Consider the following 56,260-nt stretch of genomic DNA (forward strand, 5'->3'; position numbering starts at 1 on the left):
CCCCACCTTTTGGGTTGGTGGGGGGGGGGGGGGGGGGGGGGGGGGGGGGGGGGCGGCCCCCCCCCCCCCCCCCCCCCGCGCCTGTTGCTGCGGCTCCCGTACGGACTTTGGGGACGGGTGGTACGAGTGCTGCGCCGGGTGGTGCGAGAGGTCGTACGGCCGGCTACGGCGTCAGCGGGCGCCTACCCGGGCCATCCGGCCGTGGCCGTGCCGCGACTGGACCGGCGCGCCGGCCGGGTCCGCCGTGGCCCGTGCCGCCGGCTGCCGGACCGGTCCCGCGGCGGCCGCCTGCTGCCGCCGGGGCTGTGCCGCGACACCGTTCTGCACATCCATGACGGCGTGTGCGACCAGCCCGCCCATCGGGTCGTGCCGGATCAGATCCCGGAGACGGGAGCGCGATGACCGCCCTTCGTTCCCTGGATACAGATGCTTGCCGAGGCCGACCGCATGGGCCAGCGCGGCGAGCGCCGCGGTCCGCGGGTCCGGGGGTACGCCGGTGCGGATCGCGTTGTCCAGCCGGGCCCTGATTTCCCGGCTGATGGCCGTCTCCGTCGCTTGGTAGCGCGTCGTCGGCAGCACCCCGCACATCTGGCCCGCCACGGCATGCACCATGCCGCACCGTTCGAGATGCGTGAGGTAGGTCTGGCGCAGCCCGAGTCGGGGCCCGCCGATCCAGTGGACCGCGCGCACCGGACTGCCGCGTCGGCGCAGCAGTTCGAGCGCGGAGTCCAGAGTCGGATCTCCTGTCGGCCGTGCCATCACCACGGCGATACGATCCCCGTCTGGGGCTATCCGTCCTGCCAGAGCCAGCTCTACTAGCTGTGCCCCGGCCAGGCCGAGGTCGAGCGACTGCGGCTGCGCTGTGGTGCCCGTGGTCGGGTCCAAAGCGAGCAGCAGAAGCTCCTCCGGAATTGTTCTGCGGCTCCTGCCCATCCATGCCTCCCCGCGTGGATGAATGACAGGGTGACCCCTCTCACATTCATCTGTCGAGAGTGCGTGGGGGGTTCGGTATGGAACCGGTAGGTATGTCGTTCTCGTCTTGCACCTCGGCGACATCTTTCTGAGGGGTGCGGTACCTACCGGTACGCGTGGCGGCGAGATGGGGCCGCGTGGACACAGGACACTTGGGAACACTGGGCCAGGCAGCAGTGGGACATATGAAGGAGACATCGGTGGCGGGCGAGTCCCCCGACAAGTCGGACAAGAAGCAGTCGTCGGGGAAGACGGCGCGGAGTGAGCGTGATCCGCGGCTGTCGGCCTTCCGCGGGGAGCCGGACGAATCGGCGCGGGAATCGGATGCCGGGAAGCGTCCGAAGCCTGCGGACGACGGGGCGGAGGCCGCGGCGGAGTCCGGGGCCGAGCCGACGCCCGAGGGCGCGCCCGAGGGCGCGTCTGAGGGCGCTTCTGAGGAGCCTCAGGGCGCCGAGGAGGGCGGTGCGGGCGCCGAGGGCGGCGACGACCGTCTGCGCGCCGCTGTGGCCGCCTGGGTCGCGGGCAGCGGCGATGAGGACGGCGAGGGCGCCGAGGGCGCCGAGACGGGTGAGGGCGGCGACGGCGAGGCCGGCGCTGCTGCGGCGTCGGAGTCCGAGGGGAAGGCTGAGAAGGCGGCTGAGTCGGAGGTCGAGTCGGCCGCTGGGTCGGGTGAGGCTGAGGCTGACGGGGACGGTGCTGGTGCCGTCGCGGAGCCGGAAGCGAAGTCCGGGGCGAAGGCCGATGCGACGGCCGGTGCGAAGGCCGATGGGAAGGTCGATGCGACGGCCGGTGCGAAGGCTGGTGCAAAGCAGCCGGTGAAGGCGGCGGCGAAGGCGGAGGAGGGCGCGGACGAGGGCGCTGAGGCCGGGGCCGCGGCGAAGTCCGGGGCCGGGGCCGGGTCTGAGGCGAAGCCTGCCGCGTCCGGGGGGAAGGCTGACGTCGACGGCGATTCCCGGGCTGACGCCGACGTTGACGCCGACGCCGACGCCGAGAAGAGCGCCGGTAGCGAGGCAGGCGCCGATGCCGACGCCGATGCCGGTCGCGGTGGCTCCAAGGCCGGCGCGAAGCCGCAGGCCGAGGCGAAGTCGCAGGCCAAGGGCAAGGGTGAGTCCCGGAGCGAGGACGGCCCTGAGGGTGAGTCCGAGGCCGGGGGCAAGTCCGAGTCTGGGAGCACGTCCGACTCCGGGGGCAAGTCCGAGGCCGAGGGGAAGTCCGACTCCGGGGGCGAGCCCGCGTCGTCGCCCAAGGCCAAGGTTGTCGATCAGCCGACCGCCGTGTTCAAGACCGTCGGGCCGCAGAAGGGCAAGCCCGGTGGGGCGGCCGGTTCGGCGAGTGAGGGCAACGGGGACGGTACGGGCGGCGACGCGGCCGAGGAGCCGGCGGCCGATGAGGCGACGCGCGTCTTTGCGTTTGCGAAGTCGAAGAAGGGTGCCGAGGCGGAGGCCGTCGATCAGGCGACCACCGCGTTCAAGATCTCTCCGCCCGCCAAGGACGGCGACGCCGCCAAGAGCAAGGCCAAGGACAAGCCCGAGAACAAGGGCAAGGCCGACGCCAAGGCTGACGTCGAGGCCAAGAGCGAGGCCAAGAGCGAGGCCAAGAACGAGGGCAAGAACGACGCCAAGGCGGCGAAGGTCGCCGAGCGGGACTCGGAGCGGACCAGCCAGTTCGTGGCGCTGAAGTCGGCGGACGACGGCACGGCGGGCAAGTCGCTGGGCAAGACGGCGCCGAAGACCCCCGCCCGTACGCCCGACAAGGCCGCGGACAAGCCCGCGGAGAAGGCAGTCGACAAGCCCGCGGACAAGGCGGCCGACAAGGCAGGTGCCAAGCCGGCCGGCAAGGCCACCGGTGCGCTGCCGGCCGCCGAGCCCGCGAAGTCCGCCAAGCCGGCCGCGGCGCCCAAGCCCGCGGACCGGCCGGGCGCCATGCCGCCCGCCACCACGGGCGCCACGGCCGCCCCGTCCGAGCTGCCCGAGGCCGAGCGCACCAAGCAGCAGCCGCTGCCGCCGCTCGACCTCCTGGCGCAGCTCACCAACACCCCGCCGCCGCCCGAGACCCCGCTGCGTTCGGTCGTCCGCCGGTTCAAGATCTGGACACCGCTCGCGGTGCTGCTGGCGATCATCTTCGTGGTCGCCCAGGCGGTCCGCCCGCTGCCCGCCCCGACGCTCACCGTCGGCGACGCCGCATCTTCGTACACCTTCGAGGGCGGCAAGCTCGCCGTCCCGTGGCCCGCGCAGGGGCAGGCGGCGGTCAAGGTGGTGGGCTCCGGGGATCTGGGGACGTTCGGCAAGCAGAAGCCGGTGCCCACCGCGAGCGTGGCCAAGATCATGACGGCCTATGTCGTCCTCCGGGACCACCCGCTCAAGAAGGACGAGAAGGGCCCGCAGATCGAGGTCGACCCCAAGGCGGTGACCGAGGGCGGCTCCAGGCACGAGTCCCGGATCGAGGGGCTCAAGGCGGGGCAGAAGTTCAGCCAGCAGGACATGATCAAGATGCTGATGATCCCGTCCGGCAACAACATCGCCCGGCTGCTGGCCCGTTGGGACACCAAGTCCGACAACGAGGCAGCGTTCGTCAAGAAGATGAACGCCGCCGCCAAGGACCTGGGCATGAAGAACACCACCTACACCGACCCCAGCGGCCTGGACCCCAAGACCGTCAGCACCGCCGTCGACCAGCTCAAGCTGGCCGAGGCCGTCATGAAGTACGACGCCTTCCGGCCGATCGTCGCCATGACCAACGCCGACATCCCGGGCCTGCCGGAGCGGATCAACAGCAACATCGACAACTTGCTGCTGGCCGGCCTGAGCATCAAGGGCATTAAGACCGGCTCCAGCACGGCGGCCGGCGGCACGCTCTCCTGGGCGGCCTACAAGACCGTCGACGGCAAGGACCAGCTGATACTGGGCACGATGATGGACCAGCATTTCAAGGGCCTGGACCCCGACGGCGCCAACAGCCTCACGATGGTCAAGGAGAACAGCCAGAAGGTCATCGAGGCCGTACGCAACGCGCTGACCTCGGCCACGGCGGTGAAGAAGGGCCAGGTCGTCGGCTATGTCGACGACGGCCTGAACGGACGCACGCCGGTCGTCGCCACCAAGGACCTCAAGGCGGTCGGCGTCCCGGGCCAGAAGCTGAAGTTGAGTGTCGGCGACGGGGGCAAGACCGTCCCGCACACCGCGAAGGCCGGTACCGAGGTCGGTGTGCTGACCGTCGGCAACGGCGAGAGCATGCAGAAGGTGCCGGTCGCCCTGCAGAAGGACCTCGTCGAGCCGTCCTTCGGCGCGAAGCTGATCCGCATCACCTGAGCGGGCCGGGGGCCGCGGGCGTCCGGCCCGCGGCCCCCGGGTCACCGCTCGCGGCCCTGGTTCGCCGGCCCCACCCGGTTCCGGGAGCCTGATCCCCTCATGCCCCGCGGCCACCGCGTTCGTTCCTTCCCCGGTCGTCGCCGCCCTGCTCGCCCGTCTGGTCGTCCACCGGCGGCCCGCTTCATCGTGAGCCTGCCTTTCTGACTGTCTGTCCGTCCGTCCCGCGCGTGACCGGAGTCCGTCATCGACGTAGCGCCAGCGCCGAAGGGCTACGTGTCCGCCGCAGCCGCCCGCGGTGCCCGGGTGCCGCGGGCGTGGTGGTGCTGATGCCCGCGGGGCTGATGCTGCTCCTGGGGGTGTGGGGTATCCGCCGGCAGGACGCCATATGGCGGGACGAGGCGGTCACTTACGACATGGCGTACCGCAGCCCGGCCGATCTGTGGCAACGCCGCAGCACGTGGATGTCGTCCATGGCCTCTGCTACGTGCTGATGCGCTTCTGGTTCCGCGTCTACGACGTCACCCGCACGTCGAACCGGCCCACGTCGGCCGCTTGCTCGTCGGGATCGACGGCCCGACCGGCAGGCGGTGGCGTAATGGCCGCAGCGCCTGTTGCAGACAGACAGAAGGCGGCACCACCGATTGACGCGGTGGTGCCGCCTTCTGGGTCGTCCCGGTTTCTGCGTGAGGCCGACCGGATCCACATCGCCGACCGGCTGCGGGAGCGGCAACGGTCCGGGCGATCACCGCCGAGCCGGGTCGCAGCCCGCCCACCGTCAGCCGGGAGATCCACCGCAACCAGCACCCCGACTACGGCCAATACCGTTCTCAGGCTGCCCGGGTTCGCGCCGACGCCCGCCGGCCGCGGTCCGAGCCGGACAGGTTCGGCGCCTGGAATCCGCCATTTCCGGTGGCACTTCACGAACGGTCGACGCTGGGTAAGCGGTCGAGGCGAGCCGATTCAGCAGTAGGGGAGCTTGCCGGTGCCCGACAGGTTGCCGATGTACGACCAGCCGCTGACCCCGGTGGTGTTGTCCTTGAGCTTCGCCATCCAGGCATCGCCGTCCACGGCCATGCAGTACCCGGTGACCGAGTGGCTCTTGAATCCGGTCCCCACGACTGCCGACTTCATATCGGCCTTCGCCCGTATGCGAGTTCCGTCGGTGGAGAATCCGATTTTCGTGGCCTTGGATGCGGCGCTCGCTGCGGTCGCGGAACAAACGAGCGCAGTGGCGGCCATGGCGCCAGTAGTGGCGAGAATCCACTTGGACTTCATATGGAACCTTCCCTATTTTCTTGATGATCTTGATGGCTATATGCCGCGTCGGCAGGATCTTTCCATCGCAAATGGGTGAGTAGGGACATCGTTGAGTATGGGCGATTTGTTGCTTTATATGTGATGCGTGCCTGGTGTTCGCGGCTCCTGCTGTTTCGCGATTCGCCGGGGGCCGGCGGCACGTCCATCTGGTCCGGCTACCGCACACCGCCGAGGCCGGTACCAAGGTCGGTATGCTGCCGGTCGGCAACGGCGAGAGCACGCGGAAGGTGCCGGTGGCCCTGCAAGCAGGACCTCGTTGAGCCGGCCCTTCGGCGCGAAGCTGGTCCGCATCACCTGGGCGGACCGAGGGGCTCCGGCGGTCGGCCCGGAGCCCGGGGCTTTCCGCCGGCCGCGCAGTAGGTATGTTCCTCCGTCCCGTACGTGACCGGAGCCCGTCATCGACGTAGCGCAAGCGCAGAAGACGTATGTGTCCGCCGTCGCCGCCCGCGGTATCCGGGTGGCACAGGGCGCGGTGATGCTGATGCCCGCGGGGCTGATGCTGTTCCTGGGGGCGTGGGGGATCCGCCGGCAGGACGCCATATGGCGGGACGAGGCGGTCACCTACGACATGGCGCACCGCGGCCTGGCCGACCTGTGGCACACGCTCCAGCATGTCGACGTCGTGCACGGCCTGTACTACGCGCTGATGCACCTCTGGTTCGCCGGCTACGACGCCACCCTCCGCGGCACTTTCGGCGATGCGGTCGGTCTGCGGCTGCCGTCCGTAGTGGCGATGACGGCCGCCGCCGCCGGGGTCGCGCTGCTGGGGCAGCGATTGGTCGGCCGGCGGGCGGGGCTGCTGGCGGGCCTCACCTTCGCGCTGATCCCGGTCGTCCAGCAGTACGCGCAGGAGGGCCGCTCGTACGCGATGGTCTGCGCGCTGGTCGTCTGGGCCACGTATGCGCTGGTGACGGCCGCGAACCGTCCGCGCAAAGGACTGTGGGCCGGCTACACGGCGCTGATGCTGGCGGCCTGTCTGCTGCACGAGTTCGCGGTGCTGGCGCTGCCCGCGCACGGCGCCGCGGTGGTCCTGGCCCGGCTGCCCCGCCGCGTACTGCGCGCCTGGCTGCTCGCCTCGGCCACCGTCCTCGCCGGTCTGGCGCCGCTCGCGGTGTTCAGCACCCGGCAGTCGGCGCAGATCAGCTGGCTCATGTGGCCGGACCCCCTCCAGCTGCTGACGTTCGCCGTGCTCGCCGTCCTCGGCATTGCCTGCGCCCGCGTCCGGATCCGCTCCCGCGGCCCCATCGGGCTGCGCGCCCTCGGCGTCCCGCTGCTGCTTCTGCCCACCCTCCTCCTGCTGCTGCTCTCCCATGTCGAGCCGGCATACGTGGACCGCTATGTCCTCTACTACGTCGTCGGGTTCGCGCTGCTCGCGGGCGCCGCGCTGGCCCGGCTGCTGCGGCCGGCCGGCGAGCGGGGCCAGACCCGTGGCCGGCGGCTGCGGCGGGCGACCGCGGTGGCGCTGCTGCTGGCGGCGCTGCTGCCGGTCAACGTCCATCTGCGCAGCCCGGACAGCCGGGTCGACGATGTCACCGCGGTCGCGCACGCCGTACGCGCGGTGGCCGAGCCCGGCGACGGCCTGCTGTTCATGCCGTCCCGGCGGCGGATCTGGCGGGCGACCCTGCCGCACGAGTTCCGCGGGCTGCACGATCTCGCGCTGGCCAAGGGCCCCTTGGCCTCGCACACCCTCTACGGGACCGAGCGCTCCGGCGAGGTGATCCGTGACCGGATGCTGGCCGCCCGCCGGATCGTCGTCGCCGGGGACCCGGACGACCAGCCGGCCGACGACAGCGACCAGGAAATCGCCAAGCGGTCCACACTGCGCGCCGCCTTCGAAATCTGCGGCAGCAGGGAGGTCCGGGGCGCCCGGATCACGGTGTATGGGCGGCCGGGGGTGTGTGGTGGGGGAGGTAGTCGGTAGGCGGGCGGGCGGGTTGAGCTGGGCTGGGCCGGGCCGGGCTGGGCTCGGTGACGGAGAGGTGGTCGGGGCTTGGGGATGCGTCCCGGCGGGTGGCGGAGATGTGGTCGGCGTAGGGAGGGGGCCGGGGTCCGGGGGCGGGGGGCTTGGCGAGGCACCCCGGCGGGGGCGTAGGTGTGGGCGGCGTACGGAGGGTCCGGAGGGCCTGGGGCCCGGGGCAGGGCTGCTGGTCCCGGCCGCGCATCCTCTGCGTGATCGCTCGTCAGCTGGTCATTCCTGCCTGATCGTGCGCTGCCTGATCGTGCGCTGCCCGGCCGTGCGCCGCCCGGCCGTTCGTCGCTCGGTCACTCCCTGCCGGCCGCTCCCCGTTCCTCCCCGCCCTCCGGTGACTCCCCCTGCGCCGGCCGGAAGCTGCGGACCAGCTCGATGCGCCCGACGATGTGCCGGTTGAACTCCGCCAGCTCCTCAGCGGGGACCCACAGTTCGAGGATCGTCTCGCCGCCCGCCTGCCGCACCGGATAACGCGCGGCGAAGTCCGCCTCGATCTCGAAGCGCGTGACATGGCCGACGCCGGAGGCCGGCACATTCCAGTCGCGGGCGATCCGTATCGCGTAGTCCTCGTTGAGCACGGGATAGAAGATCGGCTGGTCGGGCAGGCGCGGCGGCCAGGCGCGCCAGCCGGCGGCCTCGACCAGGGCGAGCTCTTCGGGGCCGGTGGGGCGCCAGAGGGTGAGGGTGGCGGGCGAGGTCTCGCTCCGGGGCGGCGTCTGGATCATGCTCGTACGGTACGAGGCCGGGGAGGACGGGCGCTCGGTGATTTCGGGCGTGGGGCCGCCACGGAGGTGGTGCGGGAGCCGCGGGGTGGGCACGGGCCGGGGACGGGCCGGACGGCGGTGCGGGAGACGACGGGCCGGGCCGGGCGGCGCTGGTGGAGCCGAGGGTCCGGGCACGGGGCGCGCCGGGCGGCGGTGGGAGAGCCGACGGGCCGGGCGAGCTGGGCCGCGCGGCGGTGGGAGAGGCGCCGGGAGAGACGCCGGGACCGCCCGCGCCGTGCGCCCCGGTTTCGAGGGGCGGAGGCGGGGGCGGCCGGGCGTTGGCGCATGGTGGCTGTACGCCGGAGTGGTCATGACTCCGTCGTCCGCCGCGAGTCTTCGACCCCTACCGAAGGGACTCCGGCCTACGGTGCCCGTATGAGCACCTCCCCGGAGTACGCCACCTTCCACTTCCACGCGCTGCACCACGCCGATCAGCCGCTGCTGCTGCCCAACGCCTGGGACGTCATCTCGGCCGTCGCACTCGCCGGGGCCGGATACGCGGCAGTCGGCACCACGAGCCTGGGCGTCGCGGCGGCCCACGGCTACCCGGACGGGCGCGGGCTCGCCGAGGTCCGGGACGCCACGGTCGCGCTCGCGCTGCGGCTCAATGGTCGGCTGACCTGCCCCTACACGGTCGACGTGGAGGGCGGCTTCGGCGGCGACGCAGGCCAAGTGGGGGACCTGGCGGCCGAGTTGGCTGAGGCGGGGGCGGCCGGGCTGAACCTGGAGGACGGGCTGCCCGGTGGCGAGGGGCTGAAGGATCCGGTGCAGCAGGCCGAATTGATCAGCGCGGTGAAGGAACGGGCACCGGGCCTGTTCCTCAACGCCCGGGTCGACACCCACTGGCTGGCGGACAGCCCGCCGCCCCTCTCGGTCACGCTCTCGCGCGCCGAGACGTATCTGGCCGCGGGCGCGGACGGCGTCTTCGTGCCGGGCGTCGTGGCCGACGAGGACATCTCGACCCTGGTCGCCGAGATCCCCGCCCCGCTGAACATCCTCTTCGCGCCCGGCCGGCACACCGTCGGCCGTCTGGCGGAGCTCGGCGTACACCGCATCAGCACCGGCTCCCTGCTCTTCCGGACCGCCCTCCAGGCCACGCTCACGGCAGCGGACGCCATCCGCACGGGCCGGCAGCCGACGGAAGCGGCCGGGCTGGGCGGCGAGGTCCTGGGCTACGCGGAGGTTCAGGGGCTGGTGGGGGAGGAGGGGTAGAGGCGCGAGGGCTCCGCCACCGGGCTCGCGGTGGGGCCGGGCCCGTTGCCGGCCGGGCTCGTTCGTGGGAGCCGTCGGGCCGCGGGGTCTTTCGGCCGACGGCCGGGCGCCGGGGCCGAACGTAGGGGGTCGGTCCGAAGCCGGGCCCGGGGACGTGCGGCGGAGGTGTGCGGCGTCGAGCCCGGCGTACGGGTCCAGGCCCGGCGTGGGGCTCAGACCTGCTGGCCGCGGCTTCCGTGGCGCCGACGGTGGACGGTGAGGGCCGTAGCGGCCAGGCCCAGCGCACCGGCGCCACCGATCAGGCCCGCCTTGGGCAGCTGGCCGGCCTTCTCCGCCAGTCCGGCCAGCCCGTTGTCGGGCAGCATGATCGAGGTCCGGCTCTCCGAGGGAACGCTGGGCTCGGCGGCGGAGGCGGCGCCCGTGGGGAGCAGCAGCACGGCCAGCGCACCGGCGGCGACGGTGGCGGTACGGATCACGGAGCGGCGCTGGGCCCGCATGGGTACTCCTCGTCGTGGGCGGCTCGGACCGCCGTAGGGATGCGATAAAGAACGCGATGAGAGCAAGCACGCTACGGAGCGTCCTTAACGGCGATCCATCCGTTGTGTAACAGTCACCAGGAACTCTGGGATCGGTCGTGTGAAGGAACGCCCGCACAGGCCGGGCCAAATCCATCGAATTCCCCCTCCGGTCGCACCTCATGACCCGGCCGTCATCGAGCTCGGCCGTCGCCGAGTCCAGCCGTCGCCGTTCCTCGGCCAGGGCCCGTTCGACGGGCCCACCCGGCACCCCATCCCGCTCTCATCCCCCCACCGCTACGGCACCTTCCGGCTCACCAATCGATGTCATCCGGCGGCTCCGGCAGATCCTCGTCCTCGGGCTCCGGTACGGCGTGCTGCGCCTCCGCCGCCCCAGCCACCTCCGCGGCACCAGGACCAGAACCGGCACCAGCACCGGCGCCCGCGCCCTCCGGGGTCTCCCGCCCGGCCAGCTCATCCAGGATCTGCTGGCCGTACTTCGCGAGCTTGTTCTCGCCGACCCCGCTGACCGTGCCCAGCTCCGCCATCGTCGTCGGCCCGAGCGTGGCGATCTCCCGCAGAGTCGCATCGTGGAAGATCACATACGCGGGCACGCCCTGCTCCTTGGCCGTACGGCCCCGCCAGCCGCGCAGCGCCTCGAAGACCGGCAGCGCTGCCTCCGGCAGGTCCGCCGGCACCGCACGCTTGCCCTTCGCCTTCGCCCGGGCCGGCCGCGCCGCCTTCTCCGGCTCCCGCCGCATCGGCACCTCGCGCCGGCCGCCCAGCACCTCGCCGCTCGCTTCGGTGAGCACCAGCGTGCCGTAATCACCCTCGACGGCGAGCAGCCCCTGCGCCAGCAACTGCCGTACGACGCCCCGCCATTCGGCCTCCCGGAGGTCGGCGCCCACACCGAACACGCTCAGCCCGTCATGATCGAACTGAATGACCTTGGCGGTCTTCTTCCCCATCAGAATGTCGATGATCTGGCCCGCGCCGAACTTCTGCCCGCGCTCACGCTGGAGCCGTACGACCGTGGACAGCAGCTTCTGCGCGGGCACCGTGCCGTCCCAGGTCTGCGGCGGTGCCAGGCACGTATCGCAGTTGCCGCACGCGCTGCTCTCCTGCCCGAAGTAGGCCAGCAGCCGCACCCGCCGGCACTGCACCGTCTCGCACAGCGCCAGCATCGCGTCGAGATGGGCCGACAGCCGCCGCCGGTGCGCCTCGTCGCCCTCCGACCCGTCGATCATCTTCCGCTGCTGCACCACATCCTGGAGCCCGTACGCCAGCCAGGCCGTCGACGGCTGCCCGTCCCGCCCGGCGCGCCCCGTCTCCTGGTAGTAGCCCTCCACGGACTTCGGCAGATCCAGGTGGGCCACGAACCGGACATCCGGCTTGTCGATGCCCATCCCGAACGCGATCGTGGCGACCACGACCAGCCCGTCCTCCCGCAGGAACCGGCCCTGGTGCTCGGCACGCGTCCGTGGATCGAGCCCCGCGTGATACGGCACCGCCGCGATGCCGTTGTCCACCAGGAACTGTGCGGTCTTCTCCACCGAGGCCCGCGACAGGCAGTAGATGATCCCGGCGTCTCCGGCATGCTCGTTGCGCAGCAGCTCCAGCAGCTGCTTCTTCGGTTCGCTCTTCGACACGATCCGGTACTGGATGTTCGGCCGGTCGAAGCTCGCCACGAAATGCCGGGCGTCCGCCATCCGCAGCCGTGAGGTGATCTCGGTGTGTGTGGCCTCGGTCGCGGTGGCGGTCAGTGCGATCCGCGGTACATCGGGCCACCGCTCGTGCAGCATCGACAGCGCCAGATAGTCCGGCCGGAAGTCATGGCCCCACTGGGCGACACAGTGTGCCTCGTCGATCGCGAAGAGGGAGATCTTCCCGCGGTCGAGCAGATTCAGCGTCTGCTCGACCCGCAGCCGCTCGGGCGCCAGATACAGCAGATCCAGCTCTCCGGCCAGGAACTCGGCCTCGACGAGCCGACGCTCCTCCAGATCCTGCGTCGAATTCAGGAACCCGGCCCGCACACCGAGCGCCCGCAAGGCGTCGACCTGGTCCTGCATCAACGCGATCAGCGGTGAGATCACCACCCCCACACCGCTTCTGACCAGCGAGGGAATCTGATAGCACAGCGACTTGCCGCCACCGGTCGGCATCAGGACGACCGCGTCCCCGCCCCCTATGACGTGCTCGATGATCTCCTGCTGGCTGCCGCGGAACGCGTCATACCCGAACACCCGGCGCAGCACCTGCACCGCCTCGCTTGCGTCCGAAGCGCCTTCCACATCCATGTCCACGACCACTTCCACGTCCGCCAGAGCCATTCCGAAAGCCTACGAGCTCCGCGGGGGTCCCCGTCGACCCTGTGGATAACTCACGCCGTCCGGCATCGTCAGCCGGTCCTGCGCGCCGAAGCCAGTACGCCACGGTCAGCCGGTCCTGCGGCGCCGACGCCAGTACGCCATCGTCACGCACCCCAGAAGCGGGCCCCAGGCCAGCAGCGGCAGATAGGCGGCGGTCATCACCCAGGCCGCCACGCCCTTCGGGGCGGCTGAGGCGGCCATCTCCTCGCCCCAGCCGAACGACGACACCACCGTGATCACGGTGACCGCGGCCGCCCCCAGCGACGCGGGGACGACCGCGGCCGGGACGGGAATCCTCCGCCCGCCCAGGACGGGCACCCAGCGCGGCACCCGCTCGCCCCATGGCTGGACCAGTCCGAGGGTGAGCAGCCCCAGCCCCTCGGCGACCAGGCTCAGCCCGATCAAATACAGCGACATCCACCCGGGGAAGTTGCTCCGGTGCAGCGGATCACTCACGTCGAACCCGGACGGCACCCCGAAGGCTATGGCGCACCGCCACAGCCCCGACGGCAGCAGCGTCAGCGGCGCGGCATGCGCCGCCCACCGCACCGGACGGGGTACGAGCGGGCGCACCGCGGGCGTCGTCATCGGGAGCCGGCCCCGTCGGCCTGCTTCCCCCACCCCGCCGGCAACGGCGGCAGCTCCGCATGCGCGACCTTGAAGCCGCCCTTCGTCACCGCGGCGAACGGAGCCGGTGCCATACAGGTGCCGACATGGGGAAAGACGGCCTTGCCATCGACGACGTCGACGTTCGACACCGCCCAAGAGAAACCGAACCGCCCCTTGCCGGGCCCACCGCTCTTGACGCTGAAGCCCAGCCGCTCCCCGATCTCCTCGGGGTCCTCGGACTTGGTCACCACGGCGCTGAGCGTCGCGGTGCCGCCCCCGGTGACCAGGCAGTCCACCGCGGCCTCCGCACGTCGGCCCTGCTTCTTCCCGGGCGACCAGTGAGAGATCGTGACCGTGCCCCGTGCGTCGGTGGGCATCCCCTGGGGCAGCCCCTCGACGGGTCGGCTGAACGGGGCAGCCTTCGCATCGACGGAGAAGCGGATGTCGTCGTGCGGCGAGTAGGCGTAGAAGACGCGCGCCTGACCACTCACCCGGGCGAGCCCGACCGGCGCCTTCGAGACGGCGGCGGCACCCGAGGGAGCAGCGGACGCGGCGGGCGTGATCCCCGTCAGCCCGAAGAGCACGGCCGCGGCGGCACCGGCTCCCACTACGGCCCTACGACGCCGGGAAGCGGCGAATCCAGCACTGGCGAGGCGCGACGAACGAATGGAAGAACGACCGCGAGCGGAAGAAGGAGTGCGAGCGGAAGAAGGAGCGCGAACGGAAGAAGGAACGCCGGGCACGATGAACTCCCTGAGATCGCAGCAGCCTTGACGGCCGCCGCCCTGTCGATGACACCTCAAATCTGATGCCGGGCCACCACCACCGACCATCTGCCGATCAGCGGATCCCGGGCGCCGAAGCGGCCGTCATCTCCGCCGTTCGGCAGAGGGAGCGCCCAGATGACCGCTCGTAGGATCGACGGCGTAGGGGCGATGCACGTCTTGGTGGTCGACGGTCGACGGGTGACGGTGACGGTAGGCAGGTCATGACGGTGCGAGTCCGTACCGCGATACGGGGGCGATGAACCCCGCGGCAGGCGACATGGGGGGTGGGCCTGTATGAGGCGTCACGTCGGGATGGGCCTAACGGGCTGCGCAGCCCTGACCGCCCTCCCCCTCGCGTACGGCATCTGGCCGGCCATCCCCTACGGAGCCGTCCCGGCCCTCGCCTCCGCCGTCCTGCTCCTCTGGGCCCTTGCCCGCTGGCCGCGCTCGCGTGACCGCCTCGCCCGCCCGTTGGCGCTCGCCGGAGGGCTGTCGCTGATGACCACAGCGGCCTCTGACCCTCCGTCGGCGCCCTGGGGGTCGGTATGGCGGCTGGCCGAAATGGCGATGCTGCTGATGCTCCTTGCCGTAGTGGCGCGTTGGGCTCCGCTCCGGCAGGCGGTGATCGCGTCGGTGGTGGCAGGTGTGGCAGTCGCGACGTGGACGTTGCCCCTGATCCCGGCGCCGTCCGTATTGCCGCTGGCCGGTGCCGCTGCCTTCTGGGCGCTGCCGGTGCTGGGCGCTGCCGTCGTCGGCAGCTATCCACGCCTGGTGGAAATTCGGCGGCGCCGGCTGGTCATCGAGACCCGGCGCTCACAGCAGCTCGAACTCGCCCAAGATCTCCATGACTTCGTCGCCCACGACATCAGCGGAATCGTCGCCCAGGCACAGGCCGCCCGCTTCGTGGCCGCATCCGACCCGGGCCAGGCGCTGCCGGCACTGGAACGCATCGAACGAGCCGGCCTCAACGCCCTGGCGTCCATGGACCGCACCGTGCGCATGCTCCACGAGGCACACGGCGACACCCTCACCCGCCGGGACACCCCCACACACGCCGCCCCACCACCCCAGCAGGCACCCACACTCCCTGCCCCACCCCCGGATTCCACGCCGCCCCCCGAACCGCTGCCAGGTGTCGGCCAACTCCCCACCCTCATCGAACGCTTCACCGCCGCCGGAGCCACCGAGGCCCGGCTCACCATGCCGCCCGGCACCCCCGAAGCCCTCTCCCGCACAACCAGCTCCACGGCCTACCGGATGGTCGTAGAAGCCCTCACCAACGTCCGCCGGCACGCTTCCGGAGCAGCCCGCGTCGAGGTGACCCTCACCCCAGCCATCGGCAACCCCACCGCCCACCCCGTAGTACCCACCCTCGAAATCCGGGTCATCAACGACGCCGGAGCCGCTCCCGCCACCGCCCCCCGCGCCCGGCGGCAACGCTCAGGCCACGGCGGCCGCGGCCTGACCTCCCTGCGCGCACGCGTCCAGGCGGCCGGCGGCACCCTCACCTACGGCCCGTACGACGGTGGTTGGCAGGTACGGGCCGTACTCCCGCAGATCCACCCGCTCCCCCCGGAGGCGACATGAGCGGCACCCCCACCCGCATCCTCCTGGCCGACGACCAGGACGACGTCCGCAGCGGCTTCCGGCTCGTCCTCGACTCGCAGCCGGACATGACCGTCATCGGCGAGGCCGCGGACGGCGCCACCGCCCTCGAACTGGCCCGCCACCTCAGGCCGGACGTCGTCCTGGCGGACATCCGCATGCCCCGCCTCGACGGCCTGGAACTCACCCGCCTGCTCGCCGGGCCCGAGGCCACCCGGCCGGCCAAGGTGGTCGTCGTCACCACCTTCGACCTCGACGACTACGTCCACACCGCCCTGCACAACGGCGCCTGCGGCTTCCTGCTCAAGCGCTCCGGCCCGGCGCTGCTGATCGAGGGCGTCCGCGCGGCCATGGCGGGCGACGCCCTGATCAGCCCCCAGATCACCGTGCGGCTCCTCCGCCGGCTCTCCCCACCGACGCCCGCGCACCCCCACCCCGGCCCGACCCCTGACGCCCTCACCGACCGCGAACGTGACATCGCCCGCCTGGTGGCCCGAGGCTTCACCAACCAGGAAATCGCCACCGAACTCGTCATCTCACCGGGCACCGCGAAGACCCACCTGGCCAACATCCAGTCCAAGCTGAGACTCCGCAACCGCGTCGAAATCGCCGCCTGGTCCTGGCGAACCGGCCTCACCTCCCCGGCCTCATAGCCCCCGCACCCTCCGGCAGGCGCCTGCTCAGAGGATGCCCCAGGTAGCCTGATCGTACACACGTTCGAAGCAAGGTGAGGGAGTTCCGATGCGCATGGATTCGTGTGGTGATCGCCGATGACGTCGACCGATATCTGCTTCCTGGATGCCACCGATCTGGCCGCTCGGATCCGGACGCGGGAGCTGTCCCCGCTGGAGGTCGTCCAGGCGCACCTCGACCGGATCGAGGAGATCAACCCGAAGCTCAACGCCGTCGTGACGGTGACCGCCGAACAGGCCCTCGATGCGGCGAAGGCCGCACAGGAGGCGGTCTTGCACGACCGGCCGCTGGGGCCGCTGCACGGCGTCCCGTTCACCATCAAGGACTCACTCGACTCGGCCGGCGTCCGGACCATGCGTGGCTCGCGCCTGTTTGCCGACCACGTCCCGGACCGGGACGCAACCACGGTGGCCCGCTTCCGGGCGGCCGGCGCGATCCCGATCGGGAAGACCAACCTGCCGGAGTTCTCCTACTGGACGGAGAGCGACAACCTCGTCTCCGGCCGCTCCCTCAACCCCTGGGACCCGGAACGCACCCCCGGTGGGTCGAGCGGTGGCGAGTCGGCGGCCATCGCGGCGGGACTGTCGCCGATCGGCCTCGGCAGCGACGTCGCGATCTCGATGCGCGGACCGGCCCACTACACCGGCATCGTCGCGCTCAAGGCCACCCACGGCCGGATCCCCTTCACCGGCCACTGGCCGGACATCCTGCGCCGCTACTGGCACGTGGGCCCGATGGCCCGCAGCGTCCGGGACATCGCCGCGGCCTACGCGGTACTCGCCGGCCCCGATGGCCAGGACGGCTACACCGTGGACGTCCCGGTCGCCGCCGACCCCATGGAGGCGTCGGCCTCCCGGGAGGGCCTGCGGGTCGGCTGGCTCATACGGCCCGGCTTCGGCCCGGTGGACCCCACGGTGGCGGCCACGGTGACCGCCGCCGCGGAAGCGCTCGCCGATGCCGGCTGCGACGTGGAGGAAGTGCGCGTGCCGGAGTTGGAGGTCCACGACAGCATGCAACTGAGTGCCACTCTCTTCCTGCCGGAGATCCTGCCGTACTTCAAGGAGCACGCGGCGGGCCGGGAGGACGAGCTGCACGCGGTGCTCACGCACACGCTGTCGCTGCCGGACGTCCCGCTCGGCGAGTACGTGACCGCGCAACGCACCGTCGAAGAACTCAAGTCGGCGTTCGCGGCCTACTTCGCCCGCTACGACGCCCTGCTGTGCCCCGTCGTCACCATGCCCGCGCCCCCGCACGGCCAGGCCGAGTACGTCGTCGACGGGGTGACGGTGCCCGCCTGGAACGTCATGCGTGCCACCGTCCCGTTCAACCTGACCGGCCTGCCGGCGCTCTCCGTACCCTTCGGCGCAAGCCCCGAGGGACTCCCGATCGGCGTACAACTGGTAACGAAGTGGTACGCCGAGGACGCCCTGCTCCGCCTCGGCGCCCTTCTGGAGTCCGCAAGCCCGGTCCGCGAACGGCACCCGGCGCTGTGAACGCCGCGCCGGCTGGTCAGCTGGGCAAGGGCGGTTGACGCAACTTCAGTCCGGTTGCCCGGCGCCGCCGTACGACCGGCACCGGGACCGGCTGTTTAAGCGCCGTCCGCCGGCCGACTGGGAGGCGACCGCCGTCAACTGCTGCCGCCAAAAAGGCCCGGACCATGATCGGTCCGGGCCTTTGCGCTGGTGCCCCCGGCATGATTCGAACCTGCGACACCCGCTTTAGGAGTGGGATTGGATCCTTGCCGGGTGGTGCTCGGCGCTGCTGTCTGGCGCTGTTTCTCCTGGTCAGCGTCACGGCCGCTGAGTGCTCGATCCTGCTTGTGACGGCTCGTGCCGGATGGTCCGCTCACGCATCGCGCACGCACAAAGCCAGCAGCCTGAGGCAAGGTGCAGCACGAGGCCAGGCTGGCCCACTCAGGCGGGCGAGACGCCGGACCCTCGGTACCAAGTTCTCTCAGCGACGGGTGAAAACTAACCGAGGATCGGCGGACGAATGGTGACTAACCTCGCGATCTTCTGATGATCCTGACCTGCATCGAGGGTCAGGAGGGGAGGGTGATTCAGGTGGAGAACTGGGCTGAGATCCGTCGGCTGCCTGGGCCGAGGAGATGCCGCTCGCTGTAGCGGACGGCCGCGGGGTTAGCGAGCGTCGATGTAGCGGCCGGGCCAGGTAGGCGAGACTCTCGGGGCATCCGCAGAGGAGGCTCCCACGCCGCCGTGATGGCGGCGCGGGAGACCACTCTTATGGCGTGACCAAGGTTTCAGGGCGGTGGATCACTGCCGAGATGCCGCGGATGCCCACTGCAGACCCGTTCTCATGCCGACATGCGCCACCAATTCGCAGGGCGCTGTCTTCGGGGCCCTGCAGGACCTGGGCGTGTTCGTCATCCACGATCAGCTCGGCGAGGACCTGATCCTTCAAATGGTCTCCCCGAGCCGCAGAGACGGCAGTGTTGTCTTGGCAGCGGTCCGCCACTCGCCGCCAGCGGTCGGCGGAATCTGGATCACCGCTCCACATCCACAGACCTGCGGCGGCCCGTGCCACAAGGGCCATGAACTCGGTTCCGCCCACGTGGACCGAGCGTGCCTGCTTCGAGCCCGGCGACCCGGCCCACGCGTAGTCACCGATGACCGCTTCGAGGGCACCGTCCTTCCCATCGAAGATCAGGAGGCCAGCACCGCTACCGGTTGGCTCTTTGGCTGGTCTCACGAGATCCCGGCCCAGACGTTGCGCAGCGTGGTAGCCGATCCGGTTCAGTAGGTTGACGATGTCCTGCGGGGTGGTTCCCTCGTCTGTGTCGCCGTAGAGGACATCCACGCGCACCCCGCGCGACACCGCAGCCTGGATCGCGCCGCTGAGCTTCGACAGGCTCTCCACATTCACCGTGGGCGAGGCGATCAGGACGTGATTCGCCGCTGTGGCCAGTGCTTCGGTGATCAGGAGTTGGTGGGACTCCTCACCGGACACCTCCGAGAACAAGGCTGCTTCGATCGATTGTTCCGTGAAATCGTCACCGCCGTTCCCGAGCGGATCGACTTCGTCCAACCAGGGGAAAGAGACGTCTGTCTGGGGGAGTGCTGGGGCCCCGACCGCGGAGGCCGGGGACCTCCGCCCCGCGAGGCTTAGCGGTGTCGGGCGGCGCGTTTGGCCAGTGTCGGGCGGCGCAGCCGATACCAGGGGCGATTCCTTCCCGGCGGTCTGCGGCGTCGGCTGGAGGTTCGGGGCCGCCTCCAGTTCCTCCTGCCTGGTCTGTGCCACGGCCAGGATCTGGGCCGACAGAGCTTGGTGCCAGCCCCGGGGGAGCCCCGTGATGGCCCGGTCGGCGAGGTCGACGCGCACGGGGAGGTAGCGATCGACCGTCACGAGCCTGGGCCGTCCGATGCTACGCACCCACTCGCCGCTGGCTCGGGGCAGTAGCTTCTGGATCTGGGACTCGTCCAGCGCGTTGCGCACGATACGCAAGGGAGTAGACGGGTTGAGATCCGGTCGCGCCTCCTGCTTCGAGACAGTTAGCACTTCACCACGCCTGGCTAGCTGTCCTGCTGTGCGATCGAAGACCAGCGTGCAGGGCGCGGCCGGAGCTACGACGACCGATGCCGGATCCTTCCCGGACGAGCACGCCTGCTGCCCTTCGTCGGTGGGGACGAAAGTAGCCTCCCGGCCGCTGGTGACGGCGACCCATCCTGCGCCGACGAGGGTCACCACGGCTTCCACCATCAGCCGTTCGTGGACCCGGAAAGTCTCGCACAGCGAGGTCAGGGTCGCGCCCTGGTGGGGGGCGACACCGGCCCGTGCGGCAATCTCCTCCAGAACTCGCCGCTCCAGACGGCTGTATGGGCGGCCCCTGGCCACGCTGAAGTTGACGCTGAACATGTTCACAGGTACGAGGACGATCACGAATGCTCCCTGAGATCAGCCGGGATACGTACAGCCCTGCCATCCAGGAACCATTCGTCGAGCAGGGTGATGATCTTCTTGAAGGACCACAGGGGCTGGGACTCGTCCTCGAGACGTACTGCCTGCACTTGGTGGAGGAAGAAGTCCCAGGACCCCACGAGGATCAGCAGGCGCTCCGCCCGCGAGAGGAGTACGTTCATCCGGCCTGGGTCGTCGAGGAACCCCAGGCCGTGGCCAATCTCCTTCTCGTTGTTGCGGACCAGGCTGATGGCGACAACGTCCGCCTGGTTGCCCTGGAAGGAGTCGACGGTGTGGGCGGGGAACCGATTGCCGTCGATCGGTTCGGCTTTGAGGCCGAGCTGGACCTGTAGCCCGGCAGGCAGGGGAGTATCCCGCAACTTTTGGCTGAGCAGGCTCACCTGCCGGGAGTACGGGGCCAGCACCGCGAGCTTGCCCTGACACCCGCCGTCCGGTCCCATGGCCCGGAGGAAGTTGGCAAGCGCGCGAGCCTCCGCCGGATTGGTGTACTTCGACTGGCCGCTGTTCGGACCAACCTCATGGGTGGCGGCATCGTTGCGGCACCACGGCACGTCGAGCCAGACCAGGGCACGGTCACGGATGCCGCTCGGAGTGTGGAAACCGTGACGCACTCGCTCGACCGGTTCGCCTTCCTTGTTTAGGGTGCGATTCATCAGTCGCCCCTGGTAGTACGCCTCGGAGATCAGCCGGCCGATGTCCGGGTGCATGCGATGCTGGCCGATCAACTGTCCCGCGGACGCTCCCTTCGCCTCTGTGTCAGTGACAAGGCGGTCCGCACCCGTGGCCACGGCGCAGTACTCGTACAGACGGTGGAAGGTCTTCAGCCATTCCTTGGCGTACTCGCGAAACTCGTCCCGGTCCCCCTGGCTGCGGCGCTCCCACGAGTCGAGCCATTCCTGATCGAGCATGCCGGACGCCCGAACTTTGAGGCGGCCAAGGGTGTGAGCCACCGGGTCCAGCTTGTCGATTCCCTTGTGGTAGTCCTCGTACCGGTAGGGATCCAGCTGCTTGTGGTCACCGATCAGCAGCCAGCGATGACCTGCCTGCAATGGCAGCGCGAGGTCGAACGCGTGCGCCTTGCCCGCCTCCTCGACGATCGACCAGTCGAACGCCTGACCAGCGGCGAGGGCAACCAGGTCGCCGGCGCTGGTGGTGCAGTACGTGAGGTTCGCGCCGCGTTTGACCAGCTCGACGAAGTCCGACGAGCGGGGGCCAAGATCCCCCTGCTCCTGCACCATATTGATCTCACTGACCATGGCCTTCGCGTCCTCCAGCCAGGCGAGTTGCACCTCGCTGGGCGAACTCATGGCTTCGAGCTGGGAGATGCTGCGCTGGAGCACCTGCCTGGCCACGCCCTCAACGCCGTCCTCCGGCAGGGTGGTTCCGGCCTTGTGTGGACCCCGCAGCCGGATCTGCAGTGGCCTTTCAGCTTCGGGTACGTCCTGGAACGCCTCACCCACCTTCGACCTGAGCACGTCGACGGCTCCGTGGGCCTGGGCCGTGACCAGCACCTGGACGACGGGATCCTCCGTGAGGATCTCGCGCAGCAGCCAGGCGACGAGGGTGGTCTTGCCCGTGCCGGGCGGCCCCTGCAGCGTGTAGATGGGCCGTACCCGGAGGATGTCCTCGATGCTGGCCCGTTTGGGCTCGTCGACCCGTTTGTGGTCGAGTTCGACGGGAAGCTCGGAGGCGCCTGTGTCCATGCGGACATGGCTCGGGGTGGCCAGCGAGCGCAAGAGGTACCCGTGCTGGTCAAGGGCGTCGATGGCCTTCTTACGACGCCGGAACAGACTGATCTGCCCGGGCATGCCAGCGCTGCGGAGGAACCCCTCCTTCTCCAGCTTAACCCGACCTTTGCTCAGGCCCGGGCGGCTGAGTGTGATGCACTTGGTCGCCTGGTCCATGGCGTCGACCTGCCACACGTTGCCGTCGTCGTCGGACTGGGGGTCCCGGGGCGGGAGCTTCAGACGGGCGCCGTCGCGGGCTCCCGACAGGATGACCTTGCGGTCGCTGCCCCGTACCTCCTTCTGCAGGAAATCGATCAAGTCCACACGGAACGGCTCGAAGACTTCGTGTCCTTCGGGGCGCGCGCGCTCCCTGACCACGGCCCACTCCACGCCGTCCTTCAGCCACGGGTCGCGGACGACTTCGTACGGGAAGATCTGTGAGTCGAGGAGGAGCAGTTCGATCTGGTTGCTCACGCGGACAAACTCGTGGAAGCGGCTGAGCTCGCGTGAGACCTGCGCACTGCGGTCGATCTTCGGTAGTGCGAGCTCCCACGTTGTGGCGTTCTGTGCGATCGTACGGTCGCGGGCCACCTCGTCCCTGGCATAGGCGAACACGCGGCCAGGCGGGAGTTCGCGGAAGCTGTCGTCGCCCTCGCTGTAGAGCAGTGGCTGGGCGGACCTGCAGTCCGCGACCTGCCAGCTGGACGTGCCGTCCTTCCCCCGGTGCGCCGTGATCTTCAGGCTAAGCCTGCCGCCGACGAGGATGAAGTATGGCCTGTTAGGGACGGCGTACAGAAGGGGCTTCTGCAGGTCCTGGCGGACGAACTCGCATGCCTCCTTGCGGTGGATCGGATCCCCGGGGATGAAGGTCCCCATGGGGTCGAGGCGCAGGTGGTCACGCAGCCCGCTGTCCATCAGGTGATCGATGAACTCCGTCCGCCGCAGATCGAGGGCTAGGACGTACTGAGCGTCCTCCTGCTGGGTGCGCAGGGGGTTCGCCAGGGCCCGCGTGATGTCCTGGATCCGGCCGATGATGTCGTACGGCGCGGTCAGGCGCTCTAGCGGGTCTTCGGCGACGAGGTCAAGCAGCAGCTTGCGTTCGGCCTCGGTCAGCTCGTGCTTGGCGGTGTCGATGGTCTTGAGCACCCGTGCGTGACGCTCGGGCTGGGGATTGTTGGTGAAGCGTTCAAGGTCGAGGAGCAACCGCGCGCAGAGAATGCCGAAGGCGAACCAGTCGTCGTCCTGACGCCAGGCAGTCACGCCTCCCGCGGTGCGCTCTGGTGGGACCGGCCAGCCGTCAGGAGGCTGGGTTCCCACCGGACGGCCTAGTTTGACGGACCATTCAAATCCGCCGAGCCGAAGGGATTCAGCACCGAGGTCCTCGTCGAAGAAGAGGGAGTCGAGGTCCACGCCCCGGTGCAGGACCTGTCGCTCGTGCAGGAGGTTCAGCCCAGTAGCGACGCGCCGTAAACCGCTCCACAGCTGTTCGCGTGCGGCAGTCCCGCGGTTCGAGAGCCACGGGTAGCGGGCGCGGTGTTGCAACGCGTCGGCGACGCGCTTGTAGCCCGGTGCCTCCAGGACCATGACGAAGCACTGGTGGTCCCGGTCGAGGCCGGCGTCCTTGAGTACGACCAGTGCGTTGTCCGATCTCGGGCTGCTCGCGACCTTGTACAGGGTGCGCAATTCCTGGTCCCACAGGGCGCGTTGCACCCGGTCAGGTTGCTCGCCCTCGTACGTCCATGTCTTGAGCAGGTACGTGTAGCCGTCGCTGAACGCCTCCCAGACCTGGGATTCGCCATCACCTGGATGTGGACCTCCGGTGATTTCGTACCTGTTCCGCAGAAGCAACGTCCCGACGGTGGGAGTTGTCATGCATCCACCTTCACGAGCTGGAGAGCGGGTGAGTAGACACCGCGGCGGCCCGACTCGGCCGCACGGGTGAAATGTGATCGTACTCACGCTCGCTGACCGCTGTGGTCGGTTCCGAATATGCGCTCTTGTCGGTGTTGGTATCGACCTGGGGCTTGCGCTGCTCTCTCGCTGGCTGCCGCTTGGTGCGCTGACTGTCTGAAGCCTCAGCGAGCGGTGGTTCAGGTGCGGATGCCCCTCATGCGCTTGAAGCTCCGGTCTTGGTGCGCCCATTCTCTTGATTTTCACGCATAGCCAGGGGCTTCTTGGTGTTGTCCTCGCGTGGAAATCACTCTGCAGCAGGCGGTGAGTGATGGGCCTGATGCAGGTTTGGGTGACGGGAATCGAACCCGCGCTCTGAGCCTGGGAAGCAAATGGGTCTACTGGGGCAGATGGGGTTTCTGAGCTGCGCAGTTGCCGTGTGACTGGTGTTGCATTGGGGGATCGGCTGCACCGCTGTTGACCCCTGTTGGCCGGCCTGAAGGGCACGGGTGGGGCACGGCGCGACAGATGTGCCCGCTCGGTGCTTGCGGTGTGGCGGTATCAGCGCTGGCACCGGTAGGGGGCAGAAAGCTGCGCTTGCAGGTCCAACGAAGTGAGGTGCTCGGTTCATCCTCCGTCCGGCACCCGGAGATGCCGGACGGCCTGCGGTCGCGCAGGTGAGGGGCATGGAGACACGGAGAGCGTGGCGGGGGAGGAGCTGGTCTGCGCCGCGGTCGCGCGGCGACCTGTTTCTCGGCGAGGAGTGAGGCGCTGTACGCGAATTGAGGCCACTACTGCGTGAGCGGCGCTACGGTCTAATGCACCGGATGCCGACTGGCGAAGTGCGGGTTTCGGCGAATGCATAGAGTGCCGCAAGGGCGGGAGGTCTTGATGGTGGCGAGCTCGGGATCAGGCCGCGGCGCGCTGTGGCTGGCTGTGGCGCTGGCGGGCACGGCGTCGGTCGGGTTAGTTGCAGTGGCAGTGATGGCCGATTTGAACACAGCAGCGCTCGTATCAAGCCTCATAGGCGCAGTGGTCACCCTGGTGGGCGCGGTGGGCTCCTTCGTCGCCCTGATCCGCGCCCCCAGAGATAGTGGTCGTGTGGGACGCCAGGTTCGGGCAAGGCGAGGTGGGTTCGCTGCCGGCGGAAATTTCTCCGGCAACGCCGTCGGTGACCGGTCACAGGTGTCGGGACCGCGCACTCCTGATCGTCGGCCCACAACCCAGCGAGGCCACGATCATGTCCAGGCCGGCCCAGGTGCCGTGGTAGCTGGCGGCGACATCGCCGACAACGCCTTTGGCAACGAGAGCCGCCGGTGACTGCGCTGCCGTGGCGTCGCGGAAGATCGTCTGCCTCCCCCAGCCCGGAAGACGGCACTCCTGCGGGGAGTGACCGGGACGTGGACTCTCATGCGCCAGAGCCGGGCACCACTGTTCCCCCGGACAGTGCACGACACGTGAGGGTAAGCCGCGGCGGCGTAGGAGCCGGCGGTGACATCGTGGGCAACGCGCTCGGCCCCTACAGTTTGGTTAACAACATCGGGGAACAGCACGTACATCTGCCGCCCGACCGAGGGCTGGAGGTGACATGGCCGCTAGAGATCGGGGCGGTTCCAGCGTTGGCCACGGCGTTCCAGCCTCGGAGCGATCTGCGCAAGAAGGTTGAAGCGGCCCGTTCGGGCGGTGCATCCGTCGTGCTGACTCAGGTGCTTTCCGGTGGTGGCGGCGTCGGCAAGTCCCAGCTGGCTGCCGCCTACGCCACCGAAGCTGTGGCGGATGGCACGGAGCTGGTGGTCTGGGCATCGGCTGCCCACACGCACCAGGTGATCACGCAATATGCGCAGGCAGCCGTTCGCATCGGAGTTCCGGGCGCCGATGCGGGGGACCCGGAAGTAGTTGCCCGCGCTTTTCTCTCGTGGTTGGCCACCACTCCTCGCCGATGGCTTGTGGTTCTGGACAACATCACCGACCCCACCGGCCTCGCCCCTTGGTGGCCGGCCAGCCGCACCGGCACCGGTTGGGTGCTGGCCACTAGCCGTCTGCATGACGCTCGGCTGTCCGGTGGTGGCCGTACCCGCATCGCAATCGATGTCTACACCCCTGAGGAGGCGCATGCCTATCTGCGCGCCCGGCTGGACGGCGACGGCATGGGTCATCTCCTGGACGACCACGGCGGAGCTCTAGCCGAAGCCTTGGGCTACCTCCCGCTCGCTTTGGGGCACGCCGCCGCCTACATGATCAACGAGGATCTCTCCAGCGCTGAGTATCTCGACCGCTTCCACCGCACCCGGCTGGAGCAGGCGCTGCCGGAATCTGCAGACGCCGATGGCTATGGACGACAGATCACCGCCACCCTGCTGTTGTCCCTGGAAGCCGCACAGCGTGCCGACCCCACCGGACTGGTCACCCCGACCCTGACCCTGGCCGCCCTTTTGGATCCCGCTGGCCATCCCCGTGGTGTGTGGGGCACCCCCGCAGCCCTCCGCTACCTCACCCTCTGCCGCATGCCGCCGCATGCCCCACAGCACGAGAAGGGGCCAACGGCCACCGCCGAGGAGGCCCATGCCGCCTTGCGCATCTTGCACCGCTACGCACTACTCACGTGTGACACGCGTGCGGAACCCCGTGCAGTGAGAATCCATGCCCTCACCGCCCGTGCTGTGCGGGAATCCACTCCGCCTGAAGTCCTTCCGGGTCTTGCAACCGTAGCTGCCGATTCCCTCCTTGAAGCATGGCCCGATCCCGACCAGTCCTATCCCGACCTCGCAGCCGCTATGCGCGCCAACACTGAGGCTCTCGCTGGCCATAGCGGCGACTACCTCTGGCACCCCGATGGCCACGCAGTCCTCTACACCGCTGGCTACAGCCTCGCAAACGCAGGTCTGACAGCCTCCGCCACCGACTACTGGCAACAACTCGCCACTGACAGCGACCGTATACACGGACCCCATGACCGAGGCACCCTCGTTGCCCGCATGCAGCTCGGCGCCTCACACCGTCAAGCGGGGCAGACGGGAAACGCCGTTACCCTCCTGGAGCAGGTACTCGCCGACTGTGAACAGACGTTGGGGCCTGACAACCCCGACACCCTCGTTGCCCGCAACAATCTCGCCGGCGCCTACCAACAAGGCGGGCGCGCGGACGACGCCGTGACCCTCATGGAGCAGGTAGTCGCTGACTGCAAGAGGAGGTTGGAGCCTGACGACCCCAACAGCCTCGCGGCCCGGCATAACCTAGCTGCCGTCTATGGCTATGCCGGACGTACCGATGAGGCCCTTTCGATCGCCGAGCAACTACTCGATGACTGCGAACGCACGATGGGCTCCGATCACCCCAATACCCTTGCCGCACGCGGCAACCTAGCTGGCTTCCTCGGCCAGGCGGGGCACATCGACCAGGCCATGAGCATTGAGGTGGAAGTACTCGCCGCCCGGGTGCGGACTGCGGGACCCGACCATCCCGACACCATCGTTGCCCGTAGCAGTCTCGCCGCCTCCTATGAGAAAGCCGGGCGCATCACCGACGCCGTTGACTGCCTGGAACAGGCGCTCCGTGACAGCGAAAGGATCCTCGGTGCTGACCACCCCGATACGCTCAACATTCGTCGCCGTCTTGCAGGTTGCTACTACCATGCGGGGCGCATCGAAGAAGCCCTCGCTATCGAGGAGGAGGCGTTGGCCGCCCTGGAACGGAGGCTGGGGCCCGGCGATCGCAAGGTCCTTGTTGGCCGTGCCAGCCTCGGCACTGCCTACTGGCAGGCGGGACACGTCGATAGGGGCATTGCCATCCTTGAGCGGGTACTCGCCGACAGCGAACGAGTTCGCCCCGATCACCCCGACACGCTCGCGATCCGCGGCAATCTCGCTGCAGCCCACTCGCAGGCAGGCCACATTTACCAAGTCATTACTCATATGGAGCGGCTACTTGCCGACAGTAGGCGAATCCATGGCGCCGACCACTCCACCACCGTCGCTGCCCTTGCTGGCCTCGCCGCTGCCTATGTACAGGCGGGGCGCGCCGACGAGCTCAGCACTCTCTTGGAGTAGGGGTGCGGTTCTCCTGAAGGGACGCGTGAGCCGGGACGATACTGACCTGCGCCCCCCGCCAGCAAGACCACGATCTGCAGCTGAGTATTAGAGGCCCCCGACTTCAGCTGCCACGGAGGGCCTTACCGGTGTCACGGATCTGCGGCGGGTGGTCGCGGACCAGGCTGCAGGGCTGAGGATATGCGCGTAACAGTCGACGAATGACGCTCGTGACCAGCACGGCTTCCTGCGCGTACGATCGTCAGAGGCTGGCGGGCTGCGCCCAAACGGCGGGCGATAGCTCGGGCGGCCCGTCGGGGGCGGAGAATGATCCGTTGACGGGTGACTCGCTTTCGGGGCATGGGGATCTCCGCCCACACGCATTTGCCGCAGGTGGTGTGCTCGGCTCCGTGGCAGAGGGACAGGCGGTCGGTGAGCCGCGCCCGGACTCGTCCTCGGAATCCACCCAGTGCGGAGCAGGGAGGACGAGCGAACCGTCGTAGACCTCGACGAGGATTCGCCGTCGGCTGAGGTTGGCGGACACCGTGATGGTGAGCACCGTGCCGGTGCCGTGCCGTACCGCGTTGGTGACCAGTTCCGAGGTAATGACGGTCAGTGCGATATCGGAGGACTCGTCGAGGCGGAGCCCCCACTTTTTCACCAGATCCTGGAGACGGTGACGGCTGATCGGCACCGAGGTCGGGTCGCGGACCAGAAGAAAGCTTTGGCTGTGGCGGCGCATGCCGGAGACCCTTCGACGGACTTCAGACCGGGGCTTGAGGCGAGGGGAGATCGCTGAGCGGCAGGCCGACGTGAGGCACGGAGGATGCCTCCCCGGCGGGGACGGCTGTGCGTGGGTGGGGTGCCGCATGCCGACCGTTGTCGGTATGACAGCCCTCAAGGGGGTGCGGCGGGGGGGCTATCCGGGTGGTCGGAGGTCTACGTCGTCGCTACTTCGTGGCGACGACGTAGACGCTTCCCCAGCGACGCTTCGGGTTGGCGATCTTGGTGTCGAAGGTCCACGGCTCCACGGTAGCGAAGCCCTCTTCGGCAAAGAGCTGGACGAGCTTCTCGTGGTCGTAGGCCCAGAGGTGGGGGGTGTACTTGGGGTCGTCGTCCTGGTCACGGAAGACGAGGTTGACGAGGTCGAGTCGGGTGCTGATGTCGTTGCGGCAGTCGCGCTTGGCGTACCAGCGTTCGATCATCTCGTCGGCGGGGTTCAGCGGCCCGGGGTGCTGGCTGAGGGCGAAGGCGGCGTCGGGGACGCCGGTGATGATCTTGCCGCCCGGTGTGAGTGCGCGGTGGGCCTCGCGGACGTAGTTCTTGACGGAGCGGGGGTAGTCGATGTGCTCCAGGAAGTGCTCGGAGAAGATCAGCTCAACGGTGTCGTCGTGCAGGGGGATGCCTTCGCGGACATCCCAGAGGAGGTCGGCCGGCGGGACGGCGTCGATGTTGAAGAAGTCCTCGATGCGGTGGGTTCCGCCGCCGATCTGGACCTTGGCGGGCTTTTGGTCGATGCGGCCGTCGGGCCAGGCCCGCTGGCTGGCGTGGTGGTAGCGGTGGAGTTCGATCTCCCACGCCGCAGTGCGGAGTGCTCGGGCCAGGCCGTGGGTGGTGGAGGGGGCGCCCAGTAGGGCGTCGATCTGCTCGCCGAGGAGATCGACCGAGGGCATGCCGAAGTAACTCATGGCGGGGCTCCTGGGGAAGAAGAGGCAGCAGAGCAGCTGTTGGTGAGGGCCGTGGGGGTTACGCGGCGCTGGGCGCCGGGGCGGTCCACTGGTTGTTGCGCATGAGCGTGTACTTGATGTCCACCAGCCGCGGGGCGATGGTCAGGGAGAGCTGCTCGGCCGGGTGGAGATGGCCGGCGTCGTCCTGTTCGGCGCGCCAGACGCGGTAGTCGAGGTTGGGGTAGGCCGGGTTGATGCCGATCTCGCCCTTGGGCATCGTGCCGTTGAACGGGGCGACGATGTCCATGTGGTTCCAGTAGTTCCAGGCTTGCAGGGCCTTGTACTGGTCGAAGTAGAAGTAGAAGTCGGGGTAGCGGCCGAAGGTGCGCAGTTCCCGGTGGATGAGGTGGCCCAGTAGCGGGCCGAGCTGGGTGGAGAGGGCGTCGAATTCCCAGCGCTTGTGATGCCAGGCTTCCGGGGCCTCCCCAGGGGCGAAGAGCCGGGCTGCGATGAGGTGGCTGATGCGTTCGACCAGGTAGTCGGTCGCGTGGTTGATCTCGATGGTCGGGTCGACCTGGTGGATGAGGTCGGCCAGCTGGCCGGGCCTGGGGCGGAACCTCGCGAGGTCGAACTTGCCCGCCATGTTTGGGTAGGAGGCGAAGAGCATCTCCTTGTAGAGCCAGTTGTTGAGCTCTCCGATGTCGGCCAGGCGTCGTGTGTGCTGCGAGCCCGAGTGGAGCATCAGGTACTCCGCCAGCGCCTCGAAGTACAGGTAGCCGAGGATCGGTAGGCGGGGGATGGTCTCGTCGAGTAGGCCGAGGAAGGGCCTGGCGGCGATGCGCGTGCCTCGGTAGGCCACGGCCGCCGCGGTGGCGAGGAAGGCGGCGGAGTTCTTCACCCTGGCCACGACGGTCTCGCGTAAGCGGTGGCGCTCGCTCTTGCTCAGCAGGTATTCGAGGTGGCAGTAGATCCGTAGGTGGATGAGGCCCAGCCGGAGATAGTCCACTCCCGCCAGTCCTTGGTACGCCTGCGGTGGGCTGTTGATCTCGAAGATCAGTGGGGTGGGTACCCGGTCGGTGACGCCGAGCTTGGCCAGGAAGGCCGGCGCCTCCTTGGTTAGGACGTAAGCGGCCAGGTTGTGCATCCGCAGGCCCCGGTCCGTAGCCGTGAGCGGGGCGCAGTAGATGCTGCCGACGAGGCAGCCGCCGGACGGGTAGAGGACGCCTTGCTCGTTGATCTGTTCAAGGGCGTGGGTGACGTGGAGGAGGTGCAGTGTGCCGTTGCCGTTGAGGGCGTCGAAGAGGGAGTTCTGCCGTAGCAGGTGCCCGTTCGGTGTGGCGGCGAGCCGCTCGTCCCAGGTGGCCGACTGCTGAGCCAGCGGGTCGTTTGTGTCGGCAGGGCTGGGGATGAGGGTGGTGTCGTAGAAGGCGTGGGCGTCGGCCCAGAGGTGGTAGGCGTCGAGGAAGTCCATGGTCACGCCAGCTCCTTCTCCGCAAGCGCGTACAGGACGGCCGCTGGGCTGTGGGCGCCGGCAAGGTGGGCCTTCTCGGAGATGTTCACGAGGTCGAATGCGAGGCTGCGGAACGTGTCGAAGGCGGGCTCTTTGACGTGCTGGGCGTTCGGCCACCACCTGGTCTTCGGCAGGCGGTAGCGGTCCAGGGCGTCGGCGGCCTTCACCACGTCGCAGATGATCTGGGTCCGCAGGTAGTCGGCTTGGTCGTCGGGGCTGAATGCGCCGTAGGGCACGTCGTGCAGTCGGATGGCGGTGGCAGCCCGGGTGACGCGGCGCGGTGTGGCCGTGAGGTCGAAGCGGCCCCAGACGGTGTCCGCGTTGGCGGCGAGCCAGATCGCCGCGCGTTCCCCGTGGCCGCGGTCGTCCTTGTCGTGATGGCGCTGGCAGTCGTGGACGGCGGCGGCAACGATGGCGGTGGTGGTGTCGGCGTCGTCCAAGCCGTTCGCCTCGGCGAGGATGGCGGCCAGTGCTGCGGTGCGCATGGCGTGCCGGACGCCGTGGATCGAGTCGTACAGACGGGGCTCGGCCATCCAGTCGTGAGGGAGTGCGGCTCGCCGTAGGAGGTACTGCGGGAGCGGCCGGAGGGCCGGCTGCGGCGACGGTGGGAGATCAGGCCGGTTCGCTGTGATCCAGTCGATGGTGGCCTGGTCCATGTACTGGTGGAGCGGCAGCTGCCCGCGGGCAGCAAGGTCGATCAGGCTTGCGGTCGTTGGGGTCGTGCTCATCAGTGCCCACCCCCTGGTGGTCTCCGCGGTGAGGTGCTCCTATCGGATGGGCGCGGTTTGCCGCTCGCGCTCCTTGCGTTCCTTCTCAGCGGCTTCGAAGGCGGCGGTGAACTCTGCCAGCTCCTGCTCGGTCATCAGGGTGACGCCCAGCTCGTTGGCCACGTCCGTGATCGTGGCTACCGCCTCGGTGCGAGCGGCGTCGGAGGCGCCGTCGGCCAGCAGCACCTCGAATTCGGCGTGGTAACCCCATGCCTCGCTCCACTTGACCGCGATCTCGACACCGTCGAAGCGGAAGTTGTGCCGAAGGTTGGACGCCTCGTGCATCGCTCCCTCGAACCCGAGAGCGTTGAACAGCTTCACCGCGGCGCCCACGTCGGCCGGGGCGATGGCGAACTCGGTCTCTGCGAATGCGGCGCCCTGGCCGATCTTGCTTCCCTTGAGGGTGATCTTGGCGGTGCCGGCAGCCGTGTTGTCGGTGACCTTCAGCAACTGGTCCGGCAGTACGTAGAAGTAGATGTGCTTGTCGTCGGGGCCCAGGTCTTCGCCGCCCCTGTTCAGACGGTCGACGAGCTGGTCACGGGCTTCTTTGCTGAAGCGGGCGCGCATCTCGATCTCGATGGGCATGGGCGTGTCGCCTCCTGAATCAGGCATGACGGAGCCAGCCGGACCGGCGCCAAGGGGGTGGGTGGCCGGTTCGGGCGGCTGCTGCTTCTGCGGTTGTGGGTCAGGGGCGGGGCGGTGCGGCCGTTACTCGGCCCGGCTCACCACCCCGCCGGATGGATCACTGGTCAGTCCAGGTCGCCGAAGCGTTCCCGGACCACGCCTTCGTGCAGGTAGGTCGGGAGCTGGATGCCCCCCACCGAGGTACGGCTGGTGGCCACCTGCTCTTCGGTGTCGCTGGGGAAGCCCTCCAGGAGTCGCAGGCACTGCTGCACCCACTCACGGGACTTGGGCCGGTCCCCCAGGTCGCGGTGGCGTACCGCCAGGGCGTACGCGGTCTCGGTGGCGGCCCACCGGTCTGTCGTCAGTTCGCGCTGGAAGACGGACTCCAGCTCCTCGGCGGAGGCCAGGCGGGTCTGGATGGTCATGATTTCCCCTCTGAAGTTCGGTCGTGCACTGGTGGTGCTCAACGCATCGGCGCCCCCGCGGTGACGCCGTAACCCGCCGTTAGTAGGTGTAGATCTCCGCGAGGGTCTTGTAGTCGTGCAGCTCGTCCTTGTCGAACCACAGCTCGACCTCCTGCTGCGCTTCCTCCTTGTTGCCGGAGGCGTGCACGAGGTTGGCCACGGCCTTGCCGGAGGCGATGCTGCCCGCGGCGCTGTAGTGCGAGAAGTCGCCTCGCACCGTCCCCGCAGGCGCCTGGTTCGGGTACGTGCTGCCGACGATCTTCCGCACCGTGGCGATGGCGTCGAACCCTTCCAGCACCAGCGCGATGACCGGCCCCTGCTGCATGAACGTCGACGTGAAGCGGTAGACCTCCGACCCCAGCCGCTCCTCCAGATCGAAGTAGTGGCGCCGGGTGAACTCCTCGTCCATCCACTTCATCTTCGTGCCGACGATCTTCAGTGCGGCTTCCTCGAAGCGGACGATGATCCTTCCCGCCAGGCCACGCACGAGCGCATCGGGCTTGAGCAGGACGAGCGTGCGCTCAACGGGGTTTCCCTGATCCTCAGCCATGGAGTCCCTTTCGGCTTGTGTACATGGGGATTGACGGCAGATCAGCCGCCAGGTAGCTGAGGTTACCGGCGCCCACCTGCTCGACCGGACGCTCGGATCATCCCCCGGAAGCCGCACACCGGGAGGCGGCACGATAGGGCTGAAAACAGGGACTCATTTCAGCCAAGTCCCATTGCACGCCTACTCGTTGGAGGTGCTCACCTAGACTCTCCTTTTGGTCGACCGGCGCTCTTGCGCACAGGTGGATTGGCCGCTCAGGGCGTCTCCTGCGGCTCACTCCGCCCTGGTGACCATCATTCTTCCGAGTCACCTACGGGACGGCCATGAACCGCCAGTGCAGCCGGAGTGCACCTTCAGTGCGCGAGTTCGTGCACTGAGAGCGGGGGAAGGAGGAGGGGCGGACGTGGACGTGATCGAGGTCTGGAGCGGCCGTCACGCCTGCCTGCTACAGTCCGCCCTGCGCCTCACCAATGAACAATTCGCGGGTCGGCTCGGCATCGCGGTACGGACCGTGGCGGCCTGGCACGCCGACCCGGCCGTAGTGCCGCGCAAGGAGATGCAACAGCTCCTCGACACTGTTCACGAGAAGGCCCCGCCAACGGCACGGCAGCGGTTCGCGCTTCTGGTCTCCGCTGAACGCGGCGCGTCCGCACCGGGCCCAGCAGGTGCGCAGGCCCTGCGCGTCGCGATCGCCGTCGTCATACGTGACAGCGAGGTGCTGCTCGTCTGCCGGCGAGACGATGACGCAACGGGCCTCAGCTGGCAGTTCCCGGCAGGCGTGATCAAACCAGGCGCCAGAGCCGAGACGGCGACCGTGCGGGAAACGCTGGACGAGACCGGTGTGCACTGCGCGATCCGGCAGCATCTCGGAAACCGGCTTCACCCGGTGACCGGCGTTCAGTGCGAATACTTCCTGTGCGAGTACCTCGCGGGCCAGGCCACCAACTCCGATGCCGTCGAGAACATCGACGTGATGTGGGTTCCCAGAAACGCGGTGACCCGTTTCATCCCCGTCGATACGATCTTTCCACCCGTGCTTGCCGCCCTGGAGGAGCAGACGTGACGCAGCAGACAGCCGATGAGCGCCCCGGCATTGCAGCGGCCATCATCGTTCACGAGGGACGCGTTCTGATGGTCCGGCGCCGGGTCAGTGAGGGGAAGCTCTCCTGGCAGTTCCCGGCCGGCGAAGTCGAGCCTGGCGAAACCCGCGAGGACGCCGCCGTGCGGGAGACTAAGGAGGAGACCGGACTGAACGTCTCCGCCGTCAAGCTGCTGGGCGAGCGTGTCCACCCGGCAACGGGCAGGCATATGTCCTACACCGCCTGCGAAGTGGTCAGCGGAACCGCGCATGTCGCGGACACCGAGGAACTGGCCGAGCTTGCTTGGGTGGCTCACGACCAGATCCCCGAGTATGTCCCGTACGGCCTGTTCGGGCCAGTGCAGGAACACCTGGACGCCGCTTTCGCCAGCTAGCCGGCCCGCCCCCACGCTGCCTCCGGCTTGCGGTCTGAATGGCGGCCTGGGAACGCCTGATGCCCTCCTTCGCGACGCGCGGGGGAGGACATCGACCGTGCCGTGTCTGAACCGCATGACTGCTGCCGACAGCTTGGAGTCCTTGCGTGAGCGATCAGCCTGACCAGCAGAAAAAGAAGCCCTTCCTGTACGTCGTCGTGTGCGCAGCCGGAATCGCTGGCGACGTCGGCAAGCTGATCATGGCTGCCCAGGAGGCGAACTGGGACGTCGGCGTGATTGCCACGCCGCAGGGCTTCGGCTTCATCGACGCCAACGCCGTGGTGGCCCAGACCGGCTACCCCATCCGTTCGGCTTGGCGCTCGCCCGGAGACCCTCGCCCGCTGCCGCCCGCCGACGCCATCGCGGTCGCCCCGGCCACCTTCAACACGATCAACAAATGGGCCGCTGGGATCTCCGACACCCTGGCCGTGGGCATCCTGTGCGAGGCGTACGGCTTCGGCATTCCGACCGCCGTCCTGCCGTACCTGAACTCGGCCCAGGCCGCCCACCCCGCGTACCGGCAGAGTCTGGACCGGCTGCGCGAGATGGGCGTCCTGATTGGCGCGTACGAGCCTCACCGGCCCAAGGCTGGCGGCGGGGCCGACCGCTTCCGCTGGGAGGAGGCGCTGGAACTGCTCACGCCCCAGCTGTCCAGCCGGATGTGATCAGCGCCGTCGCCCTCGTGATGGCTGCGAGGACGGAACGGCTGCTGCCGGGTGGATCGGAGCAGCGGTGGGGCGTCGTGTGGTGCTCTGCATCTTGGCTGCCTGCGCCCAGGGACCGGGGACGTGGCGTTGGCCAAGACGTTGGATGCGCCAGGTCAGTGCGCGGGCGGGGTTGCGGGCGTCGTCCAGGGTGCGCTGATTGACGGCCTGGTCGAGGACGGTAGCCGCGTTGTGCCCCATCGCCTCTGCTTCGGCGAGCACCGCAGCGAGCGCGTCCCAGGCACGATCCTGCAGGATCCGCTCGGCGTACTCGGGGACGGCCTGCTGGATGTGGTGGGCGTAGCGGTGCTTGGTCTGTAGAGCGGGAGCATGTTGGGCGAGGTTGTCGAGTACCGGCTCGGCGATCTGGGCGTAGGCGGTGTGCAGGTGGACGAGCGCCTGCTGGGCTGCTGCCTCCTGCTGGGCGTGCTGGTGCTTGCGGTGCCAGTGCATCGCGAAGGCCACTGCGATGAGCGCCGCGTCGAGCAGCATGGCCAGCCCAGAGCCGTCGCCTACCGGGGCGCTGTTGAGCCAGATTGCCTGGACACTGCGGCGCAGGACGCGGGTGCTGTCGCGGTCGGCGGTGAAGCGGGAGCGGGTGGCGCGCTCGAAGACAGCGGCGGCACGTTCCAATTCGGCCTTCACCGCAGCTGGTGCGGTCTCCGGCAGCAGGTCCAAGGCTGCGCCGAGCGCTTCGAGCTGTCCTTGGGCCACGCGGTCGTCGCCGTGGATGAGGTGGTGGGGGATGCGTTCGGTGGCGGCAGTGGCCTGATGCCAGGGATCTTCGGGCTGGGCAGCGACCGGCTCGGTGCCGGTGTCGGTGAGGCGCTGGCGGATCTTGGGCAGGGACAGGTCGCCCGCAAGAGTCGAGCCGGCGTACCAGACGGGTTCGTTGTCCTTGTTGACGTCGCCGGGCAGGGCGACGCTGTAGCCGGTCACGTTGCCGGACGGCTCAGTCTTGGGCCGCACGGTCATGCCAGTCGCTTCCAACAGCGCGAAGAACTCGGTTTCGCTGGATGCGGCGGCCACCGCGCGGCGTACCCGCAGGCGCAGGACCTCGCGGGCCGTGGCGTTCTGGCCCAGGCGCTTGGCCTTGAAGTGCTCCTTGCTGGTGGGGCGCTTGGCGGCGGTGCCGTCGCCGGGCTTGAGCCGCCTGAGTCCGTAGTCGACTTCGATCTTGCGGGCCTCGCTCTGGACGGCGCGCTTGTCGTAGTCGCGTTGTGGGCGGCGGCCGTCCTGGCGGACGAGGGTGGCGGCGATGTGGATGTGGTCGTCGGCGTGGCGCACTGCCACCCAGCGGCACGCCTCCTTGTCCCCCTCAGGGGCAATGCCGGCTGCGGCCACGATCCGGCGGGCGATCACCGCCCACTGCTCGTCGGTCAGGATCGGGTCCTCGGGCGCGGCCCGGACGGGACAGTGCCACACCGTGAACTCGGGTGCCTTCTCGCCCAGCATCTGCACGGGCTGGTCGAGCTGTGCGGCGAGCTGGTCCATCACGTCTTTCGGGTCGCGGTGCGGGCTGCGACCGGGGTCGGGGGCGAAGTCGTTCCAGGACGCCACCAGGTGCGGATCGATGTGCTCGTTGGCCCGGCCCTTGCCGAAGAGGTAGCCGATCGTGCGGCGCGTGGCCTTCGGGCCCTTGCCGAGGATGATCTTCGGTATCACCAGCTCACCGCCCCGTGGTCACCCGGGCGACGGCGGCGTCAACTTCGGCGATCGATGCCTCGACGCGCTCCAGCAGCCGCTGCACGAGTTCCGGTTGCGGCCAGGCGCCGTCCTTGTTGAGGTGCCAGGTGAGCTGGTTGAGGTTGCTGCCGACATGGCCGAGCTGACCATTGGCGGCCATCAGCGCCTTCACCATGGCGCGGTAGTCGGCGACGGCCGCGGTGGGATCGTCGGCGCGGGCAGCCGCGAGCGAGCTCTCGGCGACGTAGCCACCTGGTGCCATGTGGCTCAGGTCAGCGGCTTTTCGGACGAGGTCGAACTCGTCGTCGTTGTATCGGGGGTGGAAGCGATGCTCGCGCAGCTGCTGGTCACGCAGTCGACGACGCGGAGCGGACTTCTGCGGCACGTTCGACGACGGCGTGTTGGTCCCTCCCTCGGTCGGCTCCCCAGGGCCGGCCCACTCCGGCGCCCCCTCGGCGCCGGACGCCTCCGCTCCAGGGGCGGAGGCCGGGTAAGGACTCCTTACCCGACAACTTGCTGCGCTGTTGAGGCCGGTAGTCATCTCCGTCTGGGGGGTGTGGAGTTCGCGCTGCGGGTCGTGCATGGGTTGGTTCTCCGTGGGGTGCTGGTGCTGGGTGCTTCGCCGTGCGCGGCACCCGTGCCCCTGCGCTTGTCTGCTGTCTGCACAGGGGCACGGGGCGAGCCGGAAGGGGGCGATCGGCGCGATCGCAGGGGTCAGCCGGTGCCGACGGGGGCTGTGCCGAGTTCCCTCTGCCGCTGGGAGGAGGCTGCGTCGAGTTCGGATTGAAGGATGTCCTTGAGCTCATCCGCCTCCTTCCTGCCGATGGTGAGTTCCTTGCTGCGGAACGTGTCTTCGATGTGGCGGCGCGAGGCGCGACCCTTGCGCCCCAGTGGCGCGGTGCGCGCGATGGCGAGGCGTTCAGGGGAGACCTCGCTGGGCTTGTGGTCCTGCGATTCGGCGGGAGATTGCGGGTCCCCAGCCACGTCGGTGCTGTCCGGAGCCACGTCGGCGGGACCGTCAGCCACGTCTGGACCCGTTGGCTCCGGCACATTGGGAGCCTCTCCTGCCGGGTTAGTGGCCTCGACGCCGTCGGTGCCGTTGTGGCTGTGGTCGTTGGTGTTGTGGCGTTCGGTGGCGTCGGCCTCCTGGCGGCGAAGTGTGGGGTGCCGGCGGATGACGATGTAGAGGTGGACCGCGCCGGCAAGGGCGAGCGGGGCGATGGCGGACAGCGCACCGACGGTGAGGTCGCCCAGCCTGAGACCGTCGCCTTGGTGGCTCTGCTGGTTGAGGCGTACGGCGTGCAGGGCGTTGGCCCAGATGCTCGTCACGGTGGCCAGTCCGACGAGCGCCCACACGTACGCGCGGGAGCGCAGAGGGGCGGTGCGCAGCATGAGCAGGGCGCCGCCCCCGATGGCGATGAACCCGTCGATCACGAGCGGGAAGGCGTAGGTGAGCAGCCCGCGGATGTGGATGGCGACGGCCATCTGCCGCAGGGCATCGTAGGAGAGCGCGAAGGCGAACGCGGCGAGCAGGGCGATGCCGAGGCGGATGGCGGCGGTGCCCGGTATGGCGGGCCTGGTGTTGCTGAGGGAGGTCAAGCGGAGGTTCTCCAGGTGGGGTTGGGCGGCGGCCAACCGATGCGGGGAAGGGGTGGCCGCCGTGTGGTGCGGTGACTCGTACCACTCGTTGCATGCCTGGTCAGAGCAGGTACGAGTGGCGTGGTGATGTCGACTCGACTCGTTGCGGGCCTCGCACTCGTCCCCGCGCTGACCTGCGCGGGGACGAGTGCGACGAGTCGAGTCGGGTCAGGCTGCGGTGCCGGGGAGCGGCTCAGCCACCGGCTGAGCCGACTCGGCCGGAGGCTTCGGCTCGGGGCAGTAGCGCTTCCAGGCGTCGAGGAACTGATTCCGTGCGAAGCCCTTGGCTTGGGTGCCGTCGGGGAAGCGGCGGTTGGCCGAGCTGATGCCGTAGGGCTTGAGCAGCAGCTGTAGGGCGCGCGGGGTCATGCCGTTGGCGCCGTACTCCGCCCATGGCGCTTCCTTGTCCGCGTTGAGGTGCTCTAGCAGGCGCTTTGTGCCCAGTACCGCCGGATCGTTCTCGGCGGCGAAGGCCCGGCGGATGCCGACCAGGAGGCGGGTCCGCGTCCCGCCCTCCTCGTCCTGCCCAGCCTCGTAGTCGGTCATGACGCGGCAGGCGGTGCGGACCAGCGTGGGCCACTCGCCACCGGCGAGGTCGGCGATGACTACCAGGGGCTCCCAGGTGTCCGCCGCGCGGTCATCCACCGGCATGGCCGGCTCCATGTCCATCGCCTGTGCGTGCAGCGGCTGCAGCCAGGCGGTGAGCCGGTCGCGGATCGCGTGCAGGGCAGGGGTGTCGCGAACGGTGCGGAAGTGCGCCACCTTCTCCCCGTCCGCCCGGCGGCGCATGCGGATGACCACAGACCGGTCCATGACCGTGTCCGGCAGGTCGCCGATCCCGGCGAGCGCCGCCATGGCGAAGGTGGGGAACTTCTGCGGCTTGTGCTCAGGCCCGGACACCCGCAGCGTCGGCCGGTTGCGCTGGTGGCCCGCGTTGATCAGGCCGCGCACCTCCTCGTTCTTCTCCGCCGCCTTGGTGGTGCCGAAGAGGGTGTCGGCCTCGTCGACCAGGAGCGTGATCGGGTCATCGTCGTCGATCGACCGGAAGATCGCCGCCGGGCTGGCGTTGACCGTGATCAGGGGGTTGTGCACCGTCTCGGTGATCACGTCCAGCAGCCTCGACTTGCCGCACCGCTTCTCTGGCGCGACGATCGCCAGGCGCGGCGCGTGCTGCCACGCACGCTGCAGGTGCGTAGCCGCAACCCACAGCGTCACCGCTGTGAGGGCCTCCTCGCTCGGCATCGCCACGTACCGCTTGATCTGCGCCCGCAGATCAGCCAGCACCTCCTCGCCCTCCCGCAGAGGGCCCATGGGCGCCCTACCGCTCATCATCGGAGGCTTTGGTGCCGACGGCTGATCCCCCGCAACGCGCCCCGGCTGCTCATCGGCATCTGCGTCTTGCTCATCGAGCAGATGGGCTCCCGGCTGACCAGGGATCGCGGCCTTCGGCCAGACGGCCTCGGCGGGTGTGGAATGGGCTGGCGCGGAATGCGCATCGGGTGTCGTAGGTTGCACAGGGCAGCTCCTCATCTGGCGGTTACGGGCTTGCCCGCCCTTGCCGCCGGGTTGGTTCACGTGAAGCCGTGCAGGGGTGTTGCTCGGGCCTCCGGCGTTGCCCCGCCGGAGGCTCACCCACGTCACGCGGCTGCTCGACCGCGGCGAGGGACCACGGACAGTACGTCCACGCCCCGCCGCAGTCCAGCGCTTCTGTGTCAGCTCAGCGCAGACACGCCTGCTACGGTGCCCTGCTCTCACGCCGCCAGGCCCAGCAGTTCCAGCAGGTCCGCCGTCACCACTCGGTAGGCGTTGCCCAGCCGCAGCACCTTGCACGGGTACTGGCCGCGCTTGGCCAACGCATAGCCCTTGCTCCTCCCCAACCCGAGTGCCCGGCTTCCTGTTTCCAGGTCAACGGCAGCAGGGAGGGCGAGAAGGTCCTCCCGACTCATCCCCTGCGGCCGCCCGGTCATCGCGTCCTCGCGCATGCAGTGCGCCCCTTTCGGTACAGCCCTCGGCGAACGCGGGTGTCACGTCCGGCTCCAGGCGTCTACCAACCAGGATGACCGAGCTAATGTGTCTACATGACACAACGCAGATCCGATGATGAAGAGGACGACGTTCCCGAGTGGGCGGACCGCGTCAAGGCCAACGTGGCCGGCGAAGTCCGGCGGAGAAGAAAGGACATGGGATGGAGCGCGCAAGACCTGGCGGACCAGTGCGAGCGGCTCGGGCATCCCATCCCGCGCAACGTGATCGCCAACATGGAGTCCGGACGCAGGGCCAATCTCCCGCTGGTGGACGTCATGGTCCTGGCCGCCGCCCTGGAGACCTACCCGGCATGCCTGATCTTCCCCGTTGGCTACGTCGACCAGACGCAGGAACTCCCCTTCCAGGACCTCGTCCCCACCCGGGAAGCGCTACAGCGCTTCACAGGCGAGCAGGAGGTGCCCGGGTACGACGCCGGCCTGCTCCCCGACTTCGAGCTTCACGACAGCCTCGTGCGCACCGCGCTCGCCGCGCTCGAAGAGGAAGAGCAGGCGCGGTTCGCAGCCAGGACCGCGACCGGACGCGCCCAGCATGAAGAAGCCGAGCGCAAGCGAACGCAGTACGCCGACCAGGCCATCTCCGCCAAGTACAAGCTCCGCTCCCTCCGTCGGGACATCCGCGACGAAGGAGCCACCCCACCTGGTCTGCCACCCGCATTGGGCGACGTCGACCCGCCCGAACCGGATATCGAAACCACTCAGGAGGAACGCCTTTGAAGGGCTCCACCCACCGCCGCTGCTACTGCCGCGACCCCAAGACCGGCAAACCGCTCGGCAAGAACTGCCCCAAGCTCTCCAGCCGCAAGCACGGCTCGTACTCCATCCGTCAGGAGCTCCCGCCCCGCGAGGACGGCACGCGCCGCTCCTTCAGCCGCGCCGGCTACGAGTCGCTCAAGGCTGCCCAGGCCGACCTCGACCACATACGCGCGCTCCTCGGGCTCGCCGAATCCGACGACCCCGAGGGGCTTGCTCAGATCGCCGCGCTGCTGGAGAAGGTGGCTGACGAGAAGGCGCCATTGCCGGACATCGAGGCGACCCGGCGCCGCCTCAGCCACGGCCTCGACCTGACCAGCAGGCTCACCGTCGGCGAGTGGCTGGACATGTGGCTGGCGGGCAAGAAGGGGCGGCAGAGCGCCATCAGCCGCGATGAGAGCAACATCCGGGTCCATCTCAAACCGCGTATCGGGGACCTGCGGATGGACCGTCTCCGTGTCAGCCACCTGTCGGAGATGTTCGAGGCCATTGCCGAGGCCAACGTCGAGATCGCTGAGGGTAACGCCGCGCGCCGCAAGGCGTTCGAGGACCTTGCCCAAATCCCTTGGAAGGGGCGTGAGCATCGCGCCCGCCGCAAGGCGATGAAGGCGGCCATCGCCGAGATGGAGCCCTACCGCCGCATCGTGGGGCCCGCTACGCGCCAGCGTGTGCGCTCCACGCTGCGGGCCGCGCTGAACGCCGCGATCGCGCAGCAGCTGATCACCTTCAACCCGGCTGCCCACGTCGAGTTGGAAGCGGGCAAGCGCCCCAAGGCGCTCGTGTGGACCGAGGAACGCATCCTTCACTGGAAGCGGACCGGAGAGAAGCCCTCACCGGTGATGGTCTGGACGCCGGAGCACACCGGCCTCTTTCTCGACCACGTCGCGGAGGACCGCCTGTACGCGCTGTGGCACCTGATCGCCTTCCGTGGGCTGCGGCGCGGCGAGGCGTGCGGTCAGAGGTGGGCCGACACGCGCCTGGACGCCGGGCTCATCACCGTCGCCAAACAGCTCGTCGTGGACGGCTGGGAGGTGTATGAGGACGATCCCAAGACCGATGCCGGCGCGCGCACCATCGCGCTCGACTCGGACACCGTCCAGGCCCTTCAACGGCACCGCGTCCAGCAGGACAAGGACCGCAAGGAGTGGGGGAGCGCCTGGGTGGAGACCGGGCGGGTCTTCACCCGCGAGAACGGCGAGCTGCTCCACCCTGCCAACGTCACCCGGCGGTTCATCGAGCTGTACGAGGAGATCGGCCTCCCGCCGATCCGGCTGCACGACCTGCGCCACGGAGCGGCGACTCTCGCCCACGCGGCCGGGGCCGACCTGAAGGGCATTCAGGAGATGCTCGGCCACTCCTCCATCACGATCACGGCGGACACGTATACGAGTCTGCTCCCCGAGGCGGATCTGGCGATCGCCGAGGCCGCGGCCAGGCTTGTGCCTCGCACGCGCGCCGCCACCGAGGACACCGCCTTGGCATCCGAGCCCGAGTCCGATGAGGTCGAGAAGACGGATCCCGAGCCTGAAAAGGCTGACGAACTCTGTCAGGAGTCCATGCCGGACCGTGCTGATCCGTCGGGCGGAAATCCGGGGCCTGGCGACCCGTCCGCTCACGCACCGCTCACGCATACGGCCCCGGACGAGGAGTCCGAGGCCGAATAGAACGCCTTCCTGGGGGAGAAACCCCAGGTCAGCGGCTTAAAGCGCTGTGCCCCCGGCAGGATTCGAACCTGCGACACCCGCTTTAGGAGAGCGGTGCTCTATCCCCTGAGCTACGGAGGCATGGGATGGAACCCCTGACAGGGTAGCTGATGGGTTCGCTGGAGATTGCTTGTGTGGGGGGTGGCGGGATGGCGGGGTGGTGGGCGTGGTCCGGGGGAGGGGGGCCGCCGTTGGGGGTCAGCCGCCGATGTGCCAGCTGACTGTGCCGTCCGTGGTGGTGAGGAGGGCGAGGATGAGGAGGTCGGTGGCGCCGAGGGTGAGGCCCAGGAGGGCGCGGCCGCGGCGGGTGGTGCCGCGGGTCAGGGCCAGGGTGCCGAGGACCAGGGCGCAGGGGCCGAGGAGGAGGTTGAGGACCAGGGTGCCGAGCAGGCCGAGGATGAAGGAGGCCACGGCCATGCCGTCCGCGTGACGGCGGAGGCGGGAGGTGGCCGGGTCGGCGGGCCGGGCGGGCCGGGCCGGCTGGGCCGGGTCGGCGGGCCGGGCCCCCTCGGTGGGCTGGGCCGGATGAGTCCCCTCGGTGGGCTGGGCTCCCTCGGCCGGCTGGGCCGGTGTTGTGTGGATGGCTTTGCTGAGCGTGGTCATCGGGAGGTCACCTCGTCGTTGTGGCGGCGTTCGCGGAGGAAGAAGACGAGCAGCCAGCCGGCGATGACGGCGGCCGCGGCGAGGGTGACCGGGACGGGGAGGTGTGCCGCGGTGCCCAGCAGGATCCCCATCAGGAGGAGGGCTGCGACGAGGAAGAGCATGATCTTCCTTTCCGATTCCAGAGGACAGTTGTTCACTCAGTTCCTTCAGTCTACGACCGCCGCCGGGTGGAGTAGTTCGGAGAACGGTTGTTTACTGGATGACATGAGTCACAGTCTTGGAGTCCGGCAGGCCCAGAAACAGAAGACCCGTCAGGCGTTGCTCGACGCGGCGCTCGGGCTGCTGGAGGAGCAGAGCCTGAGCAGCCTGGGGTTGCGGGAGGTCACGCGGGTGGTGGGGGTCGCCCCGACCGCGTTCTACCGGCACTTCCGGGACATGGGGGAGCTGGGTGTCGCCCTGGTCGAGGAGGCGTTGGGGAGTCTGCATGTGATGGTGCGGGCGATCCTCGCCGAGCAGGACGGGGCCGAGGAGCGGATCGACCGTACTGTCGCGGTCGTACAGCAACATGTGCGCCACCATCCGCTGCACATCCGGTTCGTGGCGCGTGAGCGGCACGGCGGGGTGCGGGATGTGCGGCTGGCCATCGCGGGGGAGCTGGACCGGTTCGCGGAGGAGGTCGCGGCGGCGCTCAAGTCCCAGCCGGTGTCGGAGGGCTGGCGCGATGACGATGTGCGGATGCTGGCCGAGCTGTACGTGGACCGCTTGGTGACGACGGCCGCGGCGCTGCTCGATGCCGAGGCGGACGGCGCGGAGGGGGCGGCCGAGCAGGTCGTACGGGTGGCACGGCGTCAGCTGCGGCTGATCAGCGTCGGCCGGCGGCACTGGCTGGCGGAGGGGAGGGGGAAGGGGGAGGGAGGGGAGTAAGGCGGGACTTTGTGGACACACCTAGGCGCGTGCCGGGGTTACGCGTACGCGGTAGGTGCCGTCCGGGTTTTCCGTGAGGACCGTGACGGCTGCGCCGGTGGTGCGGTCGGTGTAGGTGTCGCCGGGGCGGAAGGTGGCGTCGGTCAGTTCCGGGTCGACGTATTTGTTGTCGCGGTAGCAGCCGCCGCTGTGCGGGGTGGCGTCCACGACGCGGAGCGGGCCGCGGCCCGAGGGCACGTGGGTGGCGACGCGGTAGATGAGGACGCCGGGGCGGCAGACCGTCGGGTCCAGGAGGCCGCGGGTGCGGGCCTCGGCCACCAGGGCGGTGTGCGGGGAGGTCGGGATGACGACGATCTTGGTGCCGCCGCGGGCGGAGACCGGGGTGAGGGTGTGCTCGCCGGGTGTGCCGCGGTGGGGGACGCAGTGCACCTGATCGGCGGAGAGCCAGCCGAGTTTCCACTTGTGCCAGCCGACGAAGTCATTGCTCGGCCCCCAGTCCTCGTCCATCGGGTCCCAGTGCCCTGCGGGGGGCGGGGCGTCGCGGCCGTCCGTGAAGTAGAGGTCGGGCAGGCCGAAGCTGTGGGCGTTCTCGTGGTTGAGGACGCGGAAGGCGCTCACCCCGGTTTGCCGGCTCCAGATGAATGACGCATTCCGGAACGGCACCCCGTCGTCGGTCCGCAGCCCCATGTCGCCCCCGCTGAAGGTCACCGAGAGGACCGTACGGGTGGCGGGCGGCCCCGCGTTGGGGGTGGCGATGATGTTGATGACGTCGTAGTCGCGGAAGTCGACGAGGGGGTCGACAGTGCGTACGACTTCCCGGGAGAGGGCGTGGTAGCCGCCGTCCGAGGCCGGGTCGAAGCCGGCGCCGCGCTGGATGCCGTACGCCGCGAGCGGCCGGGACATCCGGATCCACCGGAGCAGCGGCCTGGGGTGGTAGGTCAGCCGGCCGTACGAGCTGGTGCGGAAGTAGTCCGTCGCGGCCGGGAAGAACTCGGCGAAGCGCTCGTCGGGGGACATCGTGGCGCGGGCGTCCGGGAAGTCGATGAAGAGGGTGAGCGCCTCCACGGTGCCGGACGAGCGGGAGAAGCCGGCGGGGGTCTCGGCGGATTCGGCGACGTCGTCGCTGATGCCGCGCAGCGCACACGGGCCGCTGGGCGGGGCGCCGGGCACCGAGGGTATGGCTACGGCGCTGGGCGGTGAGCCCAGGGCTATGGCCGCGGCGGCGGTGGCCGCGCCTGCGGCCAGGACCGCGGAGACCTTGTGCTTCATATCGATCACCTTGGGTCGGCGGGTGATCGCTCGCGCGCGGGATTACGTCAACTGGAGTCATGGCGGGGTCGGGTGGGGGCGGGGAGAGGCGGACCTGCCCGCCGGCCAAGGATGTGGCCCAGGTCACGTACAGGCATGGAAATATCCGGGGACGGTGTCCCCGTTTAACCAGGCGTCCGGGTGAAACGGGGAGCCGGTCCCCGGTTCATGCGGGTTATCGATACCGCACCGGGACCCAGCCGTCGGATGCACCGACAGAGAAGAGGAGCGAGCCGCCGTGACCGCCGTCGCCGCAGGGGTGAAGTCCGGGAAGCAGGAGCAGCAGCCCCGGCTGCGGGCCGATGCACTGCGCAACCGGGAGCGGATCATCGCGGCCGCCCGCGAGACGATGGTCGAGTTCGGGGCCGAGGTCCCGCTCGATGAAATCGCCCGGCGCGCGGGTGTCGGCAATGCGACGCTCTATCGTCACTTCGCCGATCGCCTGGAGTTGATCCACCACGTCACGCTGTCCGTCATGTCCCGTACGGCGGACCGCGCGGAGAGCGCCCTTGCCGAGGAGCCCGATGCCTTCCAGGCGCTGCGGCGCTTCGTCCACGCCGCGGTGGAGGAGCGGATCGGGGCGTTGTGCCCGCTGCTCTCCGATGGCGTCGACCGGGACCATCCCGAGCTGTGCGCGGCGCGGGACCGTCTCGAAGCGGCCGTCGAGGCCGTCATGGGCGCCGCACGCGACAGTGGTCAGCTGCGCACCGACATCGCCGTCGGTGACCTGATGGTCGCGATCACCCAGCTCACCCGTCCGCTGCCGGGCAGCCGCTGTCCGAACTTCGACCAGTTCGTGCACCGGCATCTGCAACTGTTCCTGGACGGCCTCCAGGCCCCCGCCCGCTCCGAACTCCCCGGCGCCGCCGCCACTTTGGATGACTTGAGGCGCCGCTCGTAAGCCGGCGGGCGCCGCACCGCCGACCGTCACCCCCCTCCCCGTCCATCCTTCGCCCCTCTCTCCGTCCCGTCTCCTTCACTCCCCTCCATTCCCCTCCCCTCCCCGTCCCGTCCTTCGCTCTCGTTCGCTCACGCACCAGTAGGTGGATCCCGCCATGCCTGAAACAGCCCCGTCCGTCGATCCCCGGCGCTGGAAAGCGCTGATATTCATCGCTCTCGCCCAGCTGATGGTCGTGCTCGACGCGACCATCGTGAACATCGCGCTGCCCTCCGCCCAGCAGGATCTCGGCATCAGCGACGCCAACCGGCAGTGGGTGATCACCGCCTACGCACTGGCCTTCGGCGGTCTGCTGCTCTTCGGCGGGCGCGTCGCCGACCTGTGGGGACGGAAGCGGACCTTCATCATCGGGCTGGTCGGATTCGCGGTCGCCTCCGCGCTCGGCGGGGCCGCGGGCGACCAGGGGATGCTGTTGGGCGCGCGTGCCCTCCAGGGCGTCTTCGGTGCGCTGCTGGCGCCGGCCGCGCTGTCGCTGCTCGCGGTGACCTTCACCGAGGCCAGGGAGCGGGCCAAGGCGTTCGGCATCTTCGGTGCGATCGCCGGTGGTGGCGGCGCCGTGGGGCTGATCCTCGGCGGGGTGCTGACCGAGTACATGAACTGGCGCTGGACCTTCTTCGTCAACATCCCGTTCGCCGTGGTCGCCGCGACCGGCGCCTTCCTGGTCATCCGTGAGCCCGCGGAGGGCCGTAACCCGTCCCGGCTGGACATCCCCGGCGTCATCCTGGCCACCCTCGGCCTGGTCTCGCTGGTCTACGGGTTCACCCGCGCCGAGTCGGACGGCTGGCTGGCCGGGCCGACGCTCGGTCTGTTCGCCGCGGCGGCCGTGCTGCTGCTGGCGTTCGTGCTGGTCGAGGCGAGGGTGAAGGCCCCGCTGCTGCCGCTGCGGGTGCTCACCGACCGGAACCGCGCCGGTGTCTACGCCTCGCTGGGCCTGGCCGTGATCGGCATGTTCGGCCTCTTCCTCTTCCTGACCTACTACCTCCAGATCGTGAAGGGCTACACCCCGGTCACCACCGGCCTGGCCTTCCTCCCGATGATCGTCGGCATGGTCACCGGCTCCACGCAGATCGGCGCCCGGCTGATGACCCGCGTCCGCCCGCGGCTGCTGATGGCGCCCGGTTTCACGGTCGCCGCGCTCGGCATGCTGGTGCTGACCCGGATCGATCTGGACACGTCCTACCCCGCGCTGATCCTGCCCGGCTTCCTGCTGATGGGCCTGGGCATGGGTACGGCGTTCATGCCGGCCATGTCGCTGGCCACGCACGGTGTCCAGCCGCGCGACGCCGGTGTCGCCTCCGCGATGGTCAACACCTCGCAGCAGGTGGGCGGCGCGATCGGTACGGCGCTGCTGAACACCATCGCGGCCAGCGCCACCACCGCGTACGCCACCTCGCACGCGACCGGTGCGCGCTCGGCCGACCTGCTCAAGCTCCAGTCGATGGTGCACGGCTACAGCACCGCCATCTGGTGGGCGGTCGGCATCCTGGCCCTGGCGGGCGTGATCGCCTTCACCTTCATCAACACCGGGCGGCCGGGTGCCGGTTCACCGGCGGCCTCCTCGGCCGACGGCGAGAGCACGGTCCTGGGCTCGTCGGAGGGCGACGGCCAGGTCCAGGTGCCGGTGATGGCGCACTGAGCGGGCGGCTACGGGCCGTACGGCGTCCCGCTGGGGCGCCGTACGGCCCGTGGCTCACACGGCGTCGGCCGCTCCCGGTTCCGCTGATCCGTCAGCGCAGCCAGGGGAGGTCGGCGCCTTTCGGTTGCAGCCCTTCGGTCATCACTTGGCAGATCTCGGCGAGTTGGCCGACCTGCTCCGGGGAGAGGCGGTCGAAGATCGCGGAGCGTACGGCGGCGACATGTCCGGGGGCGGCCTTCTCCAGGACCCGCATCCCCTCGTCCGTGAGCAGGGCGTTCTGGCCCCGCTTGTCGGACGGGCAGTTCTCGCGCCGTACCCAGCCGTTCCGCTCCAGGCGCGCGACCGCGTGCGAGAGCCGGGAGCGGGTGATCTTGGCGTTCTGAGCCAGCTCGGTCATCCGCATCCGGCGCCGCGGTGCCCGGGAGAGCTGGACGAGCAGGCCGTAGTAGACGTGCGGCATCCCCGCGTCCCGTTGCAGCTGGCGGTCGAGGTGGTCCTCCAGGAGCGTGGTGGCGTGGAGGTAGCACTGCCAAGCGAATTGCTCCTCGTCGCTGAGCCAGCGCGGCTCGGCTGCGGGTTCGTTGCTCATACCATCCACTCTCTCACCACTCGGAGAGTTATTTAAGTTTTAACAACGTCTCTTTATGCCCAAATCCGGACACTTGAAACTTCAAGCATGTGGTCATGTCGATGCTGCGGTCATCCGCACCCACTACTGCCAAGTGTGACGCCGTGGAGCAGCGATGTGCGTAAAGGGCGGCCCACGATCTGCCGGCATCCGCGGGCCGGCCGTCAGTCGGCCTGGTCGATCAGTGCCATGGCGTTCAGGGCGGCCGACAGGGCGCGGGCATCGCCGTCCTCGGAGGCCGCCGCGACGTCCAGAGCGGTGTCGGCGAACTTGATCACATGCTCGTCGCCGTGGGTGACCGCCCGCGCGAAGACCTCCTCGGATGTGAGCCCCTCGGCGCTCGGTGCCGGGCGCGCGGTGTCCGCGGCGTACAGCGTGGTGAGCGCGGAGGCCGCTGCCCAGGCCACCGCGAACGAGCTCGCCCAGAGCTCCCGGGGGAGCGCGGGCAGGGTGCGCAGCACCGCGTTCGGCGCGGTGGCGGCGTGCACCAGCAGGATGCCGTGACCATGGCCGTGGTCCGCGTAGTTGAGGGTGGCGGCCCGTACGAGCGCGGTCAGGCCCTCGCGTGCGGCTTCCGGGTCCTCGGGGACGTGCAGCGATTCGGGGGTGCTCAACCAGCCGGAGATGTGCGGGAGTTGGGCGTAGCCGTTCAGGGGTGTCAGGTTCCGCCCGGTGATGCGGGGGAGGGCGGTCAGGGTCTCGGCCGGGGTGGCGCTGCCCTGGGGGCGCACCGTGGTGGGCAGCAGCAGATGGCGGGCGGCCCAGTAGCCGAGGGCGTGCGCGAGCTCCGCGATCCGTGCCTCGTCCTCCCCCTCCGACAGCAGGCTGCGTACGGCATGGCCCACGCGGATGACGGGGTGGGTGGCGGCGCCGGCGATGCCGGGCAGCAGCCGCGGCCACCACTCGGCGAGGAGCGCACGCCAGGGGCGCTCGGCGATCCGCTCGGTGAAGTAGCCGGTCCAGTCGGTGACCCGGCCCGGATCGCCCAGTGCCTGCTGCCAGTTGGCGTCGGTGATACGGCCTCGCGGAGCCGGTACGTCCTCCAGCTTCCGCGCGTAGGTGTCTAGCCAGCGGTGGACGGTCCGGGCCTGGCCGTTACGGACCATGGCTTCGACGGCCATCGGGCCGTGGTTGCTCAGATAGCCCCCGAACTCGGGGCCGGCGGTGTGCAGCGGCTCCCCGCGTCCCGTAGCCATACCGGACAGGAGGTGTCGGGTATCGGGGGGAGGGTGCTGCCATGACGCGTGAGAGCAGTAGTGGGGAAGGTGTCGGGAGTGGTGTGGGCGGTGCGGTCGGCTGGTCGGGGGTGGAGGCGGCGGTTCCGGAACTCGCCCGGCGGGTGCGGGAGCGGTTCGGGGCGCACCGGCATCACGTCCTGGCGACCGTACGGAAGGACGGCGCGCCGCGGCTCACCGGTCTGGAGGCGGACTTCCGCCACGGGGAACTGTGGCTGGGCATGATGACCGGCTCCCGGAAGGTCGCCGATCTGCGGCGCGACCCCCGGTTCTCGCTGCATGCCAATCCGGGGCCGGGCGCCGATCTGGCGGGCGGGGACGTACGGGTGTCCGGGCGGGCCGTGGAGGTGACCGACCCTGATCAAGTCGCGCGCTACGCGGCGGCGGTGCAGCCACCGGAGCCGTTCCATCTGTTCCGCGCGGAGCTGACGGAGGTGGTGCGGACGTCCACCGAGCGCCCGTATTTGGTGGTGGAGATCTGGGCGCCGGGGCGGGGGTCGCGCATCATCCGGCGGACCTCCAACGACCCGGCGCAGCAGGTGGAGTGAGGGGGCGGGCGGCCTGGCTCAGCGGATGTCGCGGGCCCGGGGGCGGCCGTCGTCGGGTTCGAGGTGCCAGCTGATGACGCGGTGCGGATGGACGCGGATCACGTCGTTGCTGAAGAAGTCGGGGGCCATCGGCGGCGCGTCGAGGGTCAGCAGTTCGGCCCGGCCGCGGATCTCCACGCCGCGGCCCCAGCCGGGCGCGACCGGGTCGTCGGCCGGGGCCATGTCGTCGATGACCAGGGAGACTTCGGGGCGGGCCTGGGCGTTGCGGTACTTCTGACTGCGCCGCAGTGCGGGCCCGCCGATGTCGAGGGTGTCGTCGTCGTTCAGCACGAAGCCGACCGGGCGTACCTGGGGCCCGCCGCCGGGCCCGATGGTCGCCAGACGGGCCAGTGGCCGGCCGGCGAGGTAGGCGCGCTCCGTGGGAGTGAAGACCTTGCCGGCGGTGCCGGGGGCGGACGCCGTCGTGGCGGGCGGGGCGGCGGCGTCCGGTGCCGAGGCGTCCGACGTATCCGAGGCGTCCGAGGTGTGCGGCGTCGAGCCGTGGGAGGGCGTGGTCATGTCGCTGACGCTAGGACCTCAAGTGCAATTGAGGTCAAGGGCGGGCTCTCGGTTGAGGTCAAGGGGCGGGCCCTCAGTGGGTGGCCGCCGGCAGTCGGTGGGCCCGGTCGCGCTTGGGCGGGTGCTGCTCGTGCGGCCGGTGGAGGCCGTGGGGCTCGCGGACGCGGTGGGTGCGGAAGACGTAGAGGGCGGCCACGAACATCACGGCGCCCATGGTGAGGCCGAAGGCGCACGACTTGAGGATCGCTTCGCCGCCGAGGCTGTAGACCCAGCCCATCGAGCAGCCGAAGAGCACACCGTAGGCGGCCGCCCGGGTCTCGGTGATCAGGGTCGACTGGAAGTGGGCCACCACCAGGCCCAGTACGCCCGACACCACCGCCCCGGCCAGCCCGTACAGCACGGCCTGACCGCCCTTGATGCCGGCGGTGTGGGTGCGGAAGATGATGAAGCAGCCGAAGGCGATCGCCGTGATGATCGGCAGTGTCACCGTCGGCGGGAGGTGCCTGGCCCGTTCCTTCATCCCGGCCATTCCCGAGGCCCGCGGCAGCGCACGGGCGTCGGTCGTCGCGCCGTGTTCGGGTTCGACGGTGCCGTGGGAGCGGGCGGCCCTCGCGCCGTGCCGCTGGGCGTGCTGGTCCATGGCGGGCTCCTCTCGGTTCCCCCCGCTGCCCCTCCTGTCCAGGCGACACCCGGGCGCCGCCCGCGGCAACCGGAACGGCGGGCGACGCTGCCGGGGGCGGCGCGGGGAGCCGGCGACCGGAGGGTTCAGCCCAGGTCCTTCTGGTACCAGGCCACGTCCCAGTAGCGGTCGAATTTGCGGCCCACCTCCGTGTACGTACCGATGTGCCGGAAGCCGAAGCGGGTGTGGAGGCGGGTGGATGCCTCGTTCGGCTGGGTGATCCCGGCGTAGGCGCGGTGCACGTCCTCGTCGGCCAGCGCCTCGAACAGGGCCTTGTACAGGAGCGTGCCGATGCCGCGGCCGGCGGCGTCCGGGGCGCAGTAGACGGTGACCTCGACGGACGGGGCGTAGGCGGCCTTCGGGCGGAACGCGCTGCTGGTGGCGTAACCGAGCAGCGTGCCGGCCGGGTGCCCGGGCCCGGGGGCCGCCGGGCCCGCGGAGAGACCGTGCGCCGGCCCGTTGTGCGGGTTTTTCGTCCGTTCTGTCGCCTCTTGGGCAACCAGAAGACGGTGCGGGCCGTCTTGGGGATGGGAGAGCAACCACGGGCGGCGCTGGTCCGGAGTGAAGGGCTCCAGGTCGAACGTGATGGAGGTCTCACGGATGTAGTGATTGTAAAGATCAGTAAGGGCTGGAAGGTCCGCTTCGACGCCCGCTCTGACCTGCACTTCCCCGTGTTGTTGCAGCATGTGGCCTCCTTAATGGGGCCGCAGGGTACTGCATGATCAGAAAAATAGCGGGGCCTCCTGGGAATTCTGTCCGGATTCCAGCCGTTGTTTCCTTCGGACGGGCCTCGCGGCGAGCATCGGCTTCGATGCCACCATCCGGCCCGCCCACCGTCCCGCGACCGACTCATCGCAAAGGGAGCACACGCATGGCAACCCGTGCCGTCGCCCGCCGTCAGGAAAGCAGCAGCGGTTCTGACGGGGCCCACAGTGTTCGCGCCGTAGGCGGGGAGATCGCCGACCGCGACCTGGTCGGCATGTACCTCGACGAGATCGCGCGTACGCCACTGCTCGACGCGGCCAAGGAGGTGGAGCTGTCCCAGACCATCGAGGCGGGCGTCTACGCCCAGCAGATCCTGGACGGCGAGGTCACCGACGGCAATGCCGCAGGCGCCGGCCGCGAGGAGCTGGCGGCGCTGGTCGAGGAGAGCGCCAGGGCCAAGGACGTCTTCATCCGTTCCAACCTCCGCCTGGTGGTGGCCGTCGCCCGCCGCTACCCGCGCGCCGGGCTTCCCCTGCTGGACCTCATCCAGGAGGGCAACGCCGGTCTGGTGCGTGCCGTGGAGAAGTTCGACTACACCAAGGGCTTCAAGTTCTCGACGTATGCGACGTGGTGGATCCGCCAGGCCATCACCCGCTCCATCGCCGACCAGTCACGCACGATCCGGCTGCCCGTGCACCTCGTCGAGGAGCTGGGCCGAATACGCCGGGTGCAGCGCGAGTTCAACCGCGAGAACGGCCGGGACCCGGAGCCGGCGGAGGTCGCCGGCGAGCTGGGCTCCACGCCCGCCCGCGTCACCGACGTTCTCGACTGGGCGCGCGACCCGGTCAGCCTCAACATGTCCGTGGACGACGACGGCGACACCCAGTTCGGCGATCTGCTGGAGGACACCTCCGCGGCCTCGCCCGAGCAGTCCGTGCTCACGCTGCTGCGCAGCGAGGAGCTGGAGGACCTGATCGACCGTCTCGACCACCGCACCGCCTCGATCATCAAGGCCCGCTACGGCATCGAGGACGGCCGCGAGCGCACGCTGACCGAGGTCGGCAAGCAGCACGGCCTGACCCGTGAGCGGATCCGCCAGATCGAGAAGCATGCGCTGCTGGAGCTGAAGCGGATGGCGCATGACACGGGATTCGACGCGGCCGCGTAGCGAGTGCGTGGGTGCGCGGGTGCGCGCACCGAGAGCCGAGGTCTGGTCTGTGACGGACGAGCCCCGACGCCCCTCAAGGCGTCGGGGCTCCGTCGCGTCCGGAGTCGCCGGAGTCGCCGGAGCCGCCGGAGCCGCCGGAGCACCGGCACCTCCCCCGAGTAGGTCTCCGTTCCCCCGAGAAGATCTCCCTCCCCCGAGTAGATGTCTGTTTGAGTCCGTCTGACGCCCGGATCTGTTTACTTCACGAGGATCCGGACGTAGCATCGCGCTGGAACCACAGGATCGGGCATGAACGGACACACGCTGATGTACGCACCGGAGCGCCAGCAGGAGATTCTGCGGCTCGCCCGTGAGGGCGGCCGGGTCGATGTGCTCTCCCTCGCGGAGGAGTTCCAGGTCACCGCCGAGACCGTGCGGCGCGATCTGAAGGCCCTGGACCGGGCCGGCCTGGTGCGCAGGGTGCACGGCGGAGCCATCCCGGCCGGCCGGCTGGACTTCGAGCCCGACCTCGCCGAACGGGACGCCGTCGCCGCCGACGAGAAACAGCGCATCGCCCGGGCCGCGCTCGCCGAGCTCCCCGGCGGCGAGGGCGGGGCCGGCAGCTCCGGGAGCGTGATCCTGGACGCCGGCACCACCGCCGCCCGGCTCGCCGCCGAGATCCCGCTGGAGGCCGAGCTGACCGTCGTCACCCACGGTCTGCCGGTCGCCGCGCGGCTGGCCGACCACCCCGGGCTCACCCTCCACCTCGTGGGCGGCCGCATCCGGCGCCGCACGCGGGCCGCGGTCGACGACTGGGCGCTCCGCGCCTACCGCGAGATCAACGCCGATGTGCTGTTCCTCGCGACCAACGGCTTCTCCCCCGACGGCGGACTGACCACCCCCGACCTTGCGGAGGCCGCCGTCAAGCGGACGCTGATCACCGCCGCCCGCCGGGTGGTCCTCCTCGCCGACTCCGCCAAGTTCGGGCAGCAGCACTTCGCCCGCTTCGGCGAGCTGTCGGACGTGGACCTGCTCATCACCGACACCGGGCTGAGCCCCGACGACGCCCTCGCCATCGAGCGCGCGGGCACGGAAGTAGTACGCGCATGATCCTCACCGTCACCCCCAACCCCAGCCTGGACCGTACGTACGAGATCCCGGCGCTGGACCGCGGGGCCGTGCTCCGGGCCACCGGCGACCGGATCGACCCCGGCGGCAAGGGCGTCAATGTCTCGCGCGCGGTCGCCGCAGCCGGACACCGCACCCTCGCCGTGCTCCCGGTCGGCGGACCCGCCGGCGCGGCGCTGGCCGGGCTGCTGAGCGCCGAGGGCATCGAGGTGGCGGGGGTGCCGGTGGCCGGCCAGACCCGCTCCAACATCTCCGTCGCCGAACCCGACGGCACCCTCACCAAGATCAACGCGACCGGCCCCGAGCTGACCGCCGAGGAGTCGGAGGAGCTGCTCGCCACGGTCGGCGAGCGGTCCGTGGGCGCCGACTGGATCGCCTGCTGCGGCAGCCTCCCGCGCGGCCTGGCCCCCGAGTGGTACGCGGAGCTGGTCGCCCGCACCCACCGGGTCGGCGCCCGGATCGCCCTGGACACCTCGGGTCCCTCGCTGACCGCGGCGCTGCGCGAACGCCCCGACGTCGTCAAGCCGAACGCCGAGGAGCTCGCCCAGGCCGTCGGCCGCCCGCTCACCACCCTCGGCGACGTGGTCAAGGCCGCCGAGGAACTGCGCGCCCGGGGCGCCCGCGCCGTACTGGCCTCCCTGGGAGCCGACGGCCAGCTCCTGGTCGACGAGGAAGGCGCCTACTACGGCAGCGCCCCGGTCACCGCCGTCCGCAGCAATGTCGGCGCGGGCGACGCCTCACTGGCGGGCTTCCTCACCGCGGGCGGCACGGGCCCGAGGGCGCTGGCCGTCGCCCTGGCCCACGGCGCGGCCGCCGTCCAGCTCCCCGGCAGCCAGATGCCGACCCCGGACGACCTGGACCCGGCCGCCGTCCGGACCACCGACGCGATCCCGTTCGACCGGCCG

Annotated in this window: 50 protein-coding genes and 1 tRNA gene (1 of these 51 cut by a window edge); 21 read left to right on the top strand and 30 right to left on the bottom strand. The window is 69.7% G+C overall.

All coding sequences use genetic code 11. The annotated features are described in order from the left end of the window. Positions 1-171 precede the first annotated feature (171 nt). Positions 172-933, bottom strand: a complete 762-nt coding sequence (locus tag ACFWJW_RS25090; protein WP_042156119.1) for a GPP34 family phosphoprotein — start codon at positions 931-933, stop codon at positions 172-174. A 224-nt stretch (positions 934-1,157) separates the two neighbouring features. Here ACFWJW_RS25090 and ACFWJW_RS25095 point away from each other — a divergent pair, with 224 nt between their 5' ends. Next, positions 1,158-4,280 (top strand): D-alanyl-D-alanine carboxypeptidase, encoded by a 3,123-nt coding sequence (locus ACFWJW_RS25095; RefSeq protein WP_387245546.1) that lies wholly within the window; start codon positions 1,158-1,160, stop codon positions 4,278-4,280. A 314-nt stretch (positions 4,281-4,594) separates the two neighbouring features. Continuing rightward, entirely contained in the window at positions 4,595-4,771 is a 177-nt protein-coding gene (locus ACFWJW_RS25100; protein ID WP_387245550.1) for a hypothetical protein, read from the top strand. Positions 4,772-5,240: 469 nt separating this feature from the next. Here the strand turns inward: ACFWJW_RS25100 and ACFWJW_RS25105 are convergent, their stop codons facing one another. Further along, positions 5,241-5,411 (bottom strand): hypothetical protein, encoded by a 171-nt coding sequence (locus tag ACFWJW_RS25105; RefSeq protein WP_387245553.1) that lies wholly within the window; start codon positions 5,409-5,411, stop codon positions 5,241-5,243. Positions 5,412-5,442: 31 nt separating this feature from the next. On the opposite strand from ACFWJW_RS25105, the gene ACFWJW_RS25110 reads away from it, so the two are divergent. Together ACFWJW_RS25110 and ACFWJW_RS25115 are read left to right on the top strand one after the other, a co-directional pair. Beyond that, on the top strand, positions 5,443-5,634 hold the full coding sequence (locus ACFWJW_RS25110; protein ID WP_387245556.1) for a hypothetical protein: 192 nt from the start codon (positions 5,443-5,445) through the stop codon (positions 5,632-5,634). Positions 5,635-6,072: 438 nt separating this feature from the next. After that, positions 6,073-7,518: a glycosyltransferase family 39 protein gene (locus tag ACFWJW_RS25115; RefSeq protein WP_387245713.1), complete on the top strand. Its 1,446-nt coding sequence runs from the start codon at positions 6,073-6,075 to the stop codon at positions 7,516-7,518. A gap of 341 nt (positions 7,519-7,859) precedes the next feature. On the opposite strand, the gene ACFWJW_RS25120 is transcribed toward ACFWJW_RS25115, so the two are convergent. Next, complete coding sequence (locus tag ACFWJW_RS25120) at positions 7,860-8,291, bottom strand: ADP-ribosylation/crystallin J1 (protein ID WP_387245559.1); 432 nt, start codon at positions 8,289-8,291, stop codon at positions 7,860-7,862. Positions 8,292-8,705: 414 nt separating this feature from the next. On the opposite strand from ACFWJW_RS25120, the gene ACFWJW_RS25125 reads away from it, so the two are divergent. Continuing rightward, the gene (locus tag ACFWJW_RS25125; protein ID WP_387245562.1) at positions 8,706-9,542 is read left to right on the top strand and encodes an isocitrate lyase/phosphoenolpyruvate mutase family protein; all 837 of its coding nucleotides are present in this window, start codon (positions 8,706-8,708) and stop codon (positions 9,540-9,542) included. A 212-nt stretch (positions 9,543-9,754) separates the two neighbouring features. Here the strand turns inward: ACFWJW_RS25125 and ACFWJW_RS25130 are convergent, their stop codons facing one another. The 4 genes from ACFWJW_RS25130 to ACFWJW_RS25145 all read right to left on the bottom strand — a co-directional run bounded on the left by ACFWJW_RS25130 (position 9,755) and on the right by ACFWJW_RS25145 (position 13,643). Further along, positions 9,755-10,039 carry a hypothetical protein gene (locus ACFWJW_RS25130; protein WP_387245565.1) on the bottom strand — a complete coding sequence of 95 codons (285 nt, stop codon included), beginning with the start codon at positions 10,037-10,039 and terminating at the stop codon, positions 9,755-9,757. A 332-nt stretch (positions 10,040-10,371) separates the two neighbouring features. Further along, positions 10,372-12,387 (bottom strand): DNA helicase RecQ, encoded by a 2,016-nt coding sequence (recQ, locus tag ACFWJW_RS25135; RefSeq protein WP_387245568.1) that lies wholly within the window; start codon positions 12,385-12,387, stop codon positions 10,372-10,374. Between the two features lie 105 nt (positions 12,388-12,492). Beyond that, entirely contained in the window at positions 12,493-13,014 is a 522-nt protein-coding gene (locus ACFWJW_RS25140) for a hypothetical protein (RefSeq protein WP_387245571.1), read from the bottom strand. Then, positions 13,011-13,643: a hypothetical protein gene (locus ACFWJW_RS25145; RefSeq protein ID WP_387245574.1), complete on the bottom strand. Its 633-nt coding sequence runs from the start codon at positions 13,641-13,643 to the stop codon at positions 13,011-13,013. The genes ACFWJW_RS25140 and ACFWJW_RS25145 overlap by 4 nt, the downstream gene beginning before the upstream one ends. Positions 13,644-14,096: 453 nt before the next feature. Here ACFWJW_RS25145 and ACFWJW_RS25150 point away from each other — a divergent pair, with 453 nt between their 5' ends. From ACFWJW_RS25150 to ACFWJW_RS25160, 3 genes are all read left to right on the top strand, one after another. Next, complete coding sequence (locus tag ACFWJW_RS25150) at positions 14,097-15,389, top strand: sensor histidine kinase (RefSeq protein ID WP_387245577.1); 1,293 nt, start codon at positions 14,097-14,099, stop codon at positions 15,387-15,389. Further along, positions 15,386-16,060: a response regulator gene (locus ACFWJW_RS25155; RefSeq protein ID WP_387245580.1), complete on the top strand. Its 675-nt coding sequence runs from the start codon at positions 15,386-15,388 to the stop codon at positions 16,058-16,060. Before ACFWJW_RS25150 ends, ACFWJW_RS25155 begins: the two co-directional genes overlap by 4 nt. A gap of 117 nt (positions 16,061-16,177) precedes the next feature. Next, on the top strand, positions 16,178-17,593 hold the full coding sequence (locus tag ACFWJW_RS25160; RefSeq protein ID WP_387245583.1) for an amidase: 1,416 nt from the start codon (positions 16,178-16,180) through the stop codon (positions 17,591-17,593). Positions 17,594-18,341: 748 nt separating this feature from the next. Here ACFWJW_RS25160 and ACFWJW_RS25165 read toward each other — a convergent pair. Both ACFWJW_RS25165 and ACFWJW_RS25170 read right to left on the bottom strand, forming a co-directional pair. Next, a complete protein-coding gene (locus tag ACFWJW_RS25165; protein ID WP_387245586.1) occupies positions 18,342-19,997 on the bottom strand; it encodes a hypothetical protein in 1,656 nt (551 codons plus the stop codon). Continuing rightward, positions 19,994-23,635 carry an AAA domain-containing protein gene (locus ACFWJW_RS25170; protein WP_387245589.1) on the bottom strand — a complete coding sequence of 1,214 codons (3,642 nt, stop codon included), beginning with the start codon at positions 23,633-23,635 and terminating at the stop codon, positions 19,994-19,996. Before ACFWJW_RS25170 ends, ACFWJW_RS25165 begins: the two co-directional genes overlap by 4 nt. 1,517 nt (positions 23,636-25,152) lie before the next feature. Between ACFWJW_RS25170 and ACFWJW_RS25175 the strand changes: the two genes are divergently transcribed. After that, complete coding sequence (locus ACFWJW_RS25175) at positions 25,153-27,699, top strand: tetratricopeptide repeat protein (RefSeq protein WP_387245592.1); 2,547 nt, start codon at positions 25,153-25,155, stop codon at positions 27,697-27,699. A 241-nt stretch (positions 27,700-27,940) separates the two neighbouring features. Here the strand turns inward: ACFWJW_RS25175 and ACFWJW_RS25180 are convergent, their stop codons facing one another. The 7 genes from ACFWJW_RS25180 to ACFWJW_RS25210 form a co-directional block, all read right to left on the bottom strand. Next, positions 27,941-28,420 (bottom strand): ATP-binding protein, encoded by a 480-nt coding sequence (locus ACFWJW_RS25180; protein WP_387245595.1) that lies wholly within the window; start codon positions 28,418-28,420, stop codon positions 27,941-27,943. A gap of 208 nt (positions 28,421-28,628) precedes the next feature. Beyond that, positions 28,629-29,366: a class I SAM-dependent methyltransferase gene (locus tag ACFWJW_RS25185; protein ID WP_387245598.1), complete on the bottom strand. Its 738-nt coding sequence runs from the start codon at positions 29,364-29,366 to the stop codon at positions 28,629-28,631. 58 nt (positions 29,367-29,424) lie between these two features. Further along, positions 29,425-30,816: a hypothetical protein gene (locus ACFWJW_RS25190; protein ID WP_387245715.1), complete on the bottom strand. Its 1,392-nt coding sequence runs from the start codon at positions 30,814-30,816 to the stop codon at positions 29,425-29,427. 2 nt (positions 30,817-30,818) lie between these two features. After that, a complete protein-coding gene (locus tag ACFWJW_RS25195) occupies positions 30,819-31,583 on the bottom strand; it encodes a hypothetical protein (protein ID WP_387245600.1) in 765 nt (254 codons plus the stop codon). 39 nt (positions 31,584-31,622) lie between these two features. Beyond that, on the bottom strand, positions 31,623-32,207 hold the full coding sequence (locus ACFWJW_RS25200) for a hypothetical protein (RefSeq protein WP_387245603.1): 585 nt from the start codon (positions 32,205-32,207) through the stop codon (positions 31,623-31,625). A 164-nt stretch (positions 32,208-32,371) separates the two neighbouring features. After that, the gene (locus ACFWJW_RS25205) at positions 32,372-32,671 is read right to left on the bottom strand and encodes a hypothetical protein (protein ID WP_387245606.1); all 300 of its coding nucleotides are present in this window, start codon (positions 32,669-32,671) and stop codon (positions 32,372-32,374) included. A 79-nt stretch (positions 32,672-32,750) separates the two neighbouring features. Continuing rightward, positions 32,751-33,260, bottom strand: a complete 510-nt coding sequence (locus tag ACFWJW_RS25210) for a nucleoside-diphosphate kinase (RefSeq protein WP_387245608.1) — start codon at positions 33,258-33,260, stop codon at positions 32,751-32,753. 403 nt (positions 33,261-33,663) lie between these two features. On the opposite strand from ACFWJW_RS25210, the gene ACFWJW_RS25215 reads away from it, so the two are divergent. The 3 genes from ACFWJW_RS25215 to ACFWJW_RS25225 all read left to right on the top strand — a co-directional run bounded on the left by ACFWJW_RS25215 (position 33,664) and on the right by ACFWJW_RS25225 (position 35,437). Then, a complete protein-coding gene (locus tag ACFWJW_RS25215; protein WP_387245611.1) occupies positions 33,664-34,323 on the top strand; it encodes an NUDIX hydrolase in 660 nt (219 codons plus the stop codon). After that, a complete protein-coding gene (locus ACFWJW_RS25220; protein ID WP_387245614.1) occupies positions 34,320-34,733 on the top strand; it encodes an NUDIX hydrolase in 414 nt (137 codons plus the stop codon). The genes ACFWJW_RS25215 and ACFWJW_RS25220 overlap by 4 nt, the downstream gene beginning before the upstream one ends. 146 nt (positions 34,734-34,879) lie before the next feature. Beyond that, the gene (locus ACFWJW_RS25225) at positions 34,880-35,437 is read left to right on the top strand and encodes a flavoprotein (RefSeq protein WP_387245617.1); all 558 of its coding nucleotides are present in this window, start codon (positions 34,880-34,882) and stop codon (positions 35,435-35,437) included. Here the strand turns inward: ACFWJW_RS25225 and ACFWJW_RS25230 are convergent, their stop codons facing one another. The 5 genes from ACFWJW_RS25230 to ACFWJW_RS25250 form a co-directional block, all read right to left on the bottom strand. Then, a complete protein-coding gene (locus ACFWJW_RS25230) occupies positions 35,438-37,141 on the bottom strand; it encodes a mobilization protein (RefSeq protein WP_387245620.1) in 1,704 nt (567 codons plus the stop codon). A 4-nt stretch (positions 37,142-37,145) separates the two neighbouring features. Beyond that, entirely contained in the window at positions 37,146-37,547 is a 402-nt protein-coding gene (locus ACFWJW_RS25235) for a plasmid mobilization relaxosome protein MobC (RefSeq protein WP_387245622.1), read from the bottom strand. 329 nt (positions 37,548-37,876) lie between these two features. Continuing rightward, entirely contained in the window at positions 37,877-38,761 is an 885-nt protein-coding gene (locus ACFWJW_RS25240) for a DUF2637 domain-containing protein (protein WP_387245625.1), read from the bottom strand. A gap of 207 nt (positions 38,762-38,968) precedes the next feature. Continuing rightward, on the bottom strand, positions 38,969-40,132 hold the full coding sequence (locus ACFWJW_RS25245; RefSeq protein ID WP_387245717.1) for a DUF3631 domain-containing protein: 1,164 nt from the start codon (positions 40,130-40,132) through the stop codon (positions 38,969-38,971). Between the two features lie 419 nt (positions 40,133-40,551). Next, positions 40,552-40,782: a hypothetical protein gene (locus ACFWJW_RS25250; RefSeq protein ID WP_387245628.1), complete on the bottom strand. Its 231-nt coding sequence runs from the start codon at positions 40,780-40,782 to the stop codon at positions 40,552-40,554. A 96-nt stretch (positions 40,783-40,878) separates the two neighbouring features. On the opposite strand from ACFWJW_RS25250, the gene ACFWJW_RS25255 reads away from it, so the two are divergent. Continuing rightward, positions 40,879-41,559 (top strand): helix-turn-helix domain-containing protein, encoded by a 681-nt coding sequence (locus tag ACFWJW_RS25255; protein ID WP_387245631.1) that lies wholly within the window; start codon positions 40,879-40,881, stop codon positions 41,557-41,559. After that, positions 41,556-43,259, top strand: coding sequence for a tyrosine recombinase XerC (xerC, locus tag ACFWJW_RS25260; protein ID WP_387245634.1), 1,704 nt, complete (start codon positions 41,556-41,558; stop codon positions 43,257-43,259). The genes ACFWJW_RS25255 and xerC overlap by 4 nt, the downstream gene beginning before the upstream one ends. Before the next feature lie 47 nt (positions 43,260-43,306). Here the strand turns inward: xerC and ACFWJW_RS25265 are convergent. The 3 genes from ACFWJW_RS25265 to ACFWJW_RS25275 form a co-directional block, all read right to left on the bottom strand. Next, positions 43,307-43,379, bottom strand: a tRNA-Arg gene (locus ACFWJW_RS25265). Positions 43,380-43,496: 117 nt separating this feature from the next. Next, the gene (locus ACFWJW_RS25270) at positions 43,497-43,901 is read right to left on the bottom strand and encodes a hypothetical protein (RefSeq protein WP_387245637.1); all 405 of its coding nucleotides are present in this window, start codon (positions 43,899-43,901) and stop codon (positions 43,497-43,499) included. Next, positions 43,898-44,098 carry a hypothetical protein gene (locus ACFWJW_RS25275; RefSeq protein WP_387245725.1) on the bottom strand — a complete coding sequence of 67 codons (201 nt, stop codon included), beginning with the start codon at positions 44,096-44,098 and terminating at the stop codon, positions 43,898-43,900. Before ACFWJW_RS25275 ends, ACFWJW_RS25270 begins: the two co-directional genes overlap by 4 nt. A 67-nt stretch (positions 44,099-44,165) precedes the next feature. Between ACFWJW_RS25275 and ACFWJW_RS25280 the strand changes: the two genes are divergently transcribed. Then, positions 44,166-44,825, top strand: a complete 660-nt coding sequence (locus ACFWJW_RS25280) for a TetR family transcriptional regulator (RefSeq protein WP_387245640.1) — start codon at positions 44,166-44,168, stop codon at positions 44,823-44,825. Between the two features lie 21 nt (positions 44,826-44,846). Here the strand turns inward: ACFWJW_RS25280 and ACFWJW_RS25285 are convergent, their stop codons facing one another. Continuing rightward, on the bottom strand, positions 44,847-46,094 hold the full coding sequence (locus tag ACFWJW_RS25285) for a M6 family metalloprotease domain-containing protein (protein WP_387245643.1): 1,248 nt from the start codon (positions 46,092-46,094) through the stop codon (positions 44,847-44,849). Between the two features lie 277 nt (positions 46,095-46,371). Between ACFWJW_RS25285 and ACFWJW_RS25290 the strand changes: the two genes are divergently transcribed. Further along, entirely contained in the window at positions 46,372-47,034 is a 663-nt protein-coding gene (locus ACFWJW_RS25290) for a TetR/AcrR family transcriptional regulator (protein WP_387245646.1), read from the top strand. A 154-nt stretch (positions 47,035-47,188) separates the two neighbouring features. Next, positions 47,189-48,727, top strand: a complete 1,539-nt coding sequence (locus tag ACFWJW_RS25295) for an MFS transporter (RefSeq protein ID WP_387245649.1) — start codon at positions 47,189-47,191, stop codon at positions 48,725-48,727. A gap of 91 nt (positions 48,728-48,818) precedes the next feature. On the opposite strand, the gene ACFWJW_RS25300 is transcribed toward ACFWJW_RS25295, so the two are convergent. Continuing rightward, positions 48,819-49,316 (bottom strand): MarR family winged helix-turn-helix transcriptional regulator, encoded by a 498-nt coding sequence (locus ACFWJW_RS25300; protein ID WP_387245652.1) that lies wholly within the window; start codon positions 49,314-49,316, stop codon positions 48,819-48,821. 203 nt (positions 49,317-49,519) lie between these two features. After that, entirely contained in the window at positions 49,520-50,551 is a 1,032-nt protein-coding gene (locus ACFWJW_RS25305) for a questin oxidase family protein (RefSeq protein WP_387245655.1), read from the bottom strand. A gap of 41 nt (positions 50,552-50,592) precedes the next feature. Here ACFWJW_RS25305 and ACFWJW_RS25310 point away from each other — a divergent pair, with 41 nt between their 5' ends. Beyond that, positions 50,593-51,138: a pyridoxamine 5'-phosphate oxidase family protein gene (locus ACFWJW_RS25310; protein WP_387245658.1), complete on the top strand. Its 546-nt coding sequence runs from the start codon at positions 50,593-50,595 to the stop codon at positions 51,136-51,138. A gap of 18 nt (positions 51,139-51,156) precedes the next feature. Here ACFWJW_RS25310 and ACFWJW_RS25315 read toward each other — a convergent pair whose 3' ends face one another. From ACFWJW_RS25315 to ACFWJW_RS25325, 3 genes are all read right to left on the bottom strand, one after another. Continuing rightward, the gene (locus tag ACFWJW_RS25315; RefSeq protein ID WP_387245661.1) at positions 51,157-51,696 is read right to left on the bottom strand and encodes a PPOX class F420-dependent oxidoreductase; all 540 of its coding nucleotides are present in this window, start codon (positions 51,694-51,696) and stop codon (positions 51,157-51,159) included. 73 nt (positions 51,697-51,769) lie between these two features. Then, on the bottom strand, positions 51,770-52,336 hold the full coding sequence (locus ACFWJW_RS25320; RefSeq protein WP_387245664.1) for a hypothetical protein: 567 nt from the start codon (positions 52,334-52,336) through the stop codon (positions 51,770-51,772). Between the two features lie 125 nt (positions 52,337-52,461). Further along, the gene (locus tag ACFWJW_RS25325) at positions 52,462-53,061 is read right to left on the bottom strand and encodes a GNAT family N-acetyltransferase (protein WP_387245666.1); all 600 of its coding nucleotides are present in this window, start codon (positions 53,059-53,061) and stop codon (positions 52,462-52,464) included. Between the two features lie 185 nt (positions 53,062-53,246). Here ACFWJW_RS25325 and ACFWJW_RS25330 point away from each other — a divergent pair, with 185 nt between their 5' ends. From ACFWJW_RS25330 to pfkB, 3 genes are all read left to right on the top strand, one after another. Beyond that, on the top strand, positions 53,247-54,248 hold the full coding sequence (locus ACFWJW_RS25330) for an RNA polymerase sigma factor RpoD/SigA (protein ID WP_387245669.1): 1,002 nt from the start codon (positions 53,247-53,249) through the stop codon (positions 54,246-54,248). A gap of 306 nt (positions 54,249-54,554) precedes the next feature. Then, positions 54,555-55,337: a DeoR/GlpR family DNA-binding transcription regulator gene (locus ACFWJW_RS25335; RefSeq protein ID WP_387245719.1), complete on the top strand. Its 783-nt coding sequence runs from the start codon at positions 54,555-54,557 to the stop codon at positions 55,335-55,337. Continuing rightward, a protein-coding gene (gene pfkB / locus ACFWJW_RS25340; RefSeq protein ID WP_387245672.1) for a 1-phosphofructokinase crosses the window boundary here: on the top strand, positions 55,334-56,260 show its 5' portion. The gene runs 21 nt beyond the window's last position; the window shows 927 of its 948 coding nt (coding positions 1-927); it begins with the start codon at positions 55,334-55,336; its stop codon lies beyond the right edge, outside the window. Before ACFWJW_RS25335 ends, pfkB begins: the two co-directional genes overlap by 4 nt.

This window comes from Streptomyces sp. NPDC127097 (assembly GCF_042724075.1).
GTDB lineage: Bacteria > Actinomycetota > Actinomycetes > Streptomycetales > Streptomycetaceae > Streptomyces.

Excerpts from the sequence above, each read along its gene's own strand:
- ACFWJW_RS25090 (WP_042156119.1), bottom strand. The coding sequence starts at position 933 with ATGGGCAGGAGCCGCAGAACAATTCCGGAGGAGCTTCTGCTGCTCGCT.
- ACFWJW_RS25095 (WP_387245546.1), top strand. The coding sequence starts at position 1,158 with ATGAAGGAGACATCGGTGGCGGGCGAGTCCCCCGACAAGTCGGACAAG.
- ACFWJW_RS25105 (WP_387245553.1), bottom strand. The coding sequence starts at position 5,411 with ATGAAGTCGGCAGTCGTGGGGACCGGATTCAAGAGCCACTCGGTCACC.
- ACFWJW_RS25115 (WP_387245713.1), top strand. The coding sequence starts at position 6,073 with ATGCTGATGCCCGCGGGGCTGATGCTGTTCCTGGGGGCGTGGGGGATC.
- ACFWJW_RS25120 (WP_387245559.1), bottom strand. The coding sequence starts at position 8,291 with ATGATCCAGACGCCGCCCCGGAGCGAGACCTCGCCCGCCACCCTCACC.
- ACFWJW_RS25125 (WP_387245562.1), top strand. The coding sequence starts at position 8,706 with ATGAGCACCTCCCCGGAGTACGCCACCTTCCACTTCCACGCGCTGCAC.
- ACFWJW_RS25130 (WP_387245565.1), bottom strand. The coding sequence starts at position 10,039 with ATGCGGGCCCAGCGCCGCTCCGTGATCCGTACCGCCACCGTCGCCGCC.
- recQ (WP_387245568.1), bottom strand. The coding sequence starts at position 12,387 with ATGGCTCTGGCGGACGTGGAAGTGGTCGTGGACATGGATGTGGAAGGC.
- ACFWJW_RS25140 (WP_387245571.1), bottom strand. The coding sequence starts at position 13,014 with ATGACGACGCCCGCGGTGCGCCCGCTCGTACCCCGTCCGGTGCGGTGG.
- ACFWJW_RS25150 (WP_387245577.1), top strand. The coding sequence starts at position 14,097 with ATGAGGCGTCACGTCGGGATGGGCCTAACGGGCTGCGCAGCCCTGACC.
- ACFWJW_RS25155 (WP_387245580.1), top strand. The coding sequence starts at position 15,386 with ATGAGCGGCACCCCCACCCGCATCCTCCTGGCCGACGACCAGGACGAC.
- ACFWJW_RS25160 (WP_387245583.1), top strand. The coding sequence starts at position 16,178 with ATGACGTCGACCGATATCTGCTTCCTGGATGCCACCGATCTGGCCGCT.
- ACFWJW_RS25170 (WP_387245589.1), bottom strand. The coding sequence starts at position 23,635 with ATGACAACTCCCACCGTCGGGACGTTGCTTCTGCGGAACAGGTACGAA.
- ACFWJW_RS25180 (WP_387245595.1), bottom strand. The coding sequence starts at position 28,420 with ATGCGCCGCCACAGCCAAAGCTTTCTTCTGGTCCGCGACCCGACCTCG.
- ACFWJW_RS25185 (WP_387245598.1), bottom strand. The coding sequence starts at position 29,366 with ATGAGTTACTTCGGCATGCCCTCGGTCGATCTCCTCGGCGAGCAGATC.
- ACFWJW_RS25190 (WP_387245715.1), bottom strand. The coding sequence starts at position 30,816 with ATGGACTTCCTCGACGCCTACCACCTCTGGGCCGACGCCCACGCCTTC.
- ACFWJW_RS25195 (WP_387245600.1), bottom strand. The coding sequence starts at position 31,583 with ATGAGCACGACCCCAACGACCGCAAGCCTGATCGACCTTGCTGCCCGC.
- ACFWJW_RS25200 (WP_387245603.1), bottom strand. The coding sequence starts at position 32,207 with ATGCCCATCGAGATCGAGATGCGCGCCCGCTTCAGCAAAGAAGCCCGT.
- ACFWJW_RS25205 (WP_387245606.1), bottom strand. The coding sequence starts at position 32,671 with ATGACCATCCAGACCCGCCTGGCCTCCGCCGAGGAGCTGGAGTCCGTC.
- ACFWJW_RS25210 (WP_387245608.1), bottom strand. The coding sequence starts at position 33,260 with ATGGCTGAGGATCAGGGAAACCCCGTTGAGCGCACGCTCGTCCTGCTC.
- ACFWJW_RS25245 (WP_387245717.1), bottom strand. The coding sequence starts at position 40,132 with ATGATGAGCGGTAGGGCGCCCATGGGCCCTCTGCGGGAGGGCGAGGAG.
- ACFWJW_RS25250 (WP_387245628.1), bottom strand. The coding sequence starts at position 40,782 with ATGCGCGAGGACGCGATGACCGGGCGGCCGCAGGGGATGAGTCGGGAG.
- ACFWJW_RS25255 (WP_387245631.1), top strand. The coding sequence starts at position 40,879 with ATGACACAACGCAGATCCGATGATGAAGAGGACGACGTTCCCGAGTGG.
- ACFWJW_RS25270 (WP_387245637.1), bottom strand. The coding sequence starts at position 43,901 with ATGACCACGCTCAGCAAAGCCATCCACACAACACCGGCCCAGCCGGCC.
- ACFWJW_RS25280 (WP_387245640.1), top strand. The coding sequence starts at position 44,166 with ATGAGTCACAGTCTTGGAGTCCGGCAGGCCCAGAAACAGAAGACCCGT.
- ACFWJW_RS25285 (WP_387245643.1), bottom strand. The coding sequence starts at position 46,094 with ATGAAGCACAAGGTCTCCGCGGTCCTGGCCGCAGGCGCGGCCACCGCC.
- ACFWJW_RS25295 (WP_387245649.1), top strand. The coding sequence starts at position 47,189 with ATGCCTGAAACAGCCCCGTCCGTCGATCCCCGGCGCTGGAAAGCGCTG.
- ACFWJW_RS25300 (WP_387245652.1), bottom strand. The coding sequence starts at position 49,316 with ATGAGCAACGAACCCGCAGCCGAGCCGCGCTGGCTCAGCGACGAGGAG.
- ACFWJW_RS25305 (WP_387245655.1), bottom strand. The coding sequence starts at position 50,551 with ATGGCTACGGGACGCGGGGAGCCGCTGCACACCGCCGGCCCCGAGTTC.
- ACFWJW_RS25310 (WP_387245658.1), top strand. The coding sequence starts at position 50,593 with ATGACGCGTGAGAGCAGTAGTGGGGAAGGTGTCGGGAGTGGTGTGGGC.
- ACFWJW_RS25315 (WP_387245661.1), bottom strand. The coding sequence starts at position 51,696 with ATGACCACGCCCTCCCACGGCTCGACGCCGCACACCTCGGACGCCTCG.
- ACFWJW_RS25320 (WP_387245664.1), bottom strand. The coding sequence starts at position 52,336 with ATGGACCAGCACGCCCAGCGGCACGGCGCGAGGGCCGCCCGCTCCCAC.
- ACFWJW_RS25325 (WP_387245666.1), bottom strand. The coding sequence starts at position 53,061 with ATGCTGCAACAACACGGGGAAGTGCAGGTCAGAGCGGGCGTCGAAGCG.
- ACFWJW_RS25330 (WP_387245669.1), top strand. The coding sequence starts at position 53,247 with ATGGCAACCCGTGCCGTCGCCCGCCGTCAGGAAAGCAGCAGCGGTTCT.
- ACFWJW_RS25335 (WP_387245719.1), top strand. The coding sequence starts at position 54,555 with ATGTACGCACCGGAGCGCCAGCAGGAGATTCTGCGGCTCGCCCGTGAG.